Source organism: Palleronia sediminis, from assembly GCF_004358695.1.
Lineage (GTDB): Bacteria > Pseudomonadota > Alphaproteobacteria > Rhodobacterales > Rhodobacteraceae > Palleronia > Palleronia sediminis.
Window position 1 is genome coordinate 1 of record NZ_SNAA01000020.1, and the last position, 53,970, is coordinate 53,970.

General features: G+C 69.3%; 49 protein-coding genes, 1 tRNA gene and 1 pseudogene. 25 read left to right on the forward strand and 26 right to left on the reverse strand.

Features of this window, described 5'->3' with window-relative positions; all coding sequences use genetic code 11:
* Positions 1 to 259 precede the first annotated feature (259 nt).
* The 8 genes from E2L08_RS14680 to E2L08_RS14715 all read right to left on the reverse strand — a co-directional run bounded on the left by E2L08_RS14680 (position 260) and on the right by E2L08_RS14715 (position 9,367).
* Positions 260 to 493, reverse strand: coding sequence for a hypothetical protein (locus tag E2L08_RS14680; RefSeq protein ID WP_133397851.1), 234 nt, complete (start codon positions 491 to 493; stop codon positions 260 to 262).
* A 116-nt stretch (positions 494 to 609) separates the two neighbouring features.
* Positions 610 to 1,416: a 5-deoxy-glucuronate isomerase gene (gene iolB / locus E2L08_RS14685; RefSeq protein ID WP_133397852.1), complete on the reverse strand. Its 807-nt coding sequence runs from the start codon at positions 1,414 to 1,416 to the stop codon at positions 610 to 612.
* A gap of 24 nt (positions 1,417 to 1,440) precedes the next feature.
* Positions 1,441 to 2,340 (reverse strand): myo-inosose-2 dehydratase, encoded by a 900-nt coding sequence (gene iolE / locus E2L08_RS14690; RefSeq protein ID WP_133397853.1) that lies wholly within the window; start codon positions 2,338 to 2,340, stop codon positions 1,441 to 1,443.
* A 4-nt stretch (positions 2,341 to 2,344) separates the two neighbouring features.
* The gene (gene iolD / locus E2L08_RS14695; protein ID WP_133397854.1) at positions 2,345 to 4,168 is read right to left on the reverse strand and encodes a 3D-(3,5/4)-trihydroxycyclohexane-1,2-dione acylhydrolase (decyclizing); all 1,824 of its coding nucleotides are present in this window, start codon (positions 4,166 to 4,168) and stop codon (positions 2,345 to 2,347) included.
* Positions 4,165 to 6,090, reverse strand: coding sequence for a bifunctional 5-dehydro-2-deoxygluconokinase/5-dehydro-2-deoxyphosphogluconate aldolase (locus tag E2L08_RS14700; RefSeq protein WP_133397855.1), 1,926 nt, complete (start codon positions 6,088 to 6,090; stop codon positions 4,165 to 4,167). The genes iolD and E2L08_RS14700 overlap by 4 nt, the downstream gene beginning before the upstream one ends.
* On the reverse strand, positions 6,083 to 7,078 hold the full coding sequence (iolG, locus tag E2L08_RS14705) for an inositol 2-dehydrogenase (protein ID WP_133397856.1): 996 nt from the start codon (positions 7,076 to 7,078) through the stop codon (positions 6,083 to 6,085). Before iolG ends, E2L08_RS14700 begins: the two co-directional genes overlap by 8 nt.
* Before the next feature lie 205 nt (positions 7,079 to 7,283).
* Positions 7,284 to 8,507, reverse strand: coding sequence for a urate hydroxylase PuuD (locus tag E2L08_RS14710; RefSeq protein ID WP_133397857.1), 1,224 nt, complete (start codon positions 8,505 to 8,507; stop codon positions 7,284 to 7,286).
* Between the two features lie 110 nt (positions 8,508 to 8,617).
* Positions 8,618 to 9,367, reverse strand: coding sequence for a sulfite exporter TauE/SafE family protein (locus E2L08_RS14715; RefSeq protein WP_133397858.1), 750 nt, complete (start codon positions 9,365 to 9,367; stop codon positions 8,618 to 8,620).
* Between the two features lie 181 nt (positions 9,368 to 9,548).
* Here E2L08_RS14715 and radA point away from each other — a divergent pair, with 181 nt between their 5' ends.
* The gene (gene radA, locus E2L08_RS14720) at positions 9,549 to 10,913 is read left to right on the forward strand and encodes a DNA repair protein RadA (protein ID WP_133397859.1); all 1,365 of its coding nucleotides are present in this window, start codon (positions 9,549 to 9,551) and stop codon (positions 10,911 to 10,913) included.
* A 9-nt stretch (positions 10,914 to 10,922) separates the two neighbouring features.
* Positions 10,923 to 11,474: a CvpA family protein gene (locus tag E2L08_RS14725; RefSeq protein ID WP_133397860.1), complete on the forward strand. Its 552-nt coding sequence runs from the start codon at positions 10,923 to 10,925 to the stop codon at positions 11,472 to 11,474.
* 16 nt (positions 11,475 to 11,490) lie between these two features.
* Here E2L08_RS14725 and E2L08_RS14730 read toward each other — a convergent pair whose 3' ends face one another.
* Positions 11,491 to 12,084, reverse strand: a complete 594-nt coding sequence (locus tag E2L08_RS14730) for a LysE/ArgO family amino acid transporter (RefSeq protein ID WP_133397861.1) — start codon at positions 12,082 to 12,084, stop codon at positions 11,491 to 11,493.
* Between the two features lie 92 nt (positions 12,085 to 12,176).
* Here E2L08_RS14730 and E2L08_RS14735 point away from each other — a divergent pair, with 92 nt between their 5' ends.
* Positions 12,177 to 12,374, forward strand: a complete 198-nt coding sequence (locus tag E2L08_RS14735) for a hypothetical protein (RefSeq protein ID WP_133397862.1) — start codon at positions 12,177 to 12,179, stop codon at positions 12,372 to 12,374.
* Between the two features lie 31 nt (positions 12,375 to 12,405).
* On the opposite strand, the gene E2L08_RS14740 is transcribed toward E2L08_RS14735, so the two are convergent.
* Together E2L08_RS14740 and E2L08_RS14745 are read right to left on the reverse strand one after the other, a co-directional pair.
* The gene (locus E2L08_RS14740) at positions 12,406 to 13,155 is read right to left on the reverse strand and encodes a YebC/PmpR family DNA-binding transcriptional regulator (protein ID WP_133397863.1); all 750 of its coding nucleotides are present in this window, start codon (positions 13,153 to 13,155) and stop codon (positions 12,406 to 12,408) included.
* Between the two features lie 76 nt (positions 13,156 to 13,231).
* Complete coding sequence (locus E2L08_RS14745; protein WP_133397864.1) at positions 13,232 to 13,582, reverse strand: hypothetical protein; 351 nt, start codon at positions 13,580 to 13,582, stop codon at positions 13,232 to 13,234.
* A 117-nt stretch (positions 13,583 to 13,699) separates the two neighbouring features.
* Between E2L08_RS14745 and E2L08_RS14750 the strand changes: the two genes are divergently transcribed.
* Entirely contained in the window at positions 13,700 to 14,437 is a 738-nt protein-coding gene (locus E2L08_RS14750) for a glutathione S-transferase family protein (RefSeq protein ID WP_168771166.1), read from the forward strand.
* Here E2L08_RS14750 and E2L08_RS14755 read toward each other — a convergent pair.
* The 4 genes from E2L08_RS14755 to mgtE all read right to left on the reverse strand — a co-directional run bounded on the left by E2L08_RS14755 (position 14,409) and on the right by mgtE (position 19,162).
* Entirely contained in the window at positions 14,409 to 16,190 is a 1,782-nt protein-coding gene (locus tag E2L08_RS14755) for an SLC13 family permease (RefSeq protein WP_133397866.1), read from the reverse strand. The genes E2L08_RS14750 and E2L08_RS14755 overlap by 29 nt on opposite strands.
* A 189-nt stretch (positions 16,191 to 16,379) precedes the next feature.
* Entirely contained in the window at positions 16,380 to 17,192 is an 813-nt protein-coding gene (locus E2L08_RS14760; RefSeq protein ID WP_133397867.1) for a TIGR00282 family metallophosphoesterase, read from the reverse strand.
* Between the two features lie 9 nt (positions 17,193 to 17,201).
* Complete coding sequence (locus tag E2L08_RS14765) at positions 17,202 to 17,777, reverse strand: 5-formyltetrahydrofolate cyclo-ligase (RefSeq protein WP_133397868.1); 576 nt, start codon at positions 17,775 to 17,777, stop codon at positions 17,202 to 17,204.
* Positions 17,774 to 19,162 (reverse strand): magnesium transporter, encoded by a 1,389-nt coding sequence (mgtE, locus tag E2L08_RS14770; protein ID WP_133397869.1) that lies wholly within the window; start codon positions 19,160 to 19,162, stop codon positions 17,774 to 17,776. The genes E2L08_RS14765 and mgtE overlap by 4 nt, the downstream gene beginning before the upstream one ends.
* A 145-nt stretch (positions 19,163 to 19,307) precedes the next feature.
* Here mgtE and guaD point away from each other — a divergent pair, with 145 nt between their 5' ends.
* On the forward strand, positions 19,308 to 20,597 hold the full coding sequence (guaD, locus tag E2L08_RS14775; protein WP_133397870.1) for a guanine deaminase: 1,290 nt from the start codon (positions 19,308 to 19,310) through the stop codon (positions 20,595 to 20,597).
* Here the strand turns inward: guaD and E2L08_RS14780 are convergent.
* The 5 genes from E2L08_RS14780 to E2L08_RS14800 form a co-directional block, all read right to left on the reverse strand.
* Complete coding sequence (locus tag E2L08_RS14780) at positions 20,594 to 21,001, reverse strand: CAP domain-containing protein (protein ID WP_133397871.1); 408 nt, start codon at positions 20,999 to 21,001, stop codon at positions 20,594 to 20,596. The two genes, guaD and E2L08_RS14780, sit on opposite strands and share 4 nt — an antisense overlap.
* 160 nt (positions 21,002 to 21,161) lie before the next feature.
* Positions 21,162 to 22,508, reverse strand: coding sequence for an 8-oxoguanine deaminase (locus E2L08_RS14785; protein WP_133397872.1), 1,347 nt, complete (start codon positions 22,506 to 22,508; stop codon positions 21,162 to 21,164).
* 15 nt (positions 22,509 to 22,523) lie between these two features.
* Positions 22,524 to 23,330, reverse strand: a complete 807-nt coding sequence (locus tag E2L08_RS14790) for an inositol monophosphatase family protein (protein ID WP_133397873.1) — start codon at positions 23,328 to 23,330, stop codon at positions 22,524 to 22,526.
* A 10-nt stretch (positions 23,331 to 23,340) separates the two neighbouring features.
* The gene (locus tag E2L08_RS14795; RefSeq protein WP_133397874.1) at positions 23,341 to 23,727 is read right to left on the reverse strand and encodes a helix-turn-helix domain-containing protein; all 387 of its coding nucleotides are present in this window, start codon (positions 23,725 to 23,727) and stop codon (positions 23,341 to 23,343) included.
* Between the two features lie 86 nt (positions 23,728 to 23,813).
* Positions 23,814 to 24,698 (reverse strand): LysR family transcriptional regulator, encoded by an 885-nt coding sequence (locus E2L08_RS14800; RefSeq protein ID WP_133397875.1) that lies wholly within the window; start codon positions 24,696 to 24,698, stop codon positions 23,814 to 23,816.
* A 117-nt stretch (positions 24,699 to 24,815) separates the two neighbouring features.
* Between E2L08_RS14800 and E2L08_RS14805 the strand changes: the two genes are divergently transcribed.
* Complete coding sequence (locus E2L08_RS14805; protein WP_240758253.1) at positions 24,816 to 25,073, forward strand: YjiS-like domain-containing protein; 258 nt, start codon at positions 24,816 to 24,818, stop codon at positions 25,071 to 25,073.
* Between the two features lie 74 nt (positions 25,074 to 25,147).
* Complete coding sequence (locus E2L08_RS14810) at positions 25,148 to 25,891, forward strand: Bax inhibitor-1/YccA family protein (RefSeq protein ID WP_133397876.1); 744 nt, start codon at positions 25,148 to 25,150, stop codon at positions 25,889 to 25,891.
* Between the two features lie 91 nt (positions 25,892 to 25,982).
* Here the strand turns inward: E2L08_RS14810 and E2L08_RS14815 are convergent, their stop codons facing one another.
* The gene (locus E2L08_RS14815) at positions 25,983 to 27,641 is read right to left on the reverse strand and encodes an NAD+ synthase (RefSeq protein WP_133397877.1); all 1,659 of its coding nucleotides are present in this window, start codon (positions 27,639 to 27,641) and stop codon (positions 25,983 to 25,985) included.
* Between the two features lie 163 nt (positions 27,642 to 27,804).
* Between E2L08_RS14815 and E2L08_RS14820 the strand changes: the two genes are divergently transcribed.
* The gene (locus E2L08_RS14820) at positions 27,805 to 29,274 is read left to right on the forward strand and encodes an MORN repeat-containing protein (RefSeq protein ID WP_133397878.1); all 1,470 of its coding nucleotides are present in this window, start codon (positions 27,805 to 27,807) and stop codon (positions 29,272 to 29,274) included.
* Between the two features lie 52 nt (positions 29,275 to 29,326).
* Here E2L08_RS14820 and E2L08_RS14825 read toward each other — a convergent pair whose 3' ends face one another.
* Complete coding sequence (locus E2L08_RS14825; protein WP_133397879.1) at positions 29,327 to 30,856, reverse strand: cryptochrome/photolyase family protein; 1,530 nt, start codon at positions 30,854 to 30,856, stop codon at positions 29,327 to 29,329.
* The gene (locus E2L08_RS14830; protein ID WP_133397880.1) at positions 30,850 to 31,512 is read right to left on the reverse strand and encodes an SDR family NAD(P)-dependent oxidoreductase; all 663 of its coding nucleotides are present in this window, start codon (positions 31,510 to 31,512) and stop codon (positions 30,850 to 30,852) included. Before E2L08_RS14830 ends, E2L08_RS14825 begins: the two co-directional genes overlap by 7 nt.
* A 265-nt stretch (positions 31,513 to 31,777) precedes the next feature.
* On the opposite strand from E2L08_RS14830, the gene E2L08_RS14835 reads away from it, so the two are divergent.
* From E2L08_RS14835 to E2L08_RS14885, 11 genes are all read left to right on the forward strand, one after another.
* Complete coding sequence (locus tag E2L08_RS14835) at positions 31,778 to 33,349, forward strand: 2-isopropylmalate synthase (RefSeq protein ID WP_206077025.1); 1,572 nt, start codon at positions 31,778 to 31,780, stop codon at positions 33,347 to 33,349.
* A gap of 152 nt (positions 33,350 to 33,501) precedes the next feature.
* Positions 33,502 to 34,545 (forward strand): PAS domain-containing protein, encoded by a 1,044-nt coding sequence (locus tag E2L08_RS14840; protein WP_133397881.1) that lies wholly within the window; start codon positions 33,502 to 33,504, stop codon positions 34,543 to 34,545.
* Between the two features lie 106 nt (positions 34,546 to 34,651).
* The gene (gene bchE, locus E2L08_RS14845; RefSeq protein WP_133397882.1) at positions 34,652 to 36,316 is read left to right on the forward strand and encodes a magnesium-protoporphyrin IX monomethyl ester anaerobic oxidative cyclase; all 1,665 of its coding nucleotides are present in this window, start codon (positions 34,652 to 34,654) and stop codon (positions 36,314 to 36,316) included.
* Positions 36,309 to 36,935 carry a bacteriochlorophyll 4-vinyl reductase gene (bchJ, locus tag E2L08_RS14850; RefSeq protein ID WP_133397883.1) on the forward strand — a complete coding sequence of 209 codons (627 nt, stop codon included), beginning with the start codon at positions 36,309 to 36,311 and terminating at the stop codon, positions 36,933 to 36,935. The genes bchE and bchJ overlap by 8 nt, the downstream gene beginning before the upstream one ends.
* A gap of 153 nt (positions 36,936 to 37,088) precedes the next feature.
* The gene (locus E2L08_RS14855) at positions 37,089 to 38,207 is read left to right on the forward strand and encodes a calcium-binding protein (RefSeq protein WP_133397884.1); all 1,119 of its coding nucleotides are present in this window, start codon (positions 37,089 to 37,091) and stop codon (positions 38,205 to 38,207) included.
* Between the two features lie 165 nt (positions 38,208 to 38,372).
* The gene (locus tag E2L08_RS14860) at positions 38,373 to 39,410 is read left to right on the forward strand and encodes a rod shape-determining protein (protein WP_133397885.1); all 1,038 of its coding nucleotides are present in this window, start codon (positions 38,373 to 38,375) and stop codon (positions 39,408 to 39,410) included.
* A 33-nt stretch (positions 39,411 to 39,443) separates the two neighbouring features.
* The gene (mreC, locus tag E2L08_RS14865; RefSeq protein WP_133397886.1) at positions 39,444 to 40,382 is read left to right on the forward strand and encodes a rod shape-determining protein MreC; all 939 of its coding nucleotides are present in this window, start codon (positions 39,444 to 39,446) and stop codon (positions 40,380 to 40,382) included.
* Positions 40,375 to 40,914, forward strand: coding sequence for a rod shape-determining protein MreD (locus E2L08_RS14870; RefSeq protein ID WP_133397887.1), 540 nt, complete (start codon positions 40,375 to 40,377; stop codon positions 40,912 to 40,914). Before mreC ends, E2L08_RS14870 begins: the two co-directional genes overlap by 8 nt.
* Complete coding sequence (gene mrdA, locus E2L08_RS14875; protein ID WP_133397888.1) at positions 40,911 to 42,833, forward strand: penicillin-binding protein 2; 1,923 nt, start codon at positions 40,911 to 40,913, stop codon at positions 42,831 to 42,833. Before E2L08_RS14870 ends, mrdA begins: the two co-directional genes overlap by 4 nt.
* Positions 42,830 to 43,975, forward strand: coding sequence for a rod shape-determining protein RodA (gene rodA / locus E2L08_RS14880; protein ID WP_133397889.1), 1,146 nt, complete (start codon positions 42,830 to 42,832; stop codon positions 43,973 to 43,975). The genes mrdA and rodA overlap by 4 nt, the downstream gene beginning before the upstream one ends.
* The gene (locus tag E2L08_RS14885; protein WP_133397890.1) at positions 43,972 to 44,901 is read left to right on the forward strand and encodes a 2-hydroxyacid dehydrogenase; all 930 of its coding nucleotides are present in this window, start codon (positions 43,972 to 43,974) and stop codon (positions 44,899 to 44,901) included. The genes rodA and E2L08_RS14885 overlap by 4 nt, the downstream gene beginning before the upstream one ends.
* Positions 44,902 to 44,977: 76 nt before the next feature.
* On the opposite strand, the gene E2L08_RS14890 is transcribed toward E2L08_RS14885, so the two are convergent.
* Both E2L08_RS14890 and E2L08_RS14895 read right to left on the reverse strand, forming a co-directional pair.
* Positions 44,978 to 45,760, reverse strand: a complete 783-nt coding sequence (locus tag E2L08_RS14890; RefSeq protein ID WP_133397891.1) for an SseB family protein — start codon at positions 45,758 to 45,760, stop codon at positions 44,978 to 44,980.
* Positions 45,757 to 46,341: a uracil-DNA glycosylase family protein gene (locus E2L08_RS14895; protein WP_133397892.1), complete on the reverse strand. Its 585-nt coding sequence runs from the start codon at positions 46,339 to 46,341 to the stop codon at positions 45,757 to 45,759. The genes E2L08_RS14890 and E2L08_RS14895 overlap by 4 nt, the downstream gene beginning before the upstream one ends.
* Positions 46,342 to 46,521: 180 nt before the next feature.
* On the opposite strand from E2L08_RS14895, the gene E2L08_RS14900 reads away from it, so the two are divergent.
* The 6 genes from E2L08_RS14900 (at position 46,522) to E2L08_RS14925 (ending at position 53,840) form a co-directional block, all read left to right on the forward strand.
* Complete coding sequence (locus E2L08_RS14900) at positions 46,522 to 47,811, forward strand: Na+/H+ antiporter NhaA (protein WP_133397893.1); 1,290 nt, start codon at positions 46,522 to 46,524, stop codon at positions 47,809 to 47,811.
* A gap of 160 nt (positions 47,812 to 47,971) precedes the next feature.
* Positions 47,972 to 48,631: an ABC transporter ATP-binding protein gene (locus E2L08_RS14905; RefSeq protein WP_133397894.1), complete on the forward strand. Its 660-nt coding sequence runs from the start codon at positions 47,972 to 47,974 to the stop codon at positions 48,629 to 48,631.
* A complete protein-coding gene (locus tag E2L08_RS14910) occupies positions 48,609 to 50,315 on the forward strand; it encodes a capsule biosynthesis protein (RefSeq protein WP_133397895.1) in 1,707 nt (568 codons plus the stop codon). Before E2L08_RS14905 ends, E2L08_RS14910 begins: the two co-directional genes overlap by 23 nt.
* A 100-nt stretch (positions 50,316 to 50,415) precedes the next feature.
* A tRNA-Gln gene (locus E2L08_RS14915) sits at positions 50,416 to 50,490 on the forward strand.
* The gene (locus E2L08_RS14920) at positions 50,491 to 53,334 is read left to right on the forward strand and encodes a tyrosine-type recombinase/integrase (RefSeq protein WP_133397896.1); all 2,844 of its coding nucleotides are present in this window, start codon (positions 50,491 to 50,493) and stop codon (positions 53,332 to 53,334) included.
* Between the two features lie 206 nt (positions 53,335 to 53,540).
* Positions 53,541 to 53,840 (forward strand): hypothetical protein, encoded by a 300-nt coding sequence (locus E2L08_RS14925; protein ID WP_133397897.1) that lies wholly within the window; start codon positions 53,541 to 53,543, stop codon positions 53,838 to 53,840.
* 21 nt (positions 53,841 to 53,861) lie between these two features.
* Here the strand turns inward: E2L08_RS14925 and E2L08_RS14930 are convergent.
* Positions 53,862 to 53,970: pseudogene (locus E2L08_RS14930) on the reverse strand (IS5/IS1182 family transposase); the annotation flags it as partial.

Sequence of the window (53,970 nt, forward strand, 5' to 3'; positions counted from 1 at the left end):
AAAGGGGAAAGCTTGGCCATCTGCTCGTCGCTCAGCCAGTAGAGGTCGTCCATGTCACCGCTCCGTTTTTCGGGCCGTGAATCACGCCGAACAGCAACAATCAATGCATCCTGACCCTAGCCGTGCTCGTACATCTCGTATACGGTCGCCTATCGTAAGGCAGGGGATGCCCGCAGGGGTTCCGCCGCATTGCGAAGTTTGGCGCCCCGTGGGTTCCCGAATCCGAATATCGCCAGCCATGGAACCCCGGCGAGCCCCCCTACCCCTCCGGCGGGCGCCAATCGAGGAAGAACTGGTAGAACAGTACGGCGGCGGCGGCTGCGAAGAGGAGGGCGAAGCCGGGGTTGCCGGCGGTGAGTTCGAGGGCGGCCCAGCCGGCGGTGACGGCGGTGGCGGCGATGCGGCGCCAGAGGGGGCGGAACATCGGGACGCGGACGTCGAAAAAGCCCCGGCGTTCAGGCGGCATCGACGTGGTCCCGTCGCGCAAGGTCATGGCGCAGGCGGCAACGCCCCGCGCTTTCGGGGCGGGCGGTCGCGTCGTTGTTCCGGGCCCGGTTCATGCGGCAAGCATAGCGGGGCGCGCGGCGAAAGGAAAAGCCCCGGCCCATCTCAGCCGTCGCGCTCCATGATCCACTCGACCTCGGGGGCGGCAACAAAGCGCCATTTGCGCAGCGGTCCGGCCATGACGTTGAGGTAATACATTTCGAACCCGTAGGGCGCGCCGCAGGGATGGTGGCCGCGGGGCACGCAGACCACGTCGCCGTCATGCACGGCCATCGTCTCGTCCAGCGTGCCGTCATCGGTATAGACGCGCTGCACGCCAAAGCCCGTGGCGGGGTCGAGACGGTGGTAATAGGTTTCCTCGAGATAGGTGATTCGGGGGAAATCGTCCTCGTCGTGGCGGTGGCTGGGGTAGGAGGACCAGTGCCCGGCGGGGGTGAACACCTCGGTCACGAGAAGGCTGTCGGCGTAATCCTCGGCCTCCATCGCGATATTGTTGATATGGCGCGTGTTCGTGCCGCGGCCGCGCTCGGTGAGGGTTATGCCCTCGGGGCCGATCCGTCGCGCGGGATGGCCGCCGCGGCCGGGCGCCGTGCAGAGCGCGATGGTGCAGTCGGTCGTGGCCTCGGCGCGCCAGTCGCTGCCATCGGGCAGATAGAGGCAATGCGGCGGCGTTTTTTCGAAGACGTTCATCCGCTCGCCCAGCTCGCCCCAGTCGCGGCCCGCGCCCTCGAAGCGCGCGCGGCCCTCGACCATGACGACGATCGCCTCGCGGTCGCCGAGCGCACCGGCGGCGGTCTCGCCCGCGCGCAGGCGGTAGAGCGCAAAGCCCACGTAGCGCCATCCGGCGATGGCGGGGGTGATGTCATGCACCTTGCCATGGGTGCCGAAGGGGCGGTGCAGAAGATCGGGCATCGGTTGCTCCTTGGGGTCGGGGGCTCAGGCCGGGGCGAGGTCCAGCCCCGCCTCGCGGCAGATGCGGGCGATATGGTCGTGGCCCATGCGCGAATAGGTCTCGGGGTCGGCGCGGGCGGGGTCCTGTTCGGCCTCGATGACGATCCAGCCGTCATAGCCCATCGCGGCGAGCCTTTGGGCCACGGGGGCGAAATCGATGCAGCCGTCGCCCGGCACGGTAAAGACCCCGGCGGCGACCGCGTCGAGAAAGCTCATGCCCTCGGCGCGGGCGCGATCCATCACGTCGCGGCGCACATCCTTGACGTGGACATGGTTCACCCGGTGGCCCCACCGGTCCAGCACCGCCAGCGGGTCGGCCCCGGCGAACAGCAGGTGCCCGGTGTCGAAAAGCAGGTGAACCTCGTCCGAGCTGCCCTCCATCAGCCAGTCGATATCCTCGGCATCCTCGATCATCGAGCCCATGTGGTGATGGTAGGACAGCGCCATCCCCTGCCCCGCCGTCCAGCGCGCCACCTCGGACAGGCGGGCGGCATAATCCGTCACCTCGTCGCGGGTGAGCTTGGGGCGGCGGGCGACCGGAACGGAGGGGTCGCCCTGCACCGTGTTGGAGCATTCGGCATAGACGATGCACGGCGCGCCGAGGGCCACGAACTGCGCGACCTGGTCGCGGATCGCGGCGATCTCGGCCTGCGGATCGCGCGCCATCAGGTTGCCCGAGCACCAGCCCCCGCAAAGCGCGAGTCCGTGCGCGTCGAGATAGGCGCGCAGCCCCTCGGTGTCGGCGGGCATGCGGCGTCCGCGCTCGATCCCGGCAAAGCCGATGGCGGCCGAATCGCGCAGCGCCTGTTCCATGGTAAAGGCGGCGGTCATGTCCGGCAGGTCGTCGTTCTGCCAGGCGATGGGAGAGATACCGAGTCGCACCATCGGGTCAGATCCTCTTTCGGGCGGCAAGGCCGCGTTCGTATTCCGCGCGGGCCGCGCGTACCTCGGCCCGCGTCGAGACCTCGGGCACGCCGACGTCCCACCATGCCCCGCCCGCGCCGGTGCCCGGATGGGGGTCGGTCTCGATCACGATGACGCTGGGCACGTCGCGGTCGCGGGCGGCGGCGATGGCGTCCTCGAGTTCGGCGATGCTGCCGGCCTTTTCGGCCGCCGCGCCCATGGCGGCGGCGTGGGCCGCGAAATCAATCTCGGGCTGCGCGGCGACCTCGGCATCGGCGTAGAGGTTGTTGAACGGCGCGCCGCCGGTGCCCTTCTGAAGCCGGTTGATGCAGCCGAAGCCACGATTGTCGGTCAGGATCACGGTAAAGGGCACGCGCCGCATGACGGCGGTGGCCAATTCCGAGTTCGCCATCATGTAGCTGCCATCCCCCGCGAAACAGACCACATGCGCCTCGGGGCGGGCGAGCTTAAGCCCCATTGCGCCCGCGATCTCGTAGCCCATGCAGGAAAACCCGTATTCCATGTGATAGCCGCCTCGCGCGCCGCGCCAGAGCGTGTGGAGCGCGCCGGGCATCGTGCCCGCGGCGCCCATGACCACGGTATCGGGCCCCGACTGGCGGTGCACGGCGCCGATCACCTGCGCGTCGGTCGGAAGCCCCGCGCCATTGGGCGCGGCCATCACCGCGTCGGCGGCCGAGATCCAGTCGTCGCGGCGCGTGCCGATGCGGGGCGCGGCGCGCCAGTCGCCCAGACCCTCGCCGATGCGGCGCAGGCTGTCGCGCGCGCAGCCCTGCACGGGCATCGCGCCGTGTTTCATGGCGTCATAGGCCGCGACGTTCAGCGACAAAAGCCGCCGCGCGGGGTCGCGGAACAGCGCCCACGATCCGGTGGTGAAATCCTGGAACCGCGTTCCCACCCCGATCACGAGATCGGCGTCGGCGGCCAGCGCATTGGCCGCGTCGGTGCCGGTCACGCCCAGCGCGCCCATGTTCATCGGGTGATCCGAGGCCAGGGCCGACTTGCCCGCCTGCGTCTCGAGCACGGGGATCTCGTGCGCCTCGGCGAACCGGGCCAGCGCATCCTCGGCACCGGCGTAGATCGTGCCGCCCCCGGCGACGATCACCGGGCGCTCGGCCGCGCGGATCGCGTCGATGGCGGCCGCGATCTCGGCGGGGTCGGCCTGGGGGCGGCGCTGCGGCCAGCGGCGCGGGGCAAAGAACGCCTCGGGCCAGTCATGCGCCTCGGCCTGCACGTCCTGGCAGAAGGACAGCGTGACCGGCCCGCAATCGGCCGGGTCGGTCAGCACGCGCATCGCGCGCGGCAGCGCCGTCAGCAGGTGCTCGGGGCGCATGATCCGGTCGAAATAGCGCGAGACCGGGCGGAAGCAGTCATTGGCCGACACGGTGCCGTCGCCGAAATCCTCGATCTGTTGCAGCACCGGGTCGGGGCCGCGATTGGCAAAGACATCGCCGGGGATCAGCAGCAGCGGCAGGCGGTTCACATGCGCGAGCGCCGCCGCCGTCACGAGGTTCAGCGCCCCCGGCCCGATCGAGGTCGTCACCGCCATGGCACGCCGCCGCGCATGGGCCTTGGCAAAGGCGATGGCGGTATGGGCCATGGTCTGCTCGTTCTGGCCGCGCCATGTCGGCAGGTCGTCGCGATGGGCATGCAGCGCCTCGCCCAGGCCCGCGACATTGCCATGCCCGAAGATCGCCCAGACCCCTTCGAGGAACCGCTCTCCGGTGTCGGTCTGCTGCGCGGCCAGCCATTTCACCATGGCCTGCGCCGCCGTAAGCCTGATCGTGGTCATTCCCGCCCCTTTCTCGCCTGCGTCCAGATATCGCAAAGCCGCGCGTAATTCGCGGCCATGGTGTCGATCGCCGCGCCGTCGTCGATCCGCCCGGCGAACCAGTCGCGCGCCACCTGCCCGAAGATCGTGCGCCCGACGGCGAAACCCTTGACCAGCGGGAACCGCGCCGCCAGCGCAAAGCTCTCGGCCAGCGCGGCCTCGGGGGCGTCGAGCCCCAGCACGACGATGCCGCGGGTATGGGGGTCGTGCCGCTCGATCGCGTCGCAGGCCGCGGCCCAGGCGGCCTCGGTGGCAAAGGGTTCGAGCTTCCACCAGTCGGGATGGATGCCCGCGTCGTAGAACCGTTCGATCACGCGGGCGGTGGTGTCGTCCCCGACCGCGCCCACCTTGGAGGGGATGACCTCGAGCAGCATCTCGAGCCCATTGCGCCGGGCCGCGTGGAACAGCCGTCCCACCGTGGCGATCTGGTCGGCCCAGAGCGCCGCGTCATCGTCGGGATGGGCAAAGCACAGGCATTTGACGACGTGATCGCGCGGCCATTCCCCGAGCCCCCCGCAATCGGGGCCGAGCTGCGTCTCGAGCGCCAGCGGCCGCGAACCCGGAAGCTCGACCGGGCGCCCGGTCCAGAGCCCGCGCCCGGCCGCCGCGCGCAGCGCCGACCGGCCCAGCCGTTCGTCGCAGAGGATGCCGTGGCTGCCGCCGTCCCGCGCAGCCTGCCGCGTCGCCGCCTCGAGGCAGAGCAGCTTGAACCGGCCGATCCGCTCGGGGTCCGCGCCCTCCATCTCTTCCATCTGGGCGCGATGGTCGAAGGCGAAGACGCGCAGATCGTCCCATCGCCCCTTGCGGGTGGTGGCCCAATGCACCTGTTCGAGCTCGGCATCGTGGCGCAGGTCGCGACGGACCACGCCGCGCCCGAGGAAAAGCTGCAATTCGGTCCAGCTCGGATAGGCGGGCGTGCAGCCATGGCGCGAGACCGCGAGCGCCCCGCAGGCATTGGCGTAGCTCAGCGCGGTGGTCCAGCCGGCCCCGTCGAGCCAGCCCTTGAGCAGCCCCGCCATGAACCCGTCGCCCGCACCCAGCACATTGAACACCTCGACGTCGCGCCCCGGCCCGGCCAGCCCCGCCTCGAGCGACGCGGGGATCGGCCCGTCGAACGCCACCGCCCCCATCGGGCCGCGCTTGCACACCAGCACGGCGTCCGAGACCGCGCGCACCGCGGCCAGCGCCGCGCGCGTATCGGTGCTGCCCCCGGCGATGTGGAACTCCTCCTCGGTGCCCACGATCAGGTCGAAGCGGTGCAGATGCGCGGCAAGCCGCGCCGTCACCGCCGCGCTCTCGACGAAACGGCTGTCGCCCGCGCCGTGACCGGCAAGCCCCCAGAGATTGGGGCGATAGTCGATATCGAGCGCGATCCGCAGCCCCGCGTCGCGCGCGATCCCGATGGCGTGCAGCACGGCGGCCTCGACGCGGGGATGGCTGAGATGGGTGCCGGTGACGACGAGAGCGCGCGCCCGCGCGATCAGCGCGGGGTCGATATCCTTGGGGGTCAGCCCCATGTCGGCGCAGTTCTCGCGGTAGAAGATCAGCGGAAAGCTGTCATCGTCGCGGATGCCTAGCAACACCAGCGCCGTCAGACGGTCGGGATCGGTCTTGAGGCCCGAGACCTCGACCCCCTCGCGGATCAGCTCTTCGCGGATGAAGCGGCCCATATGCTCGTCGCCCACCGCCGAGATCAGCGCCGCGCGCAGGCCCAGCCGCGCCGCGCCGCAGGCGATGTTGGTCGGGCTGCCGCCGATATACTTGGCGAAACCGCGCATGTCCTCGAGCCGCCCGCCGACCTGCGCCCCGTAGAGGTCGACGCTGGCCCGCCCGATGGTGACGATATCGAGCGGGCCCGCCTCGGGCGATGCGCCCTCAGACATCGCCCAGCGCCACCGGCCGCCCCTCGGCCCGCGACCGCGCCGCGGCCTCGGCCATGGCGAGGGCGGCGACGCCGTCGGCCATGCCCACGGGCACCGTGCCCTCGCCCGAGGCCGCCGCGACGAAGGCGTCCCACTCGGCGGCAAAGGCGGGCATGTAGCGTTCGAGGAAGAAATAGGTGGGCTTGGCCCCGGTCACGCCCCGGTCGGTCGATCTGCGCAGCGTCGTCTCGTGGATGTTGCCAAGCTCGAGCAGCCCCTTTTCGCCCAGCAGCTCGACCCGCTGGTCATAGCCGTAGGCGGCGCGGCGCGAGTTGCGGATCGTCGCGATCCGCCCGTCGGCCCAGGTCATGACGATGACGGCGGTGTCGATATCGCCCGCCTCGCCGATGGCCGGATCGACCAGCACCGACCCGGTGGCCGAGACCGTTTCGGGCAGACCGCCCATCAGCCAGTGCGCCATGTCGAAATCATGGATCGTCATGTCGCGGAACAGCCCGCCCGACACCTTGATATAGGCGATCGGCGGCGGCGCGGGATCGAAGGAGGTGATGGCCAGCATCTCGGCCCGTCCGACCTCGCCCGCATCGAGCGCGGCCTTGAGCGCGGCAAAGCTGGGGTCGAACCGGCGGTTGAAGCCCAGCATGACGGGCCGCCCGCTGGCCTCGGCATGGCGCGCGCAGGCCCGCGCCCGCTCCAGCGACAGGTCGACCGGCTTTTCGCAGAACACCGCCTTGCCGGCATCGACCGCGCGCTCGATCAGGTCGGCATGGGTGTCGGTCGAGGTCGCGATCAGCACCGCGTCGATGCCCGGATCGGCGAGGATCTCGTCGGTCCCGCGCATCTCGGCCCCGAACCGACCGGCCAGCGCCCCGGCGGCGTCGGCATTCACGTCGGCCACCGCGGCCAGGCGGCTGCCGGCATGGCCCGCGATGTTGACGGCATGGACCTGCCCGATCCGGCCGGCCCCCAGAAGTCCCGTGTTCAGCATGTCCCGCTTTCCCTCGTCTGCGTGGTCCGGGGGGGCGGCGGCACGGGGCGCCGGACGGGCGCTCCGACGGGCCGCGACGCCCCCGGTGCGCACTGGATAAAGGATTGCACTGCTGTGCAGAACACCGAAAGCGGGCTCGCCCGAGATTTTCCCGCGGCGCGCGATCCGCGCCGGAACGGGGACCCGGCGCGCCCCCGCCGCCCGGTCAGGAGGCCGCGTTGTACCAGGCGCGGATCGCGGCGCGGTCGTCCTCGGGCAGGTCGGTGATGTTGGCGGGCGGCATCGCGTGGGACACGCCCGATTGCAGGTAGATCTGCTGCGCCGCGCCCGCGATATCGGCGCGGGTCTCGAGATAGACCCCCTTGGGCGCCCAGCGGATGCCGTCCCAGACGGGCTCGCGCGCGTGGCACATCGAACAGCGCCCGACGACGATCTGCTCGACCTCGTCAAAGCCGGCGGCGGCGGCATAGATCTGCGCATGCGGGGACAGCTCGCGCGCCTGCGCCTCGGCGAAATCGCTGTCGCGAAGCGGCACGGTCGAAAGCCACGCGATGGCGAGAAACAGCACCACCGTCACCGCCCATGTCCATGTCGGGGCCTTCTGGCGGGTGTGCATGGTATTGAAGTAATGCCGGATCGACACCCCGATCAGGAACACCAGCGCCGCGATGATCCAGGCGTTGTCGGTGCCGAAAGCCAGCGGGTAGTGGTTCGACAGCATCAGGAACAGCACCGGCAGCGTCAGGTAGTTGTTGTGGGTCGAGCGCAGCTTGGCGATCTTGCCGTATTTGGGGTCGGGCTTGCGCCCGGCCTTGAGGTCGCCCACCACGATGCGCTGGTTGGGCATGATGACGAAGAACACGTTGGCGGTCATGATCGTGGCCGTCATGGCGCCCAGGTGCAAAAGCGCCGCGCGCCCCGTGAACACCTGGTTCAGCGCCCAGCTCGACACCACGATGCCCGCGAAAAGCACCAGCATGACGGCGGTGGGGTATTCCTTGAGCGGCGAGCGGCACAGAAGGTCGTAGCCGATCCAGCTGATGGCGATGAAGCCGGCCGAGACGAGGATCGCCTGCCAGATCGCCAGATCGGCCTTGGCGCGGTCCACGAGGTAAAGCTCGGCCCCCGCCCAGTAGACGATCATCAGCAGCGCGGCGCCCGACAGCCAGGTGGCGTAGCTTTCCCATTTGAACCAGACGAGATGCTGCGGCATCGCCTCGGGTGCGACGAGGTATTTCTGGATGTGGTAGAAGCCGCCGCCATGGACCTGCCATTCCTCGCCATCGGCGGCGCCCTTGATGTTGCGGTTGAGCCCGAGATCGAGCGCCACGAAATAGAAGGACGACCCGATCCAGGCGATGGCGGTGATGACATGCAGCCAGCGCACCGCGAAGGCGCCCCAATCCCACATGATGGCGAAATCCTGCATGGTCCGGCCCCCCTTGTTGCGACCCGCCCCGTGTATCGCGCGGGGCGCCCGCCGTGTATGGGGCAGCCCGCTCAGCACTATCAAATTATCCCGAAAGGTGGCGCGCGGGCTCAGGCCACCAGCCGCCAGGCGAAGCCCGCCGTGACCCCGAACCCTATCGTGGCGATGGCCGCGCGCATGATGGGGCGCGGCACGATCCGCACCAGTGGCGCGCCGGCATAGCCGCCCGCGGTCGCGGCCAGCATCATCGCGGTCGCGTAGGACCAGTCGATCAGCCCCGCCGCGGCGAAGGTCGCGACCGAGATCGTCGAGACGGTAAAGGCCGCGACGTTCTTCAGCGCGTTCATGCGCGACAGGTCCTCCATCCCCCAGAGCGCGAAGAGCGCCAGCAGCATGATCCCGAGACCGCCGTTGAAATAGCCGCCATAGACGCAAGCCAGCGCCATGCCGATGCCCGGACGGGCCGCTCCCGGCCGGCCCCGCGCCGCGGCCCGCGCCCGGATGCGGTCGCCGAAGACGAAGGCCAGCGTCGAGCCCAGCAAAAGCACCGGCACGATGGCCGAGAACGCCTCGTTCGAGCTGACCAGCAGCAATAGCGAGCCCGCGAAACTGCCCGCGAGCGTCACCGCCACCAGCCGCAGCACGAAGCGCCTCTCGAAACTGCGCAGCTCGGCGCGAAAGCCCAGCGCCGAGGCGGCATAGCCCGGAAACACCGCCAGCGCCGAGGTCGCGTTCGCGGCCACGGGCGGCACCCCCACCGCCACCAGCGCGGGCAGGGTAAAGAACGTGCCGCCCCCCGCGACGGCATTGACCACGCCCCCCACGAAGGCCGCGGCCGAGACGAACAACAGATCCCACATACCGAACCGGCCCCGAAACTTCGCCCCCCGCCCTAGACCGCGCGGGCGGCGGCGGCAACGGGGGCGGGCTGCGGCCCGGTGCGGGGCTCTCCAATTCTCTGTTTCCACAAATACTCATGACCCGCCGGCCGGCCCGCGCGGCGCCGCTTGCCCCCGGCGCGCGACCGCGCCAGAAGGGCCCATGCCCAAGTCTCCCGATTTCGTCTGTTCCGCCTGCGGCGCGCGCCATACCAAGTGGAGCGGGCGCTGCGATGCCTGCGGGGCGTGGAACACCATCGTCGAAGAGGCGCCGCTGACCACCGGCCCCGGCGCGCGGGCGCTCGGCGCCGCGCGCGGGCGCGGCATGGCGCTGTCGGACCTGTCGCGCGCCGAGGCGCCGCCGCCGCGCACCCGCTCGGGGCTCGAGGAACTCGACCGCGTGCTGGGCGGCGGGCTGGTGCCCGGCTCGGCGGTTCTGGTCGGCGGCGATCCGGGCATCGGCAAATCGACGCTACTGCTCCAGGCGGCGGCGAGCTTTGCGCAGGCCGGGCTCGGCTGCATCTACGTCTCGGGCGAGGAAGCCTCGGCGCAGGTGCGGATGCGCGCGGCCCGGCTGGGCCTCGGGGCGGCGCCGCTGCGCCTCGCCGCCGAGACCAACCTGCGCGACATCCTGACCACGCTCGAGGCCGAGAAACCGGCGCTGGCGATCATCGATTCGATCCAGACCATGTGGAGCGACAGCGTCGACAGCGCGCCCGGCTCGGTCGCGCAGGTGCGCGCCGCCGCGCATGAGCTCGTCACCTTTGCCAAGCGGCACGGCATCGCGGTCGTGCTGGTGGGCCACGTCACCAAGGAGGGCCAGATCGCCGGCCCCCGCGTGGTCGAGCACATGGTGGACACGGTGCTCTATTTCGAGGGCGAGCGCGGCCACCAGTTCCGCATCCTGCGCGCGGTCAAGAACCGCTTCGGCCCCGCCGACGAGATCGGCGTGTTCGAGATGACGGGCGCGGGGCTGGCCGAGGTGGCCAACCCCTCGGCGCTGTTCCTGGGCGAGCGCGAGAACCCCGCGCCGGGCTCGGTCGTCTTTGCCGGCATCGAGGGCTCGCGCCCGGTGCTTTGCGAGATCCAGGCGCTGGTCGCGCCCACCCCCCACGCCCAACCCCGCCGCCAGAGCGTCGGCTGGGACGGCGGGCGGCTTGCGATGATCCTCGCCGTGCTCGAGGCGCGCTGCGCGATTCCCTTTGCCGGGCTCGACGTCTATCTCAACGTGGCGGGCGGCCTGCGCGTGCGCGAGCCCGCGGCCGATCTTGCCGTCGCCCTGGCGCTGCTGTCGGCCCGCGAGGACACCGCCCTGCCCGCGGAAACGGTCGTTTTCGGCGAGATCAGCCTGTCGGGCGCGCTGCGCCCCGCGTCGCAGGCGGAAAACAGGTTGAAAGAGGCGGCCAAACTTGGTTTTTCGGCGGCGATCGCGCCCGCGCAGGCCAAGCCGCTTGCGACCGAGGGCATGGGGCTGCGGCAATATCCCGATCTCGCCGGGCTCGTGGGCGACCTTTTCGGCGCCGGATAAGGAGACGACGTGACCGGTTTCACCTCATTCGACGCCATCGTGGCCTTCGTGGTCGTCGTCTCGGCGATCCTCGCCTATTCGCGCGGCTTCGTGCGCGAGGCCATGGCCATCCTCGGCTGGATCGTGGCGGCGGCGCTGGCCTTCGTTCTGGCGCCCGCGGCGCAGCCTCTGGTGCGCGAGATCCCGGTGCTGTCGCAATACCTGTCCGGCTCGTGCGAGCTCAGCATCATCGTGGCCTTCGTCGCGGTCTTTGCCGTATCGCTGGTGGTGGTGTCGATTTTCACGCCGATCCTGTCGGGCGCGATCCGCGACAGCGCGCTGGGGCCGGTGGACCAGGTGGCGGGGTTCGTCTTTGGCGTGGCGCGCGGGGTGCTCTTGGTCGCGGTGGCCTTCATCGTCTACGATCGGCTCGCCGCGACCGAGACCATCGCCGCGGTCGAGAACAGCCGCACCGCCAACATCTTTGCCCGCAACGAGACCGCGCTGGACGGGACCATCCCCGACGACGCGCCGGGCTGGATCGTAGAGCGCTACGAAGGGCTCGTCGGCATCTGCGAGTAAGCGCGCGCGGCCCGCGTCACAGCATCAGCTTGACCGCCAGCGCCCACATCACCGCGCCGACCCCGAGATCGAGCACGCGCCACGCGGCCGGCCGGGCAAAGACCGGCGACAGGAACCGCGCGCCGTAGCCCAGCGAAAAGAAAAAGACGAAGGACGCCGTGACCGCCCCCGCGCCGAAGCCGAGGCGCGAGGGATAGGTGCTGGCCACCGACCCCAGCAAAACCACCGTGTCGAGATAGACATGCGGGTTGAGCCAGGTCAGCGCGAGGCAGGTCGCGAGCGCCGCGCGCAGCCCGCCCGCCCCCGTACCCGCCGCGTGCAACTGCCCGCCGCCCCGGATCGCGGCGCGAAAGGCGAGCCCGCCATAGGCCAGCAGGAACGCCGTACCGCCCCATGTAAAGACCGGCTCGATCCAGGGCGCGGCCTCGACCAGCCAGCCGAAACCCGCCACGCCGGCCGCGATCAGCACCGCGTCGCTGAGCGCGCAGGTCAGCACGACGCCAAGGACATGGGACCGGCGCAGGCCCTGCCGCAGCACAAAGGCGTTCTGCGCCCCGATGGCGAGGATGAGCGAGAGGCCGAGCGCGAAGCCCGGAAAAATTGAATCCATTTGTCGGCTTTAGCCGCGGGATCGCCGCAATTCCAGCACCGGGGCGCCGTCCTCCGGCATCATCCGGGCCCCCTTCCCGAACGGAGTGGACAATGCGATGGGCAAGGGGTTTCGCCGCGGGCGAACAGGGCGGAATGACCGAATGGATGGTGCTGGCGGCGCTCGGCGCGGGGGTGGTGATCGCGATATCGGACGATCTGCGGGCGGGCGGCCGTTCGGTGGGCTGCGCCGCAGGCGCGCAGGCGGCCGCGATGCAGGACGGGCTGGCCGAGGGCGCGCTGCCGCCCTGACCGGGCGGGAGGGCGCGCGCGCCCCGCGCCCTCAGCTTTCGTTCATCTGGGCCATGACCTCGTCCGAGGCGTCGAAATTGGCGGTGACGTTCTGCACGTCGTCGTCATCGTCGAGCGCGTCGAGCAGGCGGGTCAGCTTTTGCATCCCCTCGAGGTCGAGCTCGGTCGTGGTAGTCGGGCGCCAGACCAGCCGCGTGCTTTCGCTTTCGCCCAGGATCTCTTCGAGCTTGCCGGACACCTCGTTGAGATCGGTATCGGCGCACCAGATCACATGCCCCTCGTCCGAGGTCTCGGCATCCTCGGCCCCCGCCTCGATCGCGGCCATCATCACCGTGTCGGCATCGCCCGCCTCGGGTCCATAGACGACCTGGCCCTTGCGCTCGAACATGAAGGACACGCTGCCCGTCTCGCCGAGATTGCCGCCATGCTTGCCAAAGGTCGATCGCACGCTCGACGCGGTGCGGTTGCGATTGTCGGTCATCGCCTCGACGATCACCGCGACCCCGCCGGGGCCATAGCCCTCATAGCGGATTTCCTCGTAGCTGTCGCCATCGCCGCCCATGCTCTTCTTGATGGCGCGGTCGATCACGTCCTTGGGGACCGAGTTCGTCTTGGCCTCTTTCACGGCAAGGCGCAGGCGCGGGTTCTTGTCGGGGTCCGGGTCGCCCATCTTGGCGGCGACGGTGATTTCCTTGGACAATTTCGAAAACAGCTTGGATCGGGCCGCATCCTGACGCCCCTTGCGATGCTGGATGTTGGCCCATTTGGAATGACCCGCCATGCCGTAATCCCCTTTGAGTGAAAGCGAGGGCGATATAGTCCGGGCGGGGTGCGGCGTTCAAGGGGTGGCCGTGCGCTCAGCCCGTGGGGCCGTATAGCAGCGGCGCGGCCGGGTCCGGCCCGAGCGTCACCCACGGATCGGCCGCGACCGGGCCCAGCGCCACGCGCGGGCGGGGGCTGGGGCGCAGCACCGCCACGGGCCATGTCTGCGGGCAGCCGGCGAACCGCCCCTCCCACGCGCCGCCGCCCGCCTCGCGCACGGCGGTGCAAAGCGCGCCGCCGGGCATCCGCGCCGTTACCGTGTCGCGGTAGAGCGTCACCGCGACCGGGGCCGGCGGCGCCGTGGCGGCCTGCGTCCCGGCGCGCGGGGCCGCGGCGCATCCCGCCACCAGCGGCAACAGGGCGATAAGGGCGATCTGGCGGATCATGGGGGGTGTCCTCGGGTGGTGCGGCTGCGCGCCCCAGCCTAGCGCCAAGTCGCGGGTGACACCATGGCGCGGGCGTGCTTACGCTCGGGCCGATCCCGAACCGCACAGGCCGCGCCGATGCTCAAGCTCCATACCTTTCCCCCGTTCCGCGGCACCGTCTCGGCCAGCCCCTTTACCACCAAGGTCGATGCGCTGCTCTGCATGGCCGGCCTGCCTTTCGAGAGAGTTCATGCCGATGTGCGCAAGGCCCCGCGCGGCAAGCTGCCCGTTCTGGTCGATGGCGACCGCGTCATCCCCGACAGCACCCTGATCGAGGCGCATCTGGTCGCCGCCCACGGCGCCGATTTCACCGCCGGGATGGATGCGCGCGACCGCGCGCTCGACACCGCGATCCGGCGGATGTGCGAACATCACCTCTATTTCCTGATCGGGCATTTCCGCTGGACGTTGCATCCCGACACGGTCCGCGAGGGCTATTTCGCCGAGATCCCCCGCCCCTTGCGCGGGGTGGTGTTCGGCATCGTGTCGCGCACGATGCGCAAGACCGCGCGGCTCCAGGGGCTCGGCCGCTTTACCGAAGAGGAAAAGGCGATGCTGGCGCGGCAGGATATCGACGCGCTGGCCGATCTGCTGGGCGAGCGGCCCTTTTATTTCGGCGAGGCGCCGCGCTCGGTCGATGCCTGCGTCTTCGGCGCGATCCATACGGTGCTGCGCTGCGACCTCGACACCCCGGCGCGCGACGCGATCCTCGCGCGCCCGACGCTCGTCGACTTCGAGGAACGGCTGCGCTCCCGTCTTTACGACGACGCGATGGCGCCGCGCGGGGTCAGTGCAGCGGCCAGATCAGCGGGATGAGCAGCGCCGCCGTGACACCGAGGATCAGGTTGAGCGGGATGCCGACGCGCAGGTAATCGGTGAAGCGATAGCCCCCCGGCCCATAGACCAGCATGTTGGTCTGGTAGCCGATGGGCGTCGAGAACGCCGCCGAGGCCGCGAACATCACCGCCACCACCAGCGGCCGCGGGTCGAGCCCCAGCGACAGACCCAGCTCGATCGCGATGGGGGTGAGGATGACGCCCACGGCGTTGTTCGACACCATTTCCGTCAGGGTCGAGGCCAGCAGATAGATCACCAGCACCACCATCACGGGCGGCACGTCGGCCAGCAGCGGTGCGACCCATTCCGCCAACAGCGCCACCGCCCCCGACGCCTGCAACCCCGCGCCGACCGCCAGCATGGCAAAGATCAGCGCGAGGAGCCGCCCTTCGACAAAGGAAAACGCCTCGTCCGCGTCGATGCAGCGCGACACCAGGATCAGCGCCACCGCCATGACGGCGAGCCCGAGGATCGGCGCCACGCCAAAGGCCGCGAGCACCACCACCGCCGCCAGCGCGCCGATGGCGATGGGGGCCTTGCTGCGCCGGTAGGCCTGGGCCGAGGGCGTCGAGATATCCAGAAGCTCCATGTCCTGCGCGAGGCGGCGGATATCGGCGGGCGCCCCTTCGAGCAGCAGCGTATCGCCCACCCGCACCTCGACCTCGTCGAGCTGGCGGCCGATATTCTGGTTCCGGCGGTGGACGGCCAGCGGATAGACGCCATAGCGGCGGCGCAGGCGCATCGCGCCCAATGTGCGGCCGATCATGCGGCAGCCGGGCGAGATCAGCACCTCGACGGTTTCGGTGGCGACCGAACTCAGCCGGTCCACGCCCTTGAGATCCTTGTTTTCCTTGAGGCTCAGCAGCTCGGCCATCTCGGTGCGCAGCACGACGCGGTCACCCTCGGCCAGTTCGACCGCGCTGAGGTTGCGCCTCAGCGAGGCATCGCCGCGCAGCACGTCGATCACCCGCCCGCCCTCTCGGCGGAACATGTCGACTTCGAGCACGGGCTGCCCGGCCAGCGCCGAGCCCTCGGGGATCGCGACCTCGGTGAAGTATTTCATCCGCCGCCGGTCGCTGACCATGTTGGCCAGCGACGTGCGCTCGGGCAGAAGATGACGCCCCACGAGTGCGAGATAGAGCCCGCCCACCGCGATCTGGGCCAGCCCCAGCGGCAGGATCTCGAAGATCGAGAAAGGTTCGAGCCCCTGCCCCCGCGCCACCCCGTCGACCAGCAGGTTCGTCGAGGTGCCGATCAGCGTCAGCGTCCCGCCGAGGATCGCGGCATAGCTGAGCGGGATCAGCAGCTTGGAGGGCGACACCCCCATCCGGCGGGCAAGCTGGACAAAGACGGGGATCATCACGACCACGACCGGCGTGTTGTTCATGAAGGCCGAACCCAGCGCCACGGCGCAAAGCAGAAGCAGCAGCACCCGGCGCGGATGGCTCTCGGCGCGGCTGTCGGCAAGCTCGGTCAGCCATTGCAGCGCGCCAGTGCGCACCAGCCCCCCCATGACGAGAAACATGGCCGCGATCGTCCAGGGCGCCGGGTTCGACAGCACCTCGAGCGCGGCGTCATAGGGCAGCAGCCCCAGCCCGTACATCACCGCGGCGCCCGCCACGGCGACTACGTCGGCGGGATAGGTTTCGCGCGCAAAGAGCACGAACATCACGATGACGACGCCGAAACTCGCCAGCGCGTGGATCGTCGGATCCTGGAAAAAGGTCAACATCGGGAGATATGCCAGCCGGTCCTGTGCCTTGGTCAGCCGCCCGACCTTAACCGGAACGGCGGGCCGCGCAAGCGCGCGCGGATGGCGCGAGGCGCGCGGGGGCCGGAAAAACGCGGGTGGGTCGCTCGACCGGGTGGAAACGCGCGGCGGCCGTGACGGAGGCATGAGGCCCGCCGCCCCGATCCGCGATCAGCCCGGCGACGGCTCGAGCCGGCCGCCCTCGCGGATCATGCGCACCGCGACCGCCTTGCCCGTCCGGTCGTCGGTCTCGACCAGCACGCCCGACAGGGTCGCCTCGCCGCGGGCGGGCTGGAACCGGCCCTTGGGCATCCCGGTCAGGAACCGGCGCAGCGGCTCGTCCTTTTCCATGCCGATGACGCTGTCGTAATCGCCGCACATCCCGGCATCGGTCTGGTAGGCGGTCCCGCCGGCGAGGATGGTCGCATCCGCCGTCGGCACATGGGTATGGGTGCCCACGACGAGGCTGGCGCGCCCGTCGCAGTAATGGCCCACGGCCATCTTTTCCGATGTCGCCTCGCAATGGATATCGACCACCGCCGCCTGCACCGCGCCGCCCAGCGTGGCGGCCCGCAGCGTCGCGTCGAGCGCCGAGAACGGGTCGTCGAACGGCCGCTTCATGAAGACCTGGCCCAGCACCTGCGCGACCAGCACGCGCCGCCCGCCCGCCGCCTCGAAGACGCGCGCGCCCTTGCCCGGCGCGGCCTTGGAGTAGTTGAGCGGCCGCAGCACCCGCGGCTCGGTCTCGATGAAGCGCATCATCTCGCGCTGGTCGAAGGCGTGATCGCCCAGCGTCACGACATCGGCCCCCGCTTCGAGAAGCCCCGTGGCATGGTCGGGCGACAGGCCCATGCCGTTGGTCGCGTTCTCGCCGTTGACGATGCAGAAATCGACCCCGTGCCTGTCGCGCAGCGCGGGCAGCCGGGTCTCGATGGCGGTGCGGCCGGCGCGCCCCATGACGTCGCCGAGAAACAGGATACGCATGGGCCCCCGCTACGATGCGGGGCCGCGATCCGCAAGACCGGGGCGGATCGCCTCGGCCTCGGTCACGATCAGGTCGAGCGGCGCGTCGGTCTCTTCGGTGGGCACGCGGTCGACCTGCTGCGCGGCATAGGCGAACCCGATGGCCGTGACGGGTCCGCGGGCGCGCAGCTCGGCCAGGGTGCGGTCGTAGAACCCCCCGCCATAGCCCAGCCGCCCGCCCGACCGGTCGAAGGCCAGCAGCGGCACGATCACCACGCGCGGCACGATCCAGCCCCCGGTTTCGGGGATATCCACGCCGAAGGGGCCGCGGATCATGGCCGTGCCCGGCGACCACGCCCGGAACCTGAGCGGCGCCGCGCGCGCCACGATCACCGGCAGCCCGACCGGCCCGGTGGCCGCACGCATCGCGGGCATGGGGTCGATCTCGCTCCGCATCGCGGCATAGGCGGCCAGCGGCGCGCCGGGCCAGGCGGCCAGCGTCTCGACCAGCAGATCGGCCGCGCCGGGCCCGGCGGCGGCATGGGCGGCGGCGCGGCGGTCCATCGCCGCGCGGCGCAGGGCGTCCTTGTGCGCGGCGAGGTTCATAGCAGGATCACCGCGGCGAGCCCAAGAAAGGCAAAGAACCCCACCACGTCCGTCACCGTCGTCACGAAGGTGCCCGAGGCCAGCGCCGGGTCGATCCCCGCCTTGTCGAGCGCGAGCGGCACCAGCACCCCCGCCAGCCCCGCGACGACGAGGTTGACCACCATGGCCAGCGCGATCACCAGCCCCAGCAGCGGCATCCCGAACCAGATCAGCCCGACGATGCCGACGATCACCGCAAAGGCCAGCCCGTTGAGCAGCCCCGCACCGACCTCGCGCCGGATCACCCGCCAGGCGTTCGATCCCGTGAGGTCGCGCGTGGCCAGCGCGCGCACCGCCACCGTCATGGATTGCGTGCCCGCATTGCCCCCCATCGAGGCCACGATGGGCATCAGCACCGCCAGCGCCACCACCGCGGCCAGCACGTCCTCGAACAGCGAGATGACGATCGAGGCGAGGATCGCGGTCCCGAGATTGACCAGCAGCCACGGGAACCGCCGCCTCACGATCTCGAGCGTGCGGTCCGAGATGCTTTCGTCGCCGACGCCGGCCAGCAGCAGCAGATCCTCGGCATTCTCTTCGGCCAGCACGATCATCGCGTCGTCGATGGTGATGACGCCCACGAGACGGTCGCTCGCGTCGACCACCGGGGCCGAGATCAGGTGATACTGGTTGAAGGCATAGGCCACGTCCTCCTCGTCCTGGTCGGCGGGGATGGTGCGGAAGGACGGCTCGGTGAGGTCGGCCAGCCGCGTGACGCGATCGGCGGCCATCACCTTGCCCAGCGTGACATGCCCGACGGGGCGGAACCGCGGATCGACCAGCACGATGTGATAGAACTGCTCGGGCAGATCGAGGCTCGCGCGCATGAAATCTATGGCCTCGCCCACGGTCCAGTGCTCGGGCGCGGTGACGACCTCGCGCTGCATGAGCCGCCCGGCCGAGCCTTCGGGAAAGGCCAGCGCGCGCTCGATGGCCAGCCGCTCGGGCCGTTCCAGCGCCTCGAGGATGGCGGCCTGCTGTGGCGCATCGAGATTTTCGAGCAGGTCGACCACATCGTCGGATTCGAGCTCGCGCACCGCCTCGCCCAGCACCGCGGGCGACAGCGCGGCGATCACGTCCTCGCGGATCGAATCGTCGAGCTCGGACAGGATGTCGCCGTCGAACTCGTGCCCGTAGAGATCGATCAGGCGGTGCCGGGCGCCCTCGTCGAGCTGTTCGAGAAGGTCCGCGATATCGGCGGGGTGCAGCGGCGCCATCAGCGCGGTCAGCGCCCCGGCATCCCCCGCCTCGACCGCCTCGCGCGCGGCGCGCACCGTCTCGCCGCTCAGCGCATAGGCGTCGTCCTCGAGGCGCTCGGCCTCGGGCAGGGTTTCGGGGTCGGCCATATGGGATCCTCGCGCGGTCTGGCTGGCGCCAAGACTAGGGCGCGGGCGGGTCCGCTTCCAGTGGGCGGCGCAAGTTTACCTCGCCCCGCGGCCCGCCTAAGAAGGCGCCGAACCCGCATCGCGACCGCAAGGAGGCAGCGCGCCGATGGCAGACCTTATCACGGGGCAGGTGCTGCGCTTTGTCGCCGACCCCTTTGCCGTACCGCCCGAGGAGGCCGCGATCCACGATGCCCATGGCGCGATCCTGGTCGAGGGCGGCCATGTCGTGGCCGCCGGCCCGGTCGACGCGGTGGCCGCGCGCGCGGGCGCGGCGCGGCGCACCGACATGGGGCGCGCGCTGCTGCTGCCGGGCTTTGTCGACGCGCATATGCATTATCCCCAGACGGGAATCATCGCGAGCTGGGGCAAGCGGCTGATCGACTGGCTAGACACCTACACCTTTCCCGAGGAGATGCGGTTCGAGGAACCCGCCTATGCCGCCGCCCGGGCCGAGCGCACGCTCGACCTTGCGCTGGCGCATGGCACGACGACGCTGGCGAGTTTCTGCACCATCCACAGCGTCAGCGTCGACGCGTTCTTTTCCGCGGCCGAGGCGCGCGGCATGGCCGTGGTCGCGGGCAAGACCTGCATGGACCGCAATGCGCCCGCGGGGCTGACGGACACCGCCGAAAGCGCCTTCGACGCGTCGGAGGCGCTGATCGAGGCGTGGCACGGCAAGGGGCGCGCGCGCTACGCGATCACGCCGCGCTTCTCGCCCACCTCGTCGCGCGAGCAGCTCGAGGCGCTGGGCGCGCTCTGGGCGCAGCATCCCGATTGCCTCATGCAGACCCACCTGTCCGAGCAGACCGACGAGATCGCCTGGATGCACGACCTCTTTCCCGAGGCGCGGGACTATCTCGACACCTACGAGGCGTTCGGCCTGCTGGGCGAGAGGGCGCTCTACGGCCACGCGATCCACCTGCGCCCGCGCGAACGCGCGCGGCTGGCCGAGACAGGCGCGGCGCTGGTGCATTGCCCGACCTCCAACAGCTTCATCGGGTCGGGGCTGTTCGACATGGCGCGGGCAAGGGCCGAGGGGCTGTCGGTGGGGCTGGCCACCGATACCGGCGGCGGGTCGTCGTTCTCGATGCTGCGCACCATGGCCGCCGCCTACGAGATCGGGCAGCTCGCCGGATCGGCCCTGCACCCCGCGCAGCTCTTGTGGCTGGCGACCGAGGGCTCGGCCCGCGCGTTGCACATGGAGGGCGAGATCGGCACGCTCGCCCCCGGATCGGCGGCGGATCTCGTGGCGCTGGACCTGGGCGCGACACCGGCCATCGCGCAACGCGCGGCGCGCGCCGAATCGGTCTGGGAAGAGGTCTTTCCCACGATCATGATGGGCGACGATCGCGCGGTGGCGGGCGTCTGGGTGGGCGGACGGCGCGCGCTGGGCTAGCAGCCCCGCCCCAGAACCAGCGCCCAGTAGCGCCCGTCCTGCGCGATCCCGTAGCTTTCGAGCCCCTGTGTCAGCAGGTTCTTGCGATGCGGCGGGCTGTCCATCCAGCCCGCCACGACACCGGCCTCGCCGCCGAAATCGCCCATCGCCACGTTCTCGGCCCCGCCGCTGCACCCCACTGCCCGGAGCCGTGCCGAAAAGGACGAGCCGTCCGCCCCGGTATGCGAGATCGCGCCCGCCTTGCGCATCGCGGCGGCCTGGCGCGCAGCGGCCCGGTCGAGCTTGTCGATCCGTTCGAGCGGGGCGAGCCCGTTGGCGCGGCGCACCTCGTTCACGGATTGCGCCGCGGCGGGCAGGGCCAGCGTGGCGAGGGCGGCGGCAAGTGCGATGGCGGTTCGGGTCATGGGGATCTCCGGTCGGGGGTGTCGGCGCGACAACGCGGTGGCGCAAGGCGCGGTTTCATGGGGTTTCGCGCAGTCCCGGCGGGCGGCGACGCGGCGCGGCAGGGGATCGGGGTATTTGAGAAAGAGAAGATTTGGGGGGAGGCGTGCGGGCGCCCCGGCGTCACGGGACGAGGCCGCGGGAAAGGGCGCGGTGGCGTTCGAGCACCGTGGGCAGGTCGATCGTCGTGATCGCGCCGTCGCGCACGACCTGCCGCCCCTCGACAAAGAGATGGCGCACGCGGTTCGGCCCGGCCAGCAGCATCGCGCCCGCGTCCCGATTGCCCGCGGCCTCGGGGCCGCGCATGTCCCAGATGGCGAGATCGGCGCGCGCGCCGGGCTGAATGCGCCCGCATTCGGGTCGTCCCAGCACATCCGCGCCGCCCCGCGTCGCGATCTCGAGCGCCTCGCGCGCCGACATCGCGCCCGGACCCGAGGACACGCGTTGCAGCAGCATCGCCATCCGCGCCTCGGCCGCGAGGTTGCCCGCGTCGTTCGAGGCCGAGCCGTCCACCCCGAGCCCCACCGGCACGCCCGCGTCGCGCATGGCGCGGACCGGCGCGATCCCGCTGGCGAGGCGGCAGTTCGAGCAGGGGCAATGCGCCACCCCCGTGCGCGAGCGGGCGAACAGGTCGATCTCGCCCGCGTCGAGCTTGACGCAATGGGCGTGCCAGACATCGTGGCCGGTCCAGCCCAGATCCTCGGCATATCGGCCGGGGCGGCAGCCGAACCGCGCGAGGCTGTAGGCCACGTCCTCGTCGTTCTCGGCCAGGTGGGTATGCAGGCGCACGCCCTTGTCGCGGGCGAGGATCGCCGCGTCGCGCATCAGCTCGCGGCTGACCGAAAAGGGCGAACATGGCGCGACGCCCACCTGCACCATCGCACCGGGGCGGGGATCGTGAAAGGCGTCGATCACGCGGATGCAGTCGTCGAGGATCGCCGCCTCGTCCTCGACCAGCGCATCGGGCGGCAGCCCGCCCGCGCTTTCGCCGATGGACATGGCCCCGCGCGTGGCGAGAAACCGCAGCCCGATCTCGCGCGCGGCGTCGATCGTGTCGTCGAGCCGCGCGCCGCCCGGATAGAGGTAGAGGTGATCCGAGGTCAGGGTGCAGCCCGACAGCGCCAGCTCGGCCAGCCCGGTGAGCGCCGAGACGCGCATATGCTCGGGGCCCATCCGCGCCCAGATCGGATAGAGCGTCCGCAACCAGCCGAACAGCGCCGCGTCCTGCGCGCCGGGCACCGCGCGCGTCATGGTCTGGTAAAGGTGGTGATGCGTGTTCACGAGCCCCGGCGTGACCAGGCATCCGGCGAGGTCGTGGATCTCGGCGCCCCCGGCGGCCAGCCCCTGCCCCACCGCCGCGATCTGCCCGCCCGCGATCAGGATATCGGCATCCGCGTGTTCGGACCGCGCGTCGTCCATCGTCAGGATGGCCTGGGCGCGGCGCAGAAGGATGGGGCGGGTGTCGGGCATGGGGCGGCTCCGCGCTCAGATCCGGCCGAGCAGTTCGAGCGCCGCGGCATGCAGGTCGGCATTGGCGGCGGCGATGATGCGCCCGCCCCGCCCGGCCTTGCCGCCGTCCCAGGTGGTGACGATGCCGCCCGCCGCCTGGACCACGGCCATCGGCCCCTGGATGTCGTAGGCCTGCAGCCCGGCCTCGATCACGAGGTCGACATGGCCCGCGGCAAGCAACCCGTAGGCATAGCAGTCGAGCCCGTAGCGCGTCAGCCGCGCCCGTTCGGACACGCGCGAAAAGGCCGCGCGATCCTCGGGGCTGCCGATCTCGGGAAAAGTGGTGAGCAGGATCGCATCCTCGATCCGGGCCGTGTCGCGGGTGGCCAGGTCGCGGCGGCTGCCGGCATGGTCGAGCCAGGCCTCGCCCGGCGCGCCGAAGAACCTCTCGTCCGTATGGGGCTGGTCGATCAGCCCGACGAGCGGTGCCGCGCCGTCGCCCGCCGCGACCAGCGTGCCCCATGTGGGCGCTCCGGCAAGGTAGGCGCGCGTCCCGTCGATCGGGTCGAGCACCCATGTCACCCCGGTCGAGCCGGCGCTCGCCCCGTATTCTTCGCCGAGGATGGCGTCGTCGGGCCGCAGCCGGGCCAGCACCTCGCGCATCGCCCGTTCGGCGGCGCGGTCGCCCTCGGTCACGGGGTCGAAGCCGCCGGCCTGCTTGTTGTCGGCGGCCAGGGCCGGGGCGCGGAAATGGCGCAGCGTCTCGGGGCGCGCGGCGTCGGCACAAGCCAGCGCGACGCGGCACAGATCGGCGATCAGCTCGGGCGGGACCGAAAGGCTCATGGACCTTGCGCTAGACAGAAGGCCCGACGCGGTCAATGGCCGCCCGGTCGTCAGACAGCGCGCGGGCCAGATCGAAGAGTCGGCGGCGCTGCGCCTCGGGGATGGCGTAATAGGCACGCAGCAGGTCGGTCGCCTCGCGGTCGGAATAGGGGTCGGCGGCGGTCTCGATCCGGTCGTCGGGGCCCGCCCCCTCGAAGAAGAAGGCGATCGGCACGCCGAGCGCCTCGGCGATGTCCCAGAGCCGCGAGGCCGAGATGCGGTTGGTGCCGGTTTCGTATTTCTGGATCTGCTGAAACCTGATCCCGACCCGTTCGGCGAGTTGCTGCTGGGTCGTCCCGGTCAGTCGGCGACGGTGCCGGACGCGTTTTCCGACATGGATATCAACGGGATGTGGCATGGCGTTCCGCTAGAGGTTCAGGCCTTTCAATCTGACGGGAGGCCCGACGCGCGCAACCTGCCCTATTGGACAGGGCGCGCGGCGCATCATTCGGCCGCGATGCGCTGCGGGGTGAAGGCGGCGCGGGCATAGCCGTCGCGCACGACCTGCGAGATCTGTTGCGACAGCGTCCCCGACAGCGCGGGCGAGACATAGAGGTTGATGTTCTGGTGAGCGAGATCGGGCAGCCCGGCGCTGGAAGGCACCTCTTCGGTAAAGGGCGGCAGGGCGCGACCGATATGGGCGCGGATGCCGAGATCGGCGGCCAGCGCCACGTCCGAGGCCGCGTCGCTGTCGGATTCGAGCATGGATTGCCAGCCGATCCCCGCCGCGTCGAGCGCGCGGGTGGCCATCTGGCGAAAGATGCAGCTCGAGCAGAAGGCGAGCTTGACCGGGCGTTCGCGCCAGGCCGTCCCGCCGCGCGCGCCGATCCAGACCAGCGGCAGGCTGACCAACGTCTCGCCCCCCGGCCCGACCGATTGTTCGGTCGTCAGGATCACGTCGAGTTCGCCGCGCCCGAACCGCGCCAGCAGGCTTCGCGTCGGCAGCGAATGAAGCCGCACCTCGACCCGCGGGAACAGCACCGACAGGCGGTGCAGGACGGGCGGCAGCGCGGGATAGATGATGTCATGCGGAACGCCCAGCGTCACCTGCCCCTCGAACCGGTCGTCGGTCAGCCGCGCCACCGCCTCGTCGTTGAGCTGGAGCAGCCGGCGGGCATAGCTGAGCAACTGGTCGCCCGCGGGCGTGAGCGCGACGCTGCGCTGCGTCCGGTCGATGAGCGAGATGCCGAGATTGTCCTCGAGCCGCTTCATCTGCATCGAGACCGCCGATTGCGTAAGCCCCAGCGCCCCCGCCGCGCGGGTGACGCCGCCGCTTTCGGCGACGGCCACGAAGGACCTCAGCGCGACGAGATCGAGATTGCGGGACATATCACCCCCTGTGATGGCAGCGTTCAGAATTATTCGTTTCCATGATCTAGCCGAAGCCGCTAGACGGATCAACAGACGGAATACGCCGCCCGACCTTCATCACGACGAGGATATGACATGCCCGCCGCCGCCTACCGCCCCGCTCGGCTCTCCTCAGGCTCCGCAGGCCTTGCGCCCCGGCGCCGGCCCGGCCCGCTGGCGGTCTGGAACCTCGTGCGCCAGCGCCACGCGCTTGCCGCGCTGGATGCGCGGTTGCTGGCCGATGTGGGGATCGACGCGGATGCCGCCGCGCAAGAGTCCGCGCCCCCGCATGGGACCTGCCGTCGCACTGGCGGCGTTAGACCCCCGAACCGCGAGCGCAAACTCTTGAACTGACGCCGCGCAATCCCGATATTGCTCGCAACACCCGCGGGCATCGTCCGCGGCTGTCAGCAGCGTGGAGGGTATCGATGGCTGAACAACAAACGATCCGCGCCGGAACGCATACGCGCGCGGCCGGGATCGACGAGGGTCTTCGGGCCCATATGAACAAGGTCTACGGCATCATGTCCGTGGGCATGCTGATTACAGGGGCGGCGGCCTGGGCCATTTCGGGGCTCGCCGTGACCCCGACCGGCGAGCTGAGCCCGCTTGGCGTGGCGATCTACGCCTCGCCGCTGAAATGGCTCATCATGTTCGCGCCGCTCATCATGGTCTTTGCCTTCGGGGCGGTGATCAACCGCATCTCGGCGGCGGGCGCGCAACTGTTCTTCTACACCTTCGCCGTGCTGATGGGCCTGTCGATCAGCTCGATCTTCCTGGTCTTCACCGGCTTTTCCATCGTCCAGACGTTCCTTGCGACGGCGGTGGCCTTTGCCGCGCTGTCGCTGTGGGGCTACACCACGAAAAAGGACATCTCGGGCTGGGGCAGCTTTCTCATCATGGGCGTCGTCGGGCTGATCGTGGCCTCGATCGTCAACATCTTTCTCGGCTCGCCCGCGATCGCCTTTGCGGTGTCGGTGCTGGGCGTCCTGATCTTTGCGGGCCTGACGGCCTATGACACGCAGCGGATCAAGGCCGAGTATATCGAACATGCCCGGTCCATGGACCAGGAGTGGCTGGGGAAATCGGCGATCATGGGCGCGCTGAGCCTGTATCTCGACTTCATCAACCTGTTCATGTTCCTGCTGAGCTTCATGGGCCAGCGCGAATAAGCGCGCCCCGAGGCCGGATCGGCGGCGAACGCGCCCCGCATCCCCCCGAGGGTGCGGGGCTTTTTCGTGCCGGGTCCGCCCGCGCGCCGCCTCAGCGCCGGTCGCGCCAGCGGTTCGCGATGGGATAGCGGCGGTCGAGCCAGAAGGCCCGCGGGCTGAGCCGCGGGCCGGGGGCGGACTGGAACCGCTTGTATTCGCCCGCATAGATCAGCCCCTCGACCTTTTCGACGGTGGCCCGGTCGAACCCCTGCGCCACCACCTCGGCCACGCTCGCCTCGCGGTCGATAAGCGCCTCGAGGATGACGTCGAGATCGGCATAGGGCGGCAGGCTGTCCTCGTCGCGCTGATCGGCGCGCAGCTCGGCCGAAGGGGGCTTGTCGATGACGCGGGGGGGGATGACCTCGCCCGCGGGGCCCTTCATCCAGGGGCGGTGATGGGCGTTGCGCCAGCGGCAGATGTCGAACACGCGGGTCTTGTAGAGATCCTTGATCGGGTTGTAGCCGCCCGCCATGTCGCCATAGATCGTGGCATAGCCCACGGCGACCTCGGATTTGTTGCCCGTGGTCAGCAGCATCTCGCCGAACTTGTTGCTGAGCGCCATGAGCGTCAGGCCGCGCAGCCGCGACTGGATGTTCTCTTCGGCGAGATCGGGCGCGCACCCCTCGAACAGCGGCGCCAGCGCCTGCGTCACCGCCGCGCGCGGCCCTTCGATCGACACCTCGTCCAGACGGCAGCCGAGGCCATGCGCCACCGCCGCCGCATCGTCGAGCGAGGCCTGCGTGGTGTATTCCGACGGCAGCATGACGCAGCGCAGGTTCTCGGGCCCCAGCGCGTCGGCCGCGATGGCCGCGACGATGGCGCTGTCGACCCCGCCCGAAAGCCCGAGGATCACCCTTGGAAACCCGGTCTTGCGGCAGTAATCGCCCAGGCCCGTGACCATGGCGCGGTAATCCTGCTCGAGCGTATCGGGCAGGATCGCCCTTTCGCCCGGTTCGGCCCGCCAGCCGTCGTCGTGGCGGGTGAAATCGACATGGACCAGCGCCTCGTCGAACAGCGGAAGCTGATGCGCGAGCCGCCCGTGCGGGTTCAGCACGAACGACCCGCCGTCGAACACCTGGTCGTCCTGCCCGCCCACCATGTTGAGATAGACCAGCGGCAGCCCGGTCTCGACCGTGCGCGCGACCATGTGGCCCAGCCGCGTGTCGAACTTGCCCCGGTAATAGGGCGAGCCGTTGGGCACCACGAGGATCTCGGCGCCCGATTCCGCCAGCGCCTCGGCCACGTCCTCGGACCAGGCGTCCTCGCAGATCGGCACGCCCACCCTGAGCGGGCCGATCGCGACCGGACCCGAGATGGCGCCCGCGTCGAACACCCGCTTTTCGTCGAAGACGTTGTAATTGGGCAGCCGGTGCTTGAGCACCCGCGCCTTGACCAGCCCGCCCACGCAGATCCACCAGGCGTTGTAGAGCTCGGCGCCAAAGGCATAGGGCCCGCCGATCCCCAGCGCGGGGCCATCGGCACATTCGGCGGCGAGCCGCTCGATCGTGGCCATGGCGTCGGCGGTAAAGGCCGGCTTCTGCGCGAGGTCCTGCACTTGGTAGCCGGTCACGAACATCTCGGGCAGCGCCACCATGTCGGCGCCCGCGTCGCGCGCCGCCGCCCAGGCATCGCGGGCCTTGGCCGCGTTGCCCTCGAGATCCCCAACGGTCGGGTTCGACTGCGCGACGGTCAGCCGGAAGCGGTCGGTCATGGCGGCATCCTTCGGGGGTTTCGACCGAGCGATGTATCAGAACGCCGCCCGATGGAAAGGGCGCGGCCGGGAAAGTCGTTGCGGCACGGGCGGGCCGTGGCTAGGTTCGGGCGGCACAGGAAACAGGCCCCGCAGGCGGGCGCCGCTCCCGAAAGGCCATCCGATGTCGCGTGTCGCCGCCGCCCTTCTGATCTCTGCCGCCGTTCTCGCCGCGGCACCGGTGCCGGCGCAGGACGGCGATATCGAGACCAAGCAATACGAGGATGGCGGCATCTACGAGGGCACGTTCCGCGACGGCCGCCAGCACGGGACCGGCACCTATCGCCTGCCCAACGGCTATGAATACAGCGGCGATTGGGTCGATGGCGAGATCCGCGGCACCGGCACGGCGCGCTTTCCCAACGGCTCGGTCTACGAGGGCGAGTTCGCCGCCGGCCGCCCCGAGGGCCGCGGGCGCATCACCTATGCCGACGGCGCCACCTTCGAGGGGGACTGGTCGGCCGGCGTGATCGACGGCACCGGGCTGGCGGTCTATGCCAACGGCGTCCGCTACGAAGGCGATTTTCGCCGCGGCAGTCGCCACGGACAGGGTCGGATGGAAACGCCGACGGGCTATGTCTACGAAGGCCAGTGGGTCGATGGCGAAAAGGAAGGCCAGGGCCGCATCGCCTATCCCGACGGCGCGATCTACGAGGGCGGCATGGCCGATGGCAAGCGTTCGGGCCAGGGCACGCTGACCCTGCCCGACGGGCTGAGCTATGTCGGCGAATGGCAGGACGGCGAGATGACCGGAACCGGCATCCTCACCCAGCCCAACGGCGATGTCTACGAGGGCGCGCTGGTCGCGGGCGCGCGCCAGGGCGAGGGCGAGGTGCGCTATGCCGACGGCTCGGTCTATCGCGGCGGCTTCGAGCAGGACCGCCGCCATGGCACGGGCACCTTCACCCGGCCCGATGGCTACAGCTTCACCGGAACGTGGGAGGCCGGCCGCATCCAGGGCGAGGGCGAGGCCGTCTATGCCGATGGCGCGACCTATACCGGGATGTTCCGCGACGACGAACCCGATGGCGAGGGCAGCATCGTCTATCCCGACGGCTCGCGCTATACGGGCGGCTGGTCGCAGGGCGTGATCTCGGGCGAGGGCAGCTTTACCTACGAGAACGGCGCGGTCTACGAGGGCAGCTTTGCCGCCGCCCGCCCCGAGGGGCGCGGCACGCTCACCCTGCCCGACGGGACGGTCTACGAGGGCGAGTGGTCCGACGGGGTGCGGCAGGGACAGGGGCGGATCTCGTTCCCCGACGGCTCGACCTACGAGGGCGATTTCGCAGGCAACCTGCGCGACGGCACCGGGACGATCACCTATGCCGACGGGTCGAGCTATACGGGCGGCTGGCAGGACGGGGTGATCCACGGCGAAGGGGTCGCGCGCTATGCCAACGGCGATGTCTACGAGGGCGGGTTCGCCGACGGCCTGCGCGCGGGGTTCGGCACCGTCACCTATGCCGATGGCACCCGCGAAAGCGGCCAGTGGACGGCAGGCGCGCTGACCGAACCGGCCGAGCCCGAGACGGAGGCGGAAGGGGGCGACACCGCCGCCGAGATCGCCGATCCCGCAGCCGAGGCGGTGGAGTAGGTTAAAGCGATCTCTCAGCTTCGTCCTTCAGGGCGCTGACAGGTAACGGAAATCACACGATATAGCCGAGGTTCATCCGGGCGAGAAAGGCGTCGCCCTCGGCCAGGATCGTCTCGCGCTTGTCCTCGGCCATTCGGTCGAAACTGCGATACATCTGAGCCATGCGCGGGTTCCGCGCGAAGCGGTCGCGGTGCCGGATGAGGAAATGCCAGTAGAGCAGGTTGAACGGGCAGGCTCCCGGCCCCGTCTTGACCTTGGCCGAATAGCTGCATGACTTGCAGTAATCCGACATCCGGTCGATGTAATTCGCCGATGAGACATAGGGTTTCGAGCCGACGATCCCGCCGTCGGCGTGCTGGCTCATCCCGATCACGTTGGCCGACATGACCCATTCATAGGCATCGGCATAGACGCTCATGTACCAATGCTGCACCGCTTGTGGCGACAGCCCGGCGACAAGGGCGAAATTGCCCGTGACCATGAGCCTCTGGATATGGTGGGCATAGGCCTCTTTCCGCGTCTGCTCAACGGTTTGCGCGATGCAGTTCATGCGCGTCTCGCCGCCCCAGAAGAACCCCGGCAGCGCGCGGTCATGGCCCAGCACGTTGCGCGCGGCATAGTCAGGCCCCTCGAGGAAATAGATGCCGCGGATGTATTCGCGCCAGCCGATGACCTGCCGGATGAACCCCTCGACCGCGTTCAGCGGGGCGGCACCGGCCTTCCACGCCGCCTCGGCCGCGCGGCAGACCTGCATCGGCGCGAGAAGCCCCGCGTTGAGATAGAGCCCGATGACGCCGTGAAACAGGAACGCGTCGCCCTGCACCATCGCGTCCTGGTAATCGCCGAACCGGGGCAGCGCGACGGCGACGAAGCGTTCGAGCGCGCGCGCGGCCTCGTCATGGTCGGTGGCGAACCAGAAATCGTCCAGCGTGCCGAAATTGTTGCCGAAACGGCGGCCGACCAGGTCAAGCACCTCTTGCGTCGCGGCATCGGGGGCGAACCGCATCGGGCCGGGCGTCGCGAGCCCCTTGGGCGGCGGGCGGCGATTGTCGTGGTCATAGTTCCACTGACCGCCCGCGGGGGTGCCGTCTGCCTCCATCAGCAGGCCGGTGCGGCGGCGCATGTCGCGATAGAACCACTCCATCCGCAATTCCTTGCGCCCCTCGGCCCAATCGCGAAACAGTTTGTGCGGGGCAAGGAAACGATCATCGGCCAGTTGCGTGACATGCAGCGGCAGCGCGTCCAGCGCGGCGATGAGGCGCCATTCGCCGGGCTGGGTGGCGATCACCTCGGTCGCGCCATGCTCGGTGGCGCGGCGCAACAGCTCGCCCGTGATCGAGCCCGCGTTCTCGGGATCGTCGAGCGTGGTATAGGCCACATTTCGCCCCTCGGCGCGCAGCCGGGCGGCGAACTTGCGCATCGCGGCAAAGAGAAACGCGACTTTCTTGGGGTGGTGGGGGACATAGCCGGCCTCTTCGGCGACCTCGGCCATGACGATCAGATCGTCGGGCCGCGCCGCGCCCAGCGCCGACAGGTCGGGCGAAAGCTGGTCGCCCAGCACGAGGATCAGGCGCCTCACCACGGGATCGGCCGCCCGGCATAGTCGAAGAACCCGCCGCTGTCGCCGGGGCCGAGCCCGTCCAGCGTGTCGAGCAGGTTCGCCGCCGCCTGCGCGGGCGTCACCTTGTCGTGGTCGGGATAATCGGCGGTGAACTCGGTCGCGACTGTGCCGGGATGCAGGCAGACGATGACGGCCTCGCGGCGCATCCGCCCGATCTCGACCGCGGCGCCGTGGATCAGGCTGTTGAGCGCGGCCTTGGACGTGCGGTAGGAATACCACCCCCCGAGCCCGTTATCCCCGATGGAACCCACGCGCGCCGACAGCGCCGCAAAGACGAAACGGCGGTCGCGGGGGATGCGGTCGCGCAGGTGTTTCAGCACCAGCGCCGGGCCCAGCGCGTTGAGGCGGAACTGCGCCACCGGCTCTTCGGGGCCGAGATCCCTGAGCTGCTTTTCGGGCCTGTCGCGGGTCGAGGTCAGCGCCCCGGTGGCGACAAGGACAAGGTCGGGCAGCGGGTCGATCCCGTCGAGATGGGCCGCAATGCTGGATTCGTCCGTGATGTCGAACCCGTCATCCGCACGCGACAGGCTCGCGGTCTCGACGCCGCGCGCTTTCAGTTTCGCGACGATCGCACCGCCTATCCCGCCCGATCCGCCGATGATCAATGCAGATTTCATGCCACCTCCCCTGCCCCGCGGCCCCCGCATCGGCGGACCCCCGCGCCCCGCGTGACGCGGGCGCGGTCTGCTAGATGCCCGGCACGACGCCGCAATCAAGGGGTTTTCATTGTCGCAGCCGCGGCTATTGTGCGCGCATGACCTGTGCGATCCGCCCGTTCGGCCTGCTTCTGCTTACCCGCCCTTGAGCGTGCCCGCCGGCGCGACGCTCAGGGGTATGCAGCGCCGGGGCGCAGAACGGTAAACGCACAAGGAAAGATCCCCCATGACCACCGGTATTTCAGGCGACCGCGTCCTGATCTTCGACACGACGCTGCGCGACGGCGAACAATCGCCCGGCGCCACCATGAGCCATAGCGAAAAGCTCGAGATCGCCGAGCTGCTGGACGAGATGGGCGTCGACATCATCGAGGCCGGGTTTCCCATCGCCTCCGAAGGCGATTTCGCCGCCGTGCGGGAAATCTCGCAGCGCGCGAAACAGGCCACGATCTGCGGGCTGGCGCGGGCCAACCTCAAGGATATCGACCGCTGCTGGGAGGCCGTGCGTCACGCGAAATCCCCACGCATCCATACCTTCATCGGCACCTCGCCGCTGCACCGCGCCATCCCGAACCTCACGCAGGACGAGATGGCCGAGCGCATCCACCAGACCGTGACCCATGCGCGCAACCTCTGCGACAACGTGCAATGGTCGCCGATGGACGCCACGCGCACCGAGTGGGATTACCTCAGGCGCACGGTCGAGATCGCGATCCGGGCCGGGGCCACGACGATCAACATTCCCGACACCGTGGGCTATACCGCGCCGGTGGAATCGGCCGACCTGATCCGGCGCCTGATCGCCGAGGTCGAGGGGGCCGAGGACGTGGTCTTTGCCACGCATTGCCATAACGATCTGGGCATGGCGACGGCCAACAGCCTCGCCGCGGTCGAGGGCGGCGCGCGCCAGATCGAATGCACGATCAACGGGTTGGGCGAACGCGCCGGCAACACCGCGCTCGAAGAGGTGGTGATGGCGATGAAGGTGCGCCACGACATCATCCCCTATTCCACCCGCATCGACACCACCAAGATCATGCATGTCTCGCGCCGCGTCGCGACGGTCTCGGGGTTCCAGGTGCAGTTCAACAAGGCCATCGTCGGCAAGAACGCCTTTGCGCATGAATCGGGCATCCACCAGGACGGGATGCTCAAGAACGCCGAGACCTTCGAGATCATGCGCCCCGCCGATATCGGGCTCAAGGACACCTCCATCGTCATGGGCAAGCATTCGGGCCGGGCGGCGCTGCGCTCCAAGCTGCGCGAGCTGGGCTACGAGCTGGCCGACAACCAGTTGCAGGACGTGTTCGTACGGTTCAAGGCGCTCGCCGACCGCAAGAAGGAAGTCTATGACGAGGATCTCGAGGCCTTGGTGGCCGCACGCGACACGGCCGAGGAAACGCTCGAGCTCAAGTTCCTTCGCGTCATCTGCGGCACCGAGGCGCCGCAATCGGCCGATCTCATCCTGCGCATCGACGACACTGAAAAGCGCGTTACCGCCAAGGGCGACGGCCCCGTGGACGCGGCCTTCAACGCGATCAAGGCGCTGGTCGATCACAGCGCGCGGTTGCAGCTCTACCAGGTCCATGCCGTGACCGAGGGCACCGACGCGCAGGCCACCGTGACCGTGCGCCTCGAAGAAGCGGGCCGCGTCGTCACCGGGCAATCCGCCGATACCGATACCGTCGTCGCCAGCGCGCGGGCCTATATCGCCGCGCTGAACCGGCTGCTGGTCAAGCGGCGCACGGTTCCCGAAGGCGCCGATACCAAGGCCGTGAGCTACCGCGACACGGTCTGAGCGGTCTTTCGCGCGCGCCGGCCGGATCGTGCCGGCGCGCCCCCTCCCGGCACGATCCTGCCGCCGTTTCGGCGCCGCAAAGGGGGGGGATGGCGCGTTTCGTGCGATCCGGCCTATAAGGTCGGTTCAAGTTCGAGGCGCGGAGCGGCATCATGTCCATCGAAAGCCCGATGAACGACAGCGATATCGGCTTCACCCGTTTTATCGGTGGCGGGCTCGAGGCGGCCGTGGTCGCCATGCTCGAGCAGACGCAGGACTGCGTCAAACTGATCGACCGCGACGGCACGCTGGCCTTCATGAATGCCAACGGCCGCAAGGCGATGGCGATGGACGGCACCGCGCCCGTGAGCGGTATCGCCTGGCCGATGCTCTGGCCGGGCGAAAGCCGCCCGCAGATCGAGGCCGCGCTTGCCGCCGCGCTGCGCGGCGAGCGGAGCCGGTTCAAGGCATTCTGCCCGACCGTTAGGGGCGAGCCGCGCTGGTGGGACGTGTCGGTGTCGCCCATCCGGGGCGCGGATGGCGCGGTGGGCCATGTCCTCGCCACCTCGCGCGACATCACGCCTTTCATCGACGCGCTCGACGACGAGCGGGACAAACGGCTCGAGGCCGAGCGGAACTCCGAGATCCAGACGCTCGTCGCGGACGAGACGCGGCACCGGCTCAAGAACGTGCTGGCCATCGTCGGCTCGATCTCGAACGTGCTGGTGCGCCGGTCGGGGACGCTGGCCGAATACCGCCAGCGATTCGCGCGGCACCTGCAATCGCTGGCCAATGCGCAGGATCTTTTGGGGGCCCGCGGCGGGGCGCGTGGCGATCTGGGCAGTTTCGTGGCCGATGCGCTGGGCGCGGGCGGCAACGATCCGCGCGTGGTGCTGGGCGCCATGCCGGACGACCCCATCTCGGACCAGTCGGCGCAGGTGATGGCGCTGGTGCTGGGCGAGCTGCACACCAACGCGGTCAAGCACGGTGCGCTCGGCACGGCCGGGGGGCGGGTGACGCTCGACGCGGCCTGCGCGGGCGGCACGGCGCGGTTCACATGGGCCGAGGATCACGGCCACCCCGTCGCGCCCGTCGAGATCGCGGGCGGCGCGGGCAGCGAGCTTATGCGCGGCATGCTGGCCACCGATGACGGGGCGCCGGTCTTTGACTGGGGGCCGCGGGGGCTGACCGTCAGATTCGCGGTTCCGCTGGTCTAGAGCGGGTTTTCGCGCAAGCACCGAAAACGCCCGAAGTTTGATCCATGTCAACGAATGGCGACATGGGAACTGTCATCTTTGGTTTACACACCGAGGGGGCAGCTTCATGCGGATCTTGTTCGTCCATCCCAATTACCGCTCAGGCGGCGCCGAAATCGCCGGGACATGGCCGCCCGCCTGGGTCGCCTACCTGACGGGCCACCTGCGCGGAGCGGGGTTCGACGACATCCATTTCATCGACGCGATGACCGACAACATCGACGATGCCGAGCTTGCCCGCCGGATGGAGGAGATCAAGCCGGACGTGGTCGGCGTCACCGCCATCACCCCGTCGATCTACCGCGCCGAGGACGTTCTCAAGATCGCGCGCGACGTGGTGCCGGGCGCGGTGCGCATGATGGGCGGCGTGCATGCGACCTTCATGTTCAAGCAGGTCCTGTCCGAAGCCCCCTGGATCGACGTGATCGTGCGCGGCGAGGGCGAAGAGATCTGCACCGAGCTGATGCTGGCCATCGAGGACGGGCGCTGGCCCGCCGACCGCCACAAGATCAAGGGGCTGGCCTTTCTCGACGGCGACCAGATCGTCGCGACCCCGGCGGCGAGCACGGTCAAGGATCTCAGCAAGATCAAGCCCGACTGGTCGGTGCTGGAATGGTCGAAATACATCTACATCCCGCTCGGCACCCGCGTCGCCATCCCCAACCTCGCACGCGGCTGTCCCTTTACCTGTTCGTTCTGCTCGCAGTGGAAGTTCTGGCGCGATTACCGCGTGCGCGACCCCAAGGACGTGGTCGACGAGATCGAAGACCTGGTAGAGAACCACGGCGTCGGGTTTTTCATCCTCGCGGACGAGGAACCAACCATCAACAAGAAGAAATTCGTGGCCTTCTGCCAGGAGCTGATCGACCGGGGCCTGCCGAAAAAGGTGAAATGGGGCATCAACACCCGCGTCACCGACATCTATCGCGACCGCGACCTGCTCAAGTTCTATCGCAAGGCGGGGCTCGTGCATGTCAGCCTCGGCACCGAGGCCGCGGCCCAGATGAAGCTCGACATCTTCAACAAGGAAACCAAGGTCGAGGAGAACAAGCAGGCCATCCGCCTGCTGCGCGAGGCCGATATCCTCGTCGAGGCTCAGTTCATCGTCGGGCTCGACAACGAGACGCCCGAGACGCTGGAAGAGACCTACAAGATGGCGTGGGACTGGCAGCCCGACCTTGCCAACTGGTCGATGTACACGCCCTGGCCCTTTACCCCGCTGTTCCAGGAGATGAAGGACAAGGTCGAGATCTTCGATTTCAGCCGCTACAACTTCGTCACGCCGATCATGAAACCCGCCGCGATGGAACGTGGCGAGCTTCTGGACGGGGTGATGAACAATTACCGCCGCTTCTACATGAAAAAGGCGCTGTTCCATTACCCGTGGCGCGGCACCGGGTTCCGGCGGCGCTATCTGCTGGGCTGTCTTTATGCCTTCCTCAAGGCGGGGGTGGGCCGGACCTTCTACGATCTGGGCAAGGTGGGCTATACCGGCCCGCAATCCAAGAACCGGCTCGATTTCCACTTTGACGAGACGCGCACCATCGCCGAGGCGCAGATGGAGGATTGGGAGGCCAGCGCCGACAAGGCCGCCCGCGCCGCCGAACGCCGCGAGGCCGTCAAGGCCCAGATGAAGGAACGCTCGGCCACGCGGGTGCAGGAATTCAAGATGCCCAACGGGGCCGAGATCAGGGCCTGCGGCGGCGGAACGCAGCAGATGGACGATGCCTGACGGCGCGGCGTCCTTCGCGGCGGCGCCCGAGGCCGGGGCCTCGGGCGGGGCGCGGATCGGGCCCAACGCGATCCTGCAACTGATCGCGCCCATGCAATCGGCGCTGGGCCGGGACGCGACCGAGCGCATCCTTGCCCGCGCCGGTCTGTTCCACCTGCCCAACGGCAGCGCGATGATCCCCGAAAGCGACGCGGCGCGGCTGCACCGCCAGCTTCGCGCGGACGAGCCGGTGCTGGCGCCGCTGGTGCTGGCGGAGGCCGGGCATGGCACGGCGCTCTATATCATGGGACACCGCATACCGCGCGCCGCGCGCGCCCTGCTGCGCGCGATGCCGGCGCCCCTCGCCGCACGGGCATTGTCGCGCGCCATCGCCCGCCACGCCTGGACCTTCGTCGGATCGGGGCGGTTCCGGGCGGTCACGCCATGGCTTTTCGAGATCGAGGACAACGCCATCGTCGCGGGCGAACGCGCCCGCCGCTGTTCGTGCGATTGGCACGCCGCGGTGTTTGCCGGGCTCTATTCGACGCTGGTCGCGCGCGACTGCCATTGCGTCGAGACGGCCTGCGCGGCCCGCGGCGACCCCCTCTGCCGGTTCGAGGTTTCGCGCGGTCAAGCCTGATCCCGCCGGCGCGCTTGCGGCTTTCCGCCGAACCGGCGGGCGGGCGGCAAAAACGCCCTCACGCGATGTTGTAATGCCCTGCGCCTCGCGTATCTGACGATTACGGTCGGCATAAGGACGGACCGGGACCATCAGCTTGAAAAGGCAGCGATCATGCGTGACATCATCGGGACGAACCGGAACGATATCCTCGTCGGCACACGCGGCCGCGACGATATCGAAGGGCGCGGCGGCAACGACGTTCTGCGCGGCAAGGCCGGGGACGACGACCTCGAAGGCAATGCCGGGCGCGACATCCTGCGCGGCGGCGTAGGCAATGACGACCTCGAAGGCGGCCGCGGGCGCGACGTCCTGAACGGCGGGCGCGGCAATGACGACCTCGAAGGCGGACGCGGCGCCGATACCTTCGTCGTCGGCCGTGGCGTCGACGCGATCGACGACCTGCGGCTCAACGACACCGTCAAGATCATCAAGTCGGCGGGCATCGCGTCCTATGCCGAGCTGCTCGAGACGGCGAGCCCCTACGACGATGGCGAGGACCTGTTCTTCGATTTCGGCAACGGCAACGGGCTGGTGCTCGAGGATACGCTCATCTCCCAGATCAGCGAGGACCAGTTCGAGTTCGCGGGCGCCACGAATGCCGGCACCGCGGCGCGGGGAGAGCGGATCTTCGGCGATAACGGCGACAACGTGCTGAACGGGACGAATGGCGACGACGTCATCATCGGGCGCGGCGGCGACGACACCATGTCGGGCGCGCGCGGCGACGACCTGATCCGCGGCGGCGCCGGCCGCGACGAGATCGACGGCAATGCCGGCAACGACCGCCTGCTCGGCGGCGCGGGCGGCGACGAGATCGACGGCGGGCGCGGGCGCGACACGCTCAACGGCAAGGCCGGGCGCGACGAGCTCGACGGCGACGGCGGGCGCGACCTGCTGCGCGGCGGCGGCGGGGCCGACGATCTCGACGGCGGGCAGGGCAACGACGTCCTGCGCGGCGGTGCGGGCAATGACGACCTCGAAGGCGGGCGCGGCGCCGATGTCTTCGTCTTCACCCGCGGGCGCGACGAGATCGACGATTTCGGCGGCCGCGACGTGATCCGTCTGAACGGCGACCGGCTCAAGGTCGACAGCTTTGCCGATGTGCGCGACCTCGCGCGGTCGGTCGACAATGGCGAGGATACGCTGATCGATTTCGGCCGCGGCAACACGCTGCTGCTCGAGGATGTGCGCCTCGACAGCCTGAACGCGAACGATTTCGACATCGTCTGAGACGACCGGCGCCCCGCCCCGCTTCGCCGGGGCGGGGCGCCCGCGCACGCAGCCCGCCCCATGCGCCGCTTTCCGCCGATCGGGGGCCTTTAACCCGATGGCCCTGCTGCTATAAGGCCCCGACCCACGGCGAGGGGAGTCGTGGTATCGCTTGGGGATTTCAGCATGAGTAGTTTGACGGGGCTCTTTTCCGCCGACATGGCGATCGACCTCGGCACGGCCAACACCCTTGTCTACATCAAGGGCCGCGGCATCGTGCTGAACGAGCCGTCGGTGGTGGCCTTCCACATGAAGGACGGGCGCAAACAGGTGCTCGCCGTGGGCGAGGATGCCAAGCTGATGCTCGGCCGCACGCCCGGCTCGATCCAGGCGATCCGGCCCATGCGCGAGGGCGTCATCGCCGATTTCGACGTCGCCGAGGCGATGATCAAGCATTTCATCCGCAAGGTTCACAAGCGCACGACATTCTCGAAGCCCAAGATCATCGTCTGCGTGCCGCACGGCGCGACCCCGGTCGAGAAGCGCGCGATCCGGCAATCGGTGATCTCGGCCGGGGCGCGCCGCGCGGGTCTCATCGCCGAGCCCATCGCCGCCGCCATCGGGTCGGGCATGCCGATCACGGACCCCACCGGGTCGATGGTCGTCGATATAGGGGGCGGCACGACCGAGGTGGCGGTGCTGAGCCTCGGCGACATCGTCTATGCCCGCTCGGTGCGCGTCGGCGGCGACCGCATGGACGAGGCCATCATCAGCTACCTGCGGCGCCACCAGAACCTGCTGGTGGGCGAGGCCACGGCCGAGCGGATCAAGACCCAGATCGGCACCGCGCGGATGCCCGATGACGGGCGCGGCGCGACCTTGCAGGTGCGCGGGCGCGACCTGCTCAACGGGGTGCCCAAGGAAATCGAGATCAACCAGGCCCAGGTCGCCGAATCGCTGGCCGAGCCGGTGCAGCAGATCTGCGAGGCGGTGATGATCGCGCTCGAGGCGACGCCGCCCGACCTCGCCGCCGATATCGTCGACCGCGGCGTGATGCTCACGGGGGGCGGTGCGCTTCTGGGCGAACTCGACCTCGCGCTGCGCGAGCAGACCGGGCTCGCCGTTTCGGTGGCCGACGAGTCACTGAATTGTGTGGCTCTGGGGACCGGCAAGGCGCTGGAATACGAGAAACAGCTTAGGCATGTGATAGATTACGACAGCTAAGGCTGACACCCGCCACGCCCCTTGGGAGAGCGCATGGCCAACCGATACGGCAGCCCGGACGATTACGCCCGCCCGATCAGGCGCGTCCTGCTGGGGCTGCTGATCCTGTTCCTGTTCGCGCTGTTCATGTTCTGGCGCATCGACAGCCCCCGCGCCGAGCGGCTGCGCGCGCAGATCGTCGACCGCGTCGTGCCCAACATGGACTGGGCGCTGCTGCCCGTCGCCAAGACGATGGACATGGCGCGCGGATTCCAGAGCTACGCGCGCATCTACGACCAGAACCAGGAGCTGCGCCGCGAGCTTCAGCAGATGAAGGGCTGGAAAGAGGCGGCCCTGCAGCTCGAACAGGAAAACGCCAAGCTGCTCGACCTCAACAAGGTGCGGCTCGACCCCAAGCTGACCTTCATCACCGGGGTCGTGCTGGCCGATGCGGGCAGCCCGTTCCGCAAGTCGGTGCTTTTGAACATCGGCGCGCGTGACGGCATCCTCGACGGCTGGGCCGCGACGGACGGGCTGGGGCTTGTGGGGCGGATCTCGGGCGTCGGCGCGACATCGTCGCGGGTGATCCTGCTGACCGACAGCAACAGCCGCGTGCCCGTCACGGTGCAGCCCTCGGGCCACCGGGCGCTGGTGGCGGGCGACAACTCGCCGCTGCCGCCGCTCGATTTTCTCGACAGCGCCGAGCAGGTGCGCCCCGGCGACCGGATCGTGAGTTCGGGCGATGGCGGCGTGCTGCCCGCGGGGCTTCTGGTGGGTCAGGTGGTGCTGGGCAAGGACGGGCGGCTGCGCGCGCGGCTCGCCGCCGATTACGAGCGGCTCGAGTTCCTGCGCGTCCTGCGTTCCCACCCGGCCGAGGCGATCTCGGACCCCGGCGGGCTCGTGCTGCCCGACCGCCCCGCGCAGACCGTGGCCACCGCGCCCGCCCCCGGCGACCTGCCCCCCGACCCCGAGGCCGAGCCCGCCGATGGTTGATCCCGTCACCATGCGCCGCACCGGGTTCCGGCTGCTGTTTCTCGCGATGGCCGCGCTGGTCATCTTCGTGCGGATCCTGCCGTTCCGCATCGGCACGGCCCCCGTACCCGCGCCCGAACTGCTGACGCTCACGACATTCGCCTGGGTGATCCGCCGCCCCGAATACGCGCCCGTCGCGTTGATCGCGCTGGTGCACCTGACGGCCGACATCCTGTTCATGCGGCCGCTGGGGCTGTGGACGATCCTCGTCGTGCTCGGCTGCGAATACCTGCGCAAGCATTCCAACATCCCCTCCGAGCTGCCCTTTCCGGTCGAATGGGTCATGGTCACGATGACGCTGGCCACGATGATCGCGGCGGGAATGCTGGTGCAGGCCGTGCTATTGGTGCCGCAACCCTCGATCGGGGCCAATGCGCTGCAACTGATCGTCTCGGCCGCGGCTTATCCGATCGTGGTGGTGGTGACGGCCTTCGGGCTGGGGGTCAGGCCCGCGGGCGTGGCCGAACGGGACGCGGAAAGGAAGCGCGCATGAAACGCTCGCCCAAGGATACCGAGGCCTCGACCCGGCTCGTCACCCGCCGCGCCGCGGTGCTGGGGGGCGTGCAGCTTTGCCTTGCGGGCGTGCTGGGCTGGCGGATGCGCCAGATGCAGGTCGAGCAGGCCGACCAGTTCCGCCTGCTGGCCGAAGAGAACCGCATCAACATCCGCCTGATCGCCCCGGCGCGGGGGCTGATCTTCGACCGCAACGGCACGCCGCTGGCCGAGAACGCGCAGAATTACCGCGTGGTCATCGTCCGCGAGGATGCGGGCGACGTCGAGGCGGCCATCGCCCGGCTGCGCCAGCTCATCTATATCGACGACGACGAGGTGGAGCGCGCGCTCAAGGAGATCTCGCGCCGCTCGCCCTTCGTGCCCGTCACCATCACCGAACAGCGAAGCTGGGACGACGTGGCCATCGTCGCGGTCAACGCCCCCGCCCTGCCCGGCATCACCCCCGATGTGGGCCTGTCGCGGCATTATCCGCTGGGACAGGATTTCGCCCATGTCATCGGCTATGTCGGCCCGGTCAGCGATTACGACCTCGGCCGGATCGAGGATGACGACCCGCTGCTCCAGATCCCCAAGTTCCAGATCGGCAAGACCGGCGTGGAACAGAAATACGAACACGACCTCCGCGGCAGCGCCGGCGCGCGCCGCATCGAGGTCAACGCCGCCGGCCGCGTCATGCGCGAACTCGACCGCGACGACGGGGTGCCGGGCTCCGATCTGCAACTGACCGTCGACAGCGGCTTGCAGAACTTCTGCGAGGCGCGGCTTGCGCTGGGGCTTTCGGCCAGCGCCGTGGTCATGGATATCGAGACCGGCGACCTGACGGCGGTGGGCAACGCGCCCTCCTTCGATCCCAACAAGTTCGTGCGCGGCATCTCGGTCGCCGATTACCGCGACCTGACCGGCAACAAGTATCGCCCGCTGGCCAACAAGGCCGTGCAGGGCGCCTATCCGCCGGGCTCGACCTTCAAGATGCTGGTGACGCTCGCGGCACTCGACGCCGGAGAGCTCAACGCGACAGAAACCATCTATTGCGGCGGCTTCACCAAGCTGGGCGATCGCCGGTTCCACTGCTGGAAACGCGGGGGCCACGGCCGCGTGAACCTCGAACAAAGCCTCCAGCAAAGCTGCGACGTCTTTTACTACGAGCTCGCCCAGCGCGTCGGCATCGAAAGGATCGCCGAATGCGCCCGCGCCTTCGGCATCGGCGAACGGTTCGACCTGCCGATGTCCGCCGTGACCGCGGGCGTCATGCCCGACATGGACTGGAAACGGGACCGCTACGGCGAATCGTGGAAGGTCGGCGACAGCCTGAACGCGGCCATCGGGCAGGGCTTCGTGCTGAGCTCGCCCTTGCAACTGGCGGTGATGTCGGCGCGCATCGCCTCGGGCCGCGCGGTCATGCCCCGGCTGGTGAAATCCGTCGACGGGGTCGAGATTCCGCTCGAATCCGCGGCGCCCCTGCCCTTCCGCCCCGAGCATCTCGCCCTGATCCGCAAGGGCATGTACTCGGTCAGCAACACCGCGCGCGGCACGGCCTTCCGGTCGCGCATCGAGCCGCCCGCGCTCAAGCTCGCGGGCAAGACCGGCACGAGCCAGGTGCGCTCGGTCGTGGTCGACAACAGCGAGGTGCCCTGGGAACAGCGCGACCACGCCCTTTTCGTGGCCTATGCCCCCTATGACACGCCCCGCTACGCCGTGTCGGTCGTGATCGAGCATGGCGGCGGCGGCTCGTCGGCAGCCGCCCCCGTGGCGCGCGACATCATGCTCTACGCGCTGCATGGCGGCCTGCCCCCGCTCGACGCCTACCCGGCCGCCGACCGCCGCGGCGTCGAGGAGATGTTCGCCAGGCTCGACCTGCGCGAGACCACCCGCGCCGGCGGCGAGAGGTCCCGCGCGTGAGCTATCTCGAATACAACGTCAAGCGCGTGCCCTCGGGGCCGGGCAAGGTGCTCTATCTGAACTGGCCGCTGCTGCTGCTGCTCAGCGCCGTGGCCGCGGTGGGGTTCCTGATGCTCTACTCGGTCGCGGGCGGGTCGCTCGAGCCCTGGGCCGAGCCGCAGATGAAACGCTTCGCGCTGGGCGTCGTGGCCATGTTCGCCGTCGCCATGGTGCCGCTCTGGCTCTGGCGCAACCTCGCGGGGGTGGCCTATCTGGGCTCGGTCCTGCTGCTGCTGGCGGTGGAGTTCTTCGGCACCACCGGCATGGGCGCACAGCGCTGGATCGACCTGGGCTTCATGCGGCTGCAACCCTCCGAGCTGATGAAGATCGCGCTCGTGATGATGCTGGCCGCCTATTACGACTGGCTCGACATCCGCAAGACCTCGCACCCGCTCTGGGTGGTGCTGCCGCTGATCCTGATCGCCGTTCCCGTCTATCTCACCCTGCGCCAGCCCGATCTCGGGACCGCGCTGCTGCTGGTGATGGGCGGGGGGATCGTGATGTTCGTCGCCGGGGTAAGCTGGTGGTATTTCGGCGCCGTGATCGCGGGCGGCATCGGGCTCGTCGCGGCGGTGTTCAGCTCGCGCGGGACGTCGTGGCAATTGCTCAAGGACTACCAGTATCGCCGGATCGACACCTTCCTCGACCCGGCCTCGGACCCTCTGGGCGCCGGCTATCACATCACCCAGTCCAAGATCGCGCTGGGATCGGGCGGCTGGACAGGTCGCGGCTTCATGCAGGGCACGCAGTCGCGGCTGAACTTCCTGCCCGAGAAACACACCGACTTCATCTTCACCACCCTCGCCGAAGAGTTCGGCTTCATCGGGGCGTTCTCGCTGCTGGCGCTTTACGTCGGCATCGTGGCCTTCTGCATCGTGTCTGCCACGCGCAACCGCGACCGCTTCGGCGCGCTGGTCACGCTCGGGATCGGGGCCACGTTCTTTCTGTTCTTCGCCGTCAACATGGCGATGGTGATGGGACTCGCGCCGGTCGTTGGCGTGCCGCTGCCGCTGGTCAGCTATGGCGGCTCGGCGATGCTCGTGCTGATGGTCGGCTTCGGGCTCGTGCAATCCGCCCATATCCACAGGCCCCGAGACAGATGATCCACGCCCTTTTCGCCGCCCCCCAAGCCTATGACGCCGCCTGGACCGGCCCTTTGACGCGCGCCTTCGCCGCCGCCGGGCTGGATGTGGCGCTGTCGCGCGATCATGCGCCCGAGACGGTCGATTACATCATCCTCGCCCCCAGCGGCCCGGTGACGGATTTCAGCCCCTTCATCCGTGCAAAGGCGGTGCTGAACCTCTGGGCCGGGGTCGAGACGGTGGTGGACAACCCGACCCTGACCCAGCCGCTCGCGCGGATGGTCGATCCGGGGCTGACGGCGGGCATGGTCGAATACGTCGCCGGCCACGTCCTGCGGCACCATCTGGGCATCGACGCGCATCTCGCGGCGGCGCCCGGCGCATGGGACTCGACCGCGCCGCCGCTGGCGCAGGACCGGCCCGTGGCGATGCTGGGGCTGGGCGCGCTCGGCACGGCCTGCGCAAAGGCGCTCGTGCATCTCGGCTTTCCCGTCTCGGGCTGGAGCAACAGTCCCAAATCCATCCCCGGCGTGACCAGCGCAACGGGGCGCGACGGGCTCGACCGCACGCTTGCGGGCGCCGATATCGTGGTGACGCTCCTGCCGCTCACGCCCGACACCGAATGCCTGCTCGATGCGGGCAGGCTCGCCGCGATGCGCCCTGGCGCCGTGCTCGTCAATCCCGGCCGTGGCGGGCTCGTCGATGACGCGGCGCTCATCGCGGCGCTGGATCGCGGACATCTCGGCCATGCCACGCTCGACGCCTTCCGCACCGAGCCGCTGCCCGAGGATCACCCGTTCTGGCACCATCCGCGCGTGACCGTGACGCCGCATATCGCCTCGGCCACCCGGCCCGAAACCGCCGCCGGCGTGATCGCCGAGAATATCCGCCGCGGCGAGGCGGGCGCGCCACTGCTCCACCTCGTCGACCGCGATCGCGGCTACTGAGGCGCGGCCGGCCCTTCTCTGTTTCCTGAAATACTCATGTCGGACCGCCCGCCGCCCCGTCGCAGCGGCGGGGCCGTCAGCGCAGCTTCGGCGGCCGGTCGGGGTCGCTGCCCGGCGGCGCGGGGGCCGCGTCGCGCGCGGGCTCGAACCGCGGCAGGTCGAACCGCAGCCCGGCCCGCGCCAGCCGCGCGGCGATGGGCGCCGATGACGGGGTGAAGCCCACGTCGACGCTCGCCGCCTCCAGCCCCGAAAAGACCAGCGCCTCGCGCATGGCCGAGGACAGCGCGCCCTCGGCGCCCCGCGCCGGATCGACAAAGACCAGCAGATGCCCCTGCGCGCCGCCCTCGTAGCGCGCGCGCACGAGGTAGGCCATCCGCGCGAGCCCGGTGGCGGTGGCGAGCTTGGCGTCGAGCGCCGACAGGAACCGCTCGGGCAACTCGCCCGGCGGGAACAGCTCGACCGGCCAGGCCTCGATCTCGTCGGGGGCGCCCGACAGCGTCTCGGCCAGCCAGCCCAGCGCCTCGGGCGTCAGCAGCGTCTCGGACGGCGCCACGGAGGGGTTGAGCGCCAGCCCCGTCCCCTGCCCGGCCAGCATCCCCGCCAGCATCCGGCCCGACAGGGTGACATAGGGCGCGCCCGCGGCCGCGAACTCGGCCAGCCGCTCGACCCGGTCGAAGCCCAGCACGAACCGCCCCTGCGAGGTCTCGAAGACCTGCGGCGCGACCTCAGCCCCCTCGGGCTCGGCCGTCAGCAGCACGAACAGCTCGGCATCGGCCACGCGCTCGTAGAAGGCGAGCCGGGCGGCATCGTCCTGCGGCGCGGCCTCCATCGCGGCATGGGCGCGGTCGAGCGGGGTCATGCCAGCGCCTCGGCCACGCGGGCGCGCAGTTCGGGCAGGAGTTCGCTCGCGAACCACGGGTTGCGGTTCAGCCAGGCGGTGTTGCGCCACGAGGGATGCGGCAGCGGGATCGCGCGGGGCAGGTGCGCGCGCCAGTCGCGCACCGTGGCCGTGACGCCCGCCTTGGTGCCCATGTGCCATTTCTGCGCATAGCCGCCGATCAGGACCGCCAGCCGCACCCGGTCCAGCGCCTCGAGGATCGGCGCGCGCCAGGTCCGCGCGCATACGGGCGGCGGCGGCAGGTCCGAGCCCGCCGCATCATAGCCCGGAAAGCAGAAGGCCATCGGCACGATGGCCACCCGCGAGCGGTCGTAGAACGTCGCCTCGTCGAGCCCCAGCCAGTCGCGCAGCCGCTTGCCCGACTGGTCCCAGAAAGGCGTGTTGGCCTTGTGCACCCGCATCCCCGGCGCCTGGCTCGCGATCAGGAGCCGCGCGCCCGGCGCGAACCACACGACCGGGTTCGGCTCGTGCGCGGTGGCCGTGGCGCGAAAGCGCTCGGCGCAGATGCGGCAGGCCGAGAGGCGGGATTTCAGATCGTCCATGACCGCCCATCTAGCCACGATCGCGCCCGGCGCCAACCGCCTGCCCCGGCGCCGTCGCCCGAAAGCCCCGGCGGGCGGCTCACGGCGCGGGCCCCGCTTGCCAGCCCCTGCCGCCGGGGCTAACGCGGTGGCGACCGTCCGCCCCTGCCCGTCCTGTCCCGCCCCTGCCGAGCCCGCCCGATGTATCGCGTCTGGACCTATGTTGCGAATACGCCGCTCCTGCTGTTGCTGGGCATGGCGCTGGGGCTTGGCTGGGCCAACCTCGCCCCGGTGAGCTTTACCTTCGTCACCGAGTTCCCGCTGCTTTTCGGCAGCTGGATCGGGCGCGACGCGGGGCTGTGGCTCGGCGCGGCCGGGGGGGCCTTCGGCATCGACGACCTGGGCGATGTCGACCGGGTGCTGACGCCCGCCTATCTCGTCGCCGATATCGGCATGGCCATCGTCTTTGCGATGGCCGCGAAAGAGGCGTGGGAGGCCGCGATCCTGCGCCAGGGCGCGCTGCGCGGGCGGCGCGCCATGGTGCCGCTGGGCGCCACGCTGGGCGGTGCGACGGCGGCGGCGGGGCTGTTTCTCGCGCTCTCGGCGGTGCTGGGCTCGGATGCCTGGGACGCGGCCAGCCGGGCATGGGCCGCACCGGTCTCGACCGATGTGGCGCTGACATGGATCGCGGGGCGCGCGATCTTCGGGGCGCGCCACCCGGCGATGCGGATGCTGCTGGTGCTGGCCGTGGCCGACGACGTGCTGGCCTTCGCGATCCTCGCGCTGTTCTTTCCCGCGGCCCCGGTGGCGCCGGGCTGGCTGATCCTGCCCGCGCTCGCCGCCGCGACGGTCTGGCTGGCCTGCGTGGCGTGGCCCGCCCGGCGCGACCGGGGCAATCCCGCGCGCCCCGCCACGACGCGCGTGCGCCGCCGCATGGGGCTCTGGCCCTATGCGCTGGCCGCGGCGGTGTCGTGGGTTGGCGTGACCCGCGCGGGGCTGCACCCGGCGCTGGGGCTCTTGCCCATCGTGCCGGCCTTTCCCCATGCCACGCGCGCCTTCGGCCTGTTCGCCGAGGCCGAGCGATTCCTGCACGATCCGCTCAACCGTGCGCAGCGCGCGCTGCGCAGTCCCGCCGAGATCGTGCTGTTCCTCTTTGCCGTGGTGGCGGCGGGCGTGCCGCTCGGCGCGGTCGATGCGTCCTCGGGCGCGCTCTGGGCAGCGCTGGTGCTGGGCAAGCCCGTGGGCGTCGTTCTGGGGGCCTGGGCGATGATCGCGGTGGCGGGGCCGCTGCGCGGGGTGGCGGCGCGCGACCTCGTGGTGATCGGGGCGCTGGCGGGCTGCGCCGTGACCTGGCCGCTGTTTCTGTCGAACGCCGCGCTGCCGCTGTCGGCCGAGGGCGCGGCGCTGCGGATCGGGGCGCTGGGCTCGCTTGTCGCGGTGCTGGTCGCGGCGGTGCTGGCGCGCGCGCTGGGTGTCGCGCGGCGGGGCTGAGCGCGGGTTCACGGGCTTGCGTCTTGCGCGGGGGCCGTGGCGGCGCGTAATCTCGCCGCGCGCCGGGCGGGGTCATAATGCTGTCCCAAAGGCGGGCTAGGGTGAAAACTGCCCGACGCCCCGTCGACGGCACCGCCGCCGCCCCGCGAACGGAAGACGCATGATCGAATTCGACAATGTCTCCAAGTCCTTCTGGACCGGACAGCAGCGCAAGGTCATCCTCGACCGCGCGTCCTTCCGCGTGGAAGAGGGCAATTCGCTCGGCATCCTCGCCCCCAACGGCACCGGCAAGACGACGATCATCAACATGATGGCCGGGCTCGAAAAGGCCGACGAGGGCGAAATCCGGCGCACCAGCCGCATCTCGTTTCCGCTGGGCTTCATGGGCGGGGTCGTGCCGCGCCTTTCGGGCACCGAGAACGCGCGCTTCATCGCGCAGCTCTACGGCATCGACCCCGACTATCTCGAGGCGTTCTGCCGCTGGCTCTGCGGGCTCGAGGAATATTTCGACATGCCCGTGGGCACCTATTCCGCAGGGATGCGCGCGCGGCTGAGTTTGGCCTTACTGCTGGCGCTCGATTTCGATATCTATCTCGTGGACGAGGGCATGCCGTCGACCACCGATGTCGAGTTCAACCGCAAGGCGGGCGAGATCCTGCGAGAACGGCTGGAAAGCGCGACCATCGTGGTCGTGTCGCACCAGCCCGAGACGCTGGAAAAATTCTGCCGCTCGGCGGCGGTGCTCGTGGACGGTCAGCTCCACATGTTCGACACCCTTGAAGAAGCGAAGCGGCTGTATGACTACGAAACCCAAGGTTAAGAAGTTCCGCATCCGCAAGACCGCCTCGCTCGCCCCCACCCCCGAGCCCGAGGCGCCGCCCGCCGCGCCCGCGCGCCCGGCCGTCGTGGTGCGCCATACCCGCGGCGGCGACACCGGCCGCCGGCCCGCCGATGACGGGTTCGGCGACGCGCCCTATCCCGGCTCGGCCCGCGCCGAGCCCGGCCCCGCCGCCCGCGCCGATATCGACGAGCCCGCCACCGTCGCGGGCGAGACCGATATCGCCCGCATCCGGCGCGAGGGGCTGACGGGGCGGCAGTTGCGCCTCGCCCGCCGCCTCGCCCAGAAACACGGGATCGAGGCGACATCGGATTTCGACGCGGTGCGCCGCCTGCGCCTCAAGGGAATCGACCCGTTCGAGCGGGCCAACATGCTCGAACTCGTCGTGCCGGGCGATGCGCAGGACACCCCGGCCGCCGCCGCGCCCTCGCGCGTGCAGCTTCCCCAGACGGTCAAGCCGGTGCAGCTCCCCGCGACCGAGGACGCGCCGACCCGGCCCGCGGCGCCGGGCGCCTCGCAGCACGCGGAACAGGTGCGCCAGATCCAGCGCGACATCTCCCGCCGTCGCCGCCGCAAGCTCGCGCTGCTGGGCGCGCGGCTGCTGTTCTTCGTCGGGCTGCCGACGGCGCTGGCGGGCTATTACTATTACGAGATCGCGACCCCGATGTACGCGACCAAGACCGAGTTCGTGATCCAGCAGGCCGAGGCCGCGTCGGGCGGATCGCTGGGCGGGCTGTTCTCGGGCACGGGCTTTGCCACCTCGCAGGACAGCATCACCGTCCAGTCCTACCTGACCTCGCGCGACGCCATGCTGCGGCTCGACGAGGATGCCGCGTTCAAGGCGCATTTCTCGCAGGACTGGATCGACCCGATCCAGCGCCTCCCCGAGGATGCGTCGAACGAGGCGGCCTATAAACTCTACAAGGACGTGGTCGAGATCGGCTACGACCCGACCGAGGGCATCGTCAAGATGGAGGTCGTGGCCGCCGATCCGCAGGTCAGCGCGCAATATTCCGGCCTGCTCATCGACTATGCCGAGGAACGGGTCGACCAGCTTACCCAGCGCCTGCGCGAGGACCAGATGTCGGGCGCGCGCGAAAGCTATACCGAGGCCGAGGAAAAGATGCTCGCCGCGCAGGACCGCGTGCTCGAGCTCCAGGAACAGCTCGGCGTGCTCGACCCCATCGCCGAAAGCGGCGCGGTCATGGGCCAGATCTCGCAGTTCCAGACCCAGCTTCGCCAGAAACAGCTCGAGCTCGACCAGCTTCTGTCGAATCGCCGTCCGAACGAATCGCGCGTCGCGGGCGTGCGCGGCGATGTCGAACGGTTGCAGGCCGTCGTCGACGAGCTGCGCGGCGACATGACCGACGGCACCGGCGACGTGGCGTCTCTGGCGCGCGTCTCGGCGCAGCTCAGGATCGCCGAGACCGACCTCGAGACGCGCACCGCGCTGATGCAGCAGGCGCTTCAGCAGCTCGAGACCGCGCGGATCGAGGCCAATCGCCAGACCCGCTACCTGTCGCTCGGCGTCTCGCCGATCCCCCCCGACGAGGCCACGTATCCGCGCAAGTTCGAGAACACGCTGCTGGCCTTCGTGGTGTTTGCGGGTCTCTACCTGATGCTGTCGCTCACCGCGTCGATCCTGCGCGAGCAGGTGTCGTCCTGACGTGGCGGCACCCGCGAAAAAGAGCGGGCCGCGGGGCCGAAAAATGCGCCCGCGGCCCCTTGCACCCCCCCCGCCGCCTGACTAGAACCCGTCGCACCAATGGGGTGTAGCCAAGTGGTAAGGCATCGGTTTTTGGTACCGTGTATCGTAGGTTCGAATCCTACCACCCCAGCCAATGTCCTCGAAAAATTGCATACTTCCCAATGGGATAGCCGTTGATCAAGCGGCCAGCCTCCCGTCTCCACGTCGTGGTGGTTCACAAACTGGTTCACATGGTGCCCGGTGCGGACCGCGCGAACCGTCGAGAAAATGGGGGCTTCACCTCGTTCGCAGAAACGGGATCTTCTATTTCCGGCGGCGCTGGCCCGAAAAAATCCGCTGTCTCGGCGCGCCCGCGTTTCTGTCGGTTTCGCTCCGCACCCACCTCCTCGCCGAAGCGGTAAAGCGGTCGGCCGACATGCTCTCCGCGGTCGAGGCAGGAGAGAAAAACGTGCTCGAAGAACTTCAGGACAGCCCGGTCAGCGAGGCACGGGTCCAGGCGATGCTGAAAGAGATCGTGCGGCGTGCCGTCGCCACGATGATTGCGCGGCAGGAAAGCGACTTGTCGATCGAGGGCTCCGAGGCCTGTCTGCGCCGCATCGAAGCGGAGACGGGCTTGATACGGGACGCCCAGCGCGCTCGCGACTGGCCAGTGGCGTCCGCATTCGCAGGAGACATTGCAGGGCAGAACGGCATAGACCCAGAGACCCTCGAGGCCCCCGCGGTTGCCCGGCAAGTCCTTTCCCTCCTGCGCCGTCTCAACGACTTGAGCGCCCGCGTGGAGCGGGACTTCGACGACCCGCTTGAGGTCGGGCGGGATCTCCTGATCGATCATGGGCTGACGCCGACCCGGGAGGCCATGAAGCCGCCAATGCTGCTGTCGGAGGCGATCGAGAAGGCCTGCGAAGAGGCCCCGCAAGACGTGGAAACCAAGATCCGGGTTATCGGGAAAGTCGCCCTGGCGTATTTCGGCGACGTGCCCGTGGCTTCGATCGTGCTCGAGCAGTCCTTCGAGTTCCTCTTCCAGGTCTGGATGCTTCCGAAGCGCTGGGGAAAAGGCCACGGCCGAAACAGGCACGAGAAGATCGGCAAGGACTTGTGCCCTTTGCAGGAGATCCGCGACGCCGATGCCCAAGACGCTCAACTGTTGGAGGAAATCCTGAATCTCGACACGCTGTCGGTGCCCGACAAGCGGCGCCGGCTTGTGGTGGAACTGATTCCGAGGCTCACCGACGGATACCTCTTCGTCCAGCGTGACATGCTCAATCGCATATTTCGCGCCGCGCTCGGACGGAAACGTGTCGGACGGGATGTCGATGACGAAGATCGCCTCGTCCCCTCCCACGCGCAGCTGAAGAACCGGTTGCGCGCCTGGCACAAGTCTCAGAAGACACCCTGCAAGCTTCCGAAACGCGTGTCGCGCCCGAAGCGCCGGATGTCGTGGTCGCTCGAGCACGTGTCGAGGCTCCTGCGCTCGCCAATCTATGTCGGCACATCGTCCCCGAAGCAGCGCAGCCGGAAAGCCACCGCGCGCAATCGCATCATCATCCGGGACGCGATCTATTGGGTCCCGCTCATCATGATCACGATGGGCGTCCGCCCAGAGGAAATCCTCCAGGCCGCGGTGCCGGACGTGGTGCGCCGGGACGGGATCCTCTGCCTCTTTGTCGGCGACGAAGAGGACGCGGTGTTGAAGAACGAGCAATCCCGGCGCGTGCTACCGATTCCGGAGATCCTCCTCGAACTGGGGTTCCGGGAATGGGTCGTGGCGAAACGCAAATTCGGGGAAACTTGGCTTTTCCCGGAGATCCAGCCCGACAAGAGCCACGGTCGACGATCCCAGATCTTCGGCGACCGCCTGCGGAACCTCCTGAAGACGCTGAAGCTCCACGACACGCGCGAAGACATCTACGCCATGCGGCGCACGCTTTCTTCCAAGCTTTTGAGCCGGGGCATCGATACCGGCACTCGCCAGAGGATTCTTGGCCACCTCGAGGGCACGACCATCGACCGGCACTATTCCGATCATGGCCTTCTGGAGTTGAAAGACATGCTCGATGCCGTCGACTACGGCATCGAAATCGGCAGCGACAGGCGGTTTGGCTTTCCCATCATCGTGGGCAACCGCACCGCCCTGCAGACGGCTCTCGATGTCGATGTGGCTTTGACCGATCGGCGGGAGGTCTCGGCCGTTCAACTCCGCGACTCCGAAACCGACGAGATCGTGTTCGAGGCCGCCATCTCGGGCAGGAAGGCCCCGGCGGAATACACGTGGAATGATTGCGAAGCCCTCGAGGAAAAGGACGTGGCCGCGCGGATCGTTTCGCTCGGCCGGCAATATTCGCTCACGATGCCGGCAAGCGAAGAGGCCACGGCAGCACTCGAGCATCTGCTGATTTTGGTCGACGACAAGCCATTCTACGCTCCCGCCACGAAGCCGAGCGTCGATAAGGAAACGGAGGAAATCGAAAATCCTTCTGTGGTTGATGCCAAACCGATCGTCGACAACCCGGATAGCCGCCCAATCGATCTCGAGGCAGGGGATCTTGTGGTGTGCGCTCTTCCGAGCCGACGTGCTGAACCCACCAAGTCGACTGCGCGTCCGGGAATTGTCGTGAACACCCGTACAATGGCTGGCCGGAAATTCCTCGATATCGCCTGGGGTGGCCCGATCGAGACTGCGGGACCGGCACCGCATGAACTCGCGATTGCGCAGGCCGTCGAGATGGCCGAAGCCAAGCTCGACATTCCGACGCGCTTCAATTTGCGTCGGCGTTTCCTTGTGCCCGAGGAAGATACTGCAAGGCTGCACCATCGCCTCGGGCGCATCAGCAAAAGTGCTGAAAGCAGACTCAGGGAAGGTCTCCTTTATGCCGGTGACGTGTCTCCAGAGCCGGTCGCAGAACCGACCAGAAAACAGCGGCCTTTGGTTGTAGAACGGAGGCGCAGCAGGAGCGTGCGTCCGCCAAATTCAAGGTAGCGAACAGTAGTCGGTGGTCGACGAGTAGACCGATCTCCGCCTATCTCCGCCAAGCCGAGGAGGATGGCACCGACTACGTGGTGATCGACACGCCGCCCAATGCTGGCGGCACGATCTACGCGGCGATCCGCGCTGCGGACCTGGTGGTCGTTCCCATCCGGCAGTGACCGTTTGACATCAACGCAACCGCGGGCACGGTGGACATCATGGCGCAGACTGGTCCGCCGGGGATCTGCGTTTTGAGCCAGGTGGGGTCGGTCGGGCCCGAGGGCGACGACACCGCAGCAGTTGTGCAGAATCTCTACCCGAGCGTGCCGCTGGCCAAGGCCCGGCTTGGCCAGCGCAAGGCGTTCATGCAGGCGCTGATTTCCGGCCAGGCGATCACCGAGTTCGACCGGCCGAGCTCGAAGGCCGTGGCGGAGCAGGCTGCGATGCAGCCATGCCTTTCCAGGCGGGCAAAACATGAAATTACCAGAGGCTATTGGAGCGACCAGTATTCCATGTAGAAAAGGGCTTAGGGTCAGGATTCATAACCAGAACATGACGGTTGCGGCGAGGGCGATGGCGGAGAGGAAGACCTTCGGGCATCTGTCGTAGCGGGTGGCGATGCGACGCCAGTCTTTCAACCTACCGAAC

Coding starts and splice junctions, on each gene's coding strand:
- E2L08_RS14680 (WP_133397851.1), bottom strand. CDS start 493: ATGACCTTGCGCGACGGGACCACGTCGATGCCGCCTGAACGCCGGGGC.
- iolB (WP_133397852.1), bottom strand. CDS start 1,416: ATGCCCGATCTTCTGCACCGCCCCTTCGGCACCCATGGCAAGGTGCAT.
- iolE (WP_133397853.1), bottom strand. CDS start 2,340: ATGGTGCGACTCGGTATCTCTCCCATCGCCTGGCAGAACGACGACCTG.
- iolD (WP_133397854.1), bottom strand. CDS start 4,168: ATGACCACGATCAGGCTTACGGCGGCGCAGGCCATGGTGAAATGGCTG.
- E2L08_RS14700 (WP_133397855.1), bottom strand. CDS start 6,090: ATGTCTGAGGGCGCATCGCCCGAGGCGGGCCCGCTCGATATCGTCACC.
- iolG (WP_133397856.1), bottom strand. CDS start 7,078: ATGCTGAACACGGGACTTCTGGGGGCCGGCCGGATCGGGCAGGTCCAT.
- E2L08_RS14710 (WP_133397857.1), bottom strand. CDS start 8,507: ATGCAGGATTTCGCCATCATGTGGGATTGGGGCGCCTTCGCGGTGCGC.
- E2L08_RS14715 (WP_133397858.1), bottom strand. CDS start 9,367: ATGTGGGATCTGTTGTTCGTCTCGGCCGCGGCCTTCGTGGGGGGCGTG.
- radA (WP_133397859.1), top strand. CDS start 9,549: ATGCCCAAGTCTCCCGATTTCGTCTGTTCCGCCTGCGGCGCGCGCCAT.
- E2L08_RS14730 (WP_133397861.1), bottom strand. CDS start 12,084: ATGGATTCAATTTTTCCGGGCTTCGCGCTCGGCCTCTCGCTCATCCTC.
- E2L08_RS14735 (WP_133397862.1), top strand. CDS start 12,177: ATGCGATGGGCAAGGGGTTTCGCCGCGGGCGAACAGGGCGGAATGACC.
- E2L08_RS14740 (WP_133397863.1), bottom strand. CDS start 13,155: ATGGCGGGTCATTCCAAATGGGCCAACATCCAGCATCGCAAGGGGCGT.
- E2L08_RS14745 (WP_133397864.1), bottom strand. CDS start 13,582: ATGATCCGCCAGATCGCCCTTATCGCCCTGTTGCCGCTGGTGGCGGGA.
- E2L08_RS14750 (WP_168771166.1), top strand. CDS start 13,700: ATGCTCAAGCTCCATACCTTTCCCCCGTTCCGCGGCACCGTCTCGGCC.
- E2L08_RS14755 (WP_133397866.1), bottom strand. CDS start 16,190: ATGTTGACCTTTTTCCAGGATCCGACGATCCACGCGCTGGCGAGTTTC.
- E2L08_RS14760 (WP_133397867.1), bottom strand. CDS start 17,192: ATGCGTATCCTGTTTCTCGGCGACGTCATGGGGCGCGCCGGCCGCACC.
- E2L08_RS14765 (WP_133397868.1), bottom strand. CDS start 17,777: ATGAACCTCGCCGCGCACAAGGACGCCCTGCGCCGCGCGGCGATGGAC.
- mgtE (WP_133397869.1), bottom strand. CDS start 19,162: ATGGCCGACCCCGAAACCCTGCCCGAGGCCGAGCGCCTCGAGGACGAC.
- guaD (WP_133397870.1), top strand. CDS start 19,308: ATGGCAGACCTTATCACGGGGCAGGTGCTGCGCTTTGTCGCCGACCCC.
- E2L08_RS14780 (WP_133397871.1), bottom strand. CDS start 21,001: ATGACCCGAACCGCCATCGCACTTGCCGCCGCCCTCGCCACGCTGGCC.
- E2L08_RS14785 (WP_133397872.1), bottom strand. CDS start 22,508: ATGCCCGACACCCGCCCCATCCTTCTGCGCCGCGCCCAGGCCATCCTG.
- E2L08_RS14790 (WP_133397873.1), bottom strand. CDS start 23,330: ATGAGCCTTTCGGTCCCGCCCGAGCTGATCGCCGATCTGTGCCGCGTC.
- E2L08_RS14795 (WP_133397874.1), bottom strand. CDS start 23,727: ATGCCACATCCCGTTGATATCCATGTCGGAAAACGCGTCCGGCACCGT.
- E2L08_RS14800 (WP_133397875.1), bottom strand. CDS start 24,698: ATGTCCCGCAATCTCGATCTCGTCGCGCTGAGGTCCTTCGTGGCCGTC.
- E2L08_RS14805 (WP_240758253.1), top strand. CDS start 24,816: ATGCCCGCCGCCGCCTACCGCCCCGCTCGGCTCTCCTCAGGCTCCGCA.
- E2L08_RS14810 (WP_133397876.1), top strand. CDS start 25,148: ATGGCTGAACAACAAACGATCCGCGCCGGAACGCATACGCGCGCGGCC.
- E2L08_RS14815 (WP_133397877.1), bottom strand. CDS start 27,641: ATGACCGACCGCTTCCGGCTGACCGTCGCGCAGTCGAACCCGACCGTT.
- E2L08_RS14820 (WP_133397878.1), top strand. CDS start 27,805: ATGTCGCGTGTCGCCGCCGCCCTTCTGATCTCTGCCGCCGTTCTCGCC.
- E2L08_RS14830 (WP_133397880.1), bottom strand. CDS start 31,512: ATGAAATCTGCATTGATCATCGGCGGATCGGGCGGGATAGGCGGTGCG.
- E2L08_RS14835 (WP_206077025.1), top strand. CDS start 31,778: ATGACCACCGGTATTTCAGGCGACCGCGTCCTGATCTTCGACACGACG.
- E2L08_RS14840 (WP_133397881.1), top strand. CDS start 33,502: ATGTCCATCGAAAGCCCGATGAACGACAGCGATATCGGCTTCACCCGT.
- bchE (WP_133397882.1), top strand. CDS start 34,652: ATGCGGATCTTGTTCGTCCATCCCAATTACCGCTCAGGCGGCGCCGAA.
- bchJ (WP_133397883.1), top strand. CDS start 36,309: ATGCCTGACGGCGCGGCGTCCTTCGCGGCGGCGCCCGAGGCCGGGGCC.
- E2L08_RS14855 (WP_133397884.1), top strand. CDS start 37,089: ATGCGTGACATCATCGGGACGAACCGGAACGATATCCTCGTCGGCACA.
- E2L08_RS14860 (WP_133397885.1), top strand. CDS start 38,373: ATGAGTAGTTTGACGGGGCTCTTTTCCGCCGACATGGCGATCGACCTC.
- mreC (WP_133397886.1), top strand. CDS start 39,444: ATGGCCAACCGATACGGCAGCCCGGACGATTACGCCCGCCCGATCAGG.
- E2L08_RS14870 (WP_133397887.1), top strand. CDS start 40,375: ATGGTTGATCCCGTCACCATGCGCCGCACCGGGTTCCGGCTGCTGTTT.
- mrdA (WP_133397888.1), top strand. CDS start 40,911: ATGAAACGCTCGCCCAAGGATACCGAGGCCTCGACCCGGCTCGTCACC.
- E2L08_RS14885 (WP_133397890.1), top strand. CDS start 43,972: ATGATCCACGCCCTTTTCGCCGCCCCCCAAGCCTATGACGCCGCCTGG.
- E2L08_RS14890 (WP_133397891.1), bottom strand. CDS start 45,760: ATGACCCCGCTCGACCGCGCCCATGCCGCGATGGAGGCCGCGCCGCAG.
- E2L08_RS14895 (WP_133397892.1), bottom strand. CDS start 46,341: ATGGACGATCTGAAATCCCGCCTCTCGGCCTGCCGCATCTGCGCCGAG.
- E2L08_RS14900 (WP_133397893.1), top strand. CDS start 46,522: ATGTATCGCGTCTGGACCTATGTTGCGAATACGCCGCTCCTGCTGTTG.
- E2L08_RS14905 (WP_133397894.1), top strand. CDS start 47,972: ATGATCGAATTCGACAATGTCTCCAAGTCCTTCTGGACCGGACAGCAG.
- E2L08_RS14910 (WP_133397895.1), top strand. CDS start 48,609: ATGACTACGAAACCCAAGGTTAAGAAGTTCCGCATCCGCAAGACCGCC.
- E2L08_RS14920 (WP_133397896.1), top strand. CDS start 50,491: ATGTCCTCGAAAAATTGCATACTTCCCAATGGGATAGCCGTTGATCAA.
- E2L08_RS14925 (WP_133397897.1), top strand. CDS start 53,541: ATGGCGCAGACTGGTCCGCCGGGGATCTGCGTTTTGAGCCAGGTGGGG.